The 57,671-nt window shown below is 69.7% G+C and carries 45 protein-coding genes, 1 pseudogene and 1 riboswitch (1 of these 47 running past the window's edge); of the genes and pseudogenes, 14 read left to right on the top strand and 32 right to left on the bottom strand.

Translation table 11 applies throughout. From position 1 onward, the window contains the following. Positions 1–1,752, bottom strand: the 5' portion of a protein-coding gene (gene thiC / locus ASF60_RS06580; RefSeq protein WP_056182231.1) for a phosphomethylpyrimidine synthase ThiC. Its footprint begins 141 nt before the window's first position; 1,752 of the gene's 1,893 nt are visible here — the first part of the coding sequence; the start codon lies at positions 1,750–1,752; the stop codon falls past the left edge of the window. Between the two features lie 79 nt (positions 1,753–1,831). After that, a riboswitch (TPP riboswitch) is annotated at positions 1,832–1,940 on the bottom strand. Positions 1,941–2,090: 150 nt separating this feature from the next. On the opposite strand from thiC, the gene ASF60_RS06575 reads away from it, so the two are divergent. Further along, positions 2,091–2,834 carry a BA14K family protein gene (locus ASF60_RS06575; RefSeq protein ID WP_082507792.1) on the top strand — a complete coding sequence of 248 codons (744 nt, stop codon included), beginning with the start codon at positions 2,091–2,093 and terminating at the stop codon, positions 2,832–2,834. Positions 2,835–2,934: 100 nt separating this feature from the next. Here ASF60_RS06575 and ASF60_RS06570 read toward each other — a convergent pair whose 3' ends face one another. Then, the gene (locus ASF60_RS06570; protein WP_056182229.1) at positions 2,935–3,189 is read right to left on the bottom strand and encodes a hypothetical protein; all 255 of its coding nucleotides are present in this window, start codon (positions 3,187–3,189) and stop codon (positions 2,935–2,937) included. A gap of 122 nt (positions 3,190–3,311) precedes the next feature. Further along, positions 3,312–4,067 (bottom strand): hypothetical protein, encoded by a 756-nt coding sequence (locus tag ASF60_RS06565; RefSeq protein ID WP_056182226.1) that lies wholly within the window; start codon positions 4,065–4,067, stop codon positions 3,312–3,314. A 355-nt stretch (positions 4,068–4,422) separates the two neighbouring features. Between ASF60_RS06565 and ASF60_RS06560 the strand changes: the two genes are divergently transcribed. The 3 genes from ASF60_RS06560 (at position 4,423) to ASF60_RS24290 (ending at position 6,493) form a co-directional block, all read left to right on the top strand. Next, entirely contained in the window at positions 4,423–4,797 is a 375-nt protein-coding gene (locus ASF60_RS06560) for a hypothetical protein (RefSeq protein WP_056182222.1), read from the top strand. A 123-nt stretch (positions 4,798–4,920) separates the two neighbouring features. Continuing rightward, positions 4,921–6,021: an acyltransferase family protein gene (locus ASF60_RS06555; protein ID WP_056182219.1), complete on the top strand. Its 1,101-nt coding sequence runs from the start codon at positions 4,921–4,923 to the stop codon at positions 6,019–6,021. Positions 6,022–6,163: 142 nt separating this feature from the next. After that, positions 6,164–6,493 carry a hypothetical protein gene (locus ASF60_RS24290; RefSeq protein ID WP_156633912.1) on the top strand — a complete coding sequence of 110 codons (330 nt, stop codon included), beginning with the start codon at positions 6,164–6,166 and terminating at the stop codon, positions 6,491–6,493. 32 nt (positions 6,494–6,525) lie between these two features. Here ASF60_RS24290 and ASF60_RS06550 read toward each other — a convergent pair whose 3' ends face one another. Further along, positions 6,526–6,744, bottom strand: coding sequence for a hypothetical protein (locus tag ASF60_RS06550; protein WP_056182216.1), 219 nt, complete (start codon positions 6,742–6,744; stop codon positions 6,526–6,528). Positions 6,745–6,911: 167 nt separating this feature from the next. Between ASF60_RS06550 and ASF60_RS06545 the strand changes: the two genes are divergently transcribed. The 3 genes from ASF60_RS06545 to ASF60_RS06535 all read left to right on the top strand — a co-directional run bounded on the left by ASF60_RS06545 (position 6,912) and on the right by ASF60_RS06535 (position 10,135). After that, positions 6,912–7,235, top strand: coding sequence for a hypothetical protein (locus ASF60_RS06545; protein WP_056182213.1), 324 nt, complete (start codon positions 6,912–6,914; stop codon positions 7,233–7,235). An 87-nt stretch (positions 7,236–7,322) separates the two neighbouring features. Further along, complete coding sequence (locus ASF60_RS06540) at positions 7,323–7,772, top strand: GNAT family N-acetyltransferase (RefSeq protein ID WP_056182315.1); 450 nt, start codon at positions 7,323–7,325, stop codon at positions 7,770–7,772. 158 nt (positions 7,773–7,930) lie between these two features. Next, positions 7,931–10,135, top strand: coding sequence for a transglycosylase domain-containing protein (locus tag ASF60_RS06535; RefSeq protein WP_056182209.1), 2,205 nt, complete (start codon positions 7,931–7,933; stop codon positions 10,133–10,135). Positions 10,136–10,172: 37 nt separating this feature from the next. On the opposite strand, the gene ASF60_RS06530 is transcribed toward ASF60_RS06535, so the two are convergent. Continuing rightward, a complete protein-coding gene (locus ASF60_RS06530; RefSeq protein ID WP_156633910.1) occupies positions 10,173–11,468 on the bottom strand; it encodes an OprO/OprP family phosphate-selective porin in 1,296 nt (431 codons plus the stop codon). Between the two features lie 93 nt (positions 11,469–11,561). Further along, positions 11,562–12,402, bottom strand: a pseudogene (locus tag ASF60_RS06525) (aldo/keto reductase). A gap of 273 nt (positions 12,403–12,675) precedes the next feature. Between ASF60_RS06525 and ASF60_RS06520 the strand changes: the two are divergent. After that, positions 12,676–13,749, top strand: coding sequence for an adenylate/guanylate cyclase domain-containing protein (locus tag ASF60_RS06520; RefSeq protein WP_056182203.1), 1,074 nt, complete (start codon positions 12,676–12,678; stop codon positions 13,747–13,749). Next, complete coding sequence (locus tag ASF60_RS06515) at positions 13,746–14,228, top strand: YaiI/YqxD family protein (protein WP_056182200.1); 483 nt, start codon at positions 13,746–13,748, stop codon at positions 14,226–14,228. Before ASF60_RS06520 ends, ASF60_RS06515 begins: the two co-directional genes overlap by 4 nt. A 15-nt stretch (positions 14,229–14,243) precedes the next feature. Here ASF60_RS06515 and ASF60_RS06510 read toward each other — a convergent pair whose 3' ends face one another. The 16 genes from ASF60_RS06510 to ASF60_RS06435 all read right to left on the bottom strand — a co-directional run bounded on the left by ASF60_RS06510 (position 14,244) and on the right by ASF60_RS06435 (position 41,418). Continuing rightward, entirely contained in the window at positions 14,244–14,507 is a 264-nt protein-coding gene (locus tag ASF60_RS06510; protein ID WP_056182197.1) for a BrnA antitoxin family protein, read from the bottom strand. A gap of 23 nt (positions 14,508–14,530) precedes the next feature. Further along, positions 14,531–14,755, bottom strand: coding sequence for a hypothetical protein (locus ASF60_RS06505; RefSeq protein WP_056182194.1), 225 nt, complete (start codon positions 14,753–14,755; stop codon positions 14,531–14,533). Positions 14,756–15,059: 304 nt separating this feature from the next. Continuing rightward, complete coding sequence (locus tag ASF60_RS06500) at positions 15,060–15,989, bottom strand: DMT family transporter (protein WP_056182190.1); 930 nt, start codon at positions 15,987–15,989, stop codon at positions 15,060–15,062. Between the two features lie 57 nt (positions 15,990–16,046). After that, complete coding sequence (locus ASF60_RS06495) at positions 16,047–17,315, bottom strand: arsenic transporter (protein WP_056182186.1); 1,269 nt, start codon at positions 17,313–17,315, stop codon at positions 16,047–16,049. A 50-nt stretch (positions 17,316–17,365) separates the two neighbouring features. Further along, positions 17,366–18,481 (bottom strand): metallophosphoesterase family protein, encoded by a 1,116-nt coding sequence (locus tag ASF60_RS06490; RefSeq protein ID WP_056182183.1) that lies wholly within the window; start codon positions 18,479–18,481, stop codon positions 17,366–17,368. Positions 18,482–18,484: 3 nt separating this feature from the next. Continuing rightward, the gene (locus tag ASF60_RS06485) at positions 18,485–19,825 is read right to left on the bottom strand and encodes an MFS transporter (protein WP_056182181.1); all 1,341 of its coding nucleotides are present in this window, start codon (positions 19,823–19,825) and stop codon (positions 18,485–18,487) included. Positions 19,826–19,988: 163 nt separating this feature from the next. Continuing rightward, positions 19,989–21,512, bottom strand: a complete 1,524-nt coding sequence (locus tag ASF60_RS06480) for a glucosamine inositolphosphorylceramide transferase family protein (RefSeq protein ID WP_056182177.1) — start codon at positions 21,510–21,512, stop codon at positions 19,989–19,991. A gap of 125 nt (positions 21,513–21,637) precedes the next feature. Beyond that, positions 21,638–22,954 carry an NAD(P)/FAD-dependent oxidoreductase gene (locus ASF60_RS06475; protein WP_056182174.1) on the bottom strand — a complete coding sequence of 439 codons (1,317 nt, stop codon included), beginning with the start codon at positions 22,952–22,954 and terminating at the stop codon, positions 21,638–21,640. Positions 22,955–23,085: 131 nt separating this feature from the next. Further along, on the bottom strand, positions 23,086–23,574 hold the full coding sequence (locus tag ASF60_RS06470) for a DUF2721 domain-containing protein (RefSeq protein ID WP_056182172.1): 489 nt from the start codon (positions 23,572–23,574) through the stop codon (positions 23,086–23,088). A 411-nt stretch (positions 23,575–23,985) separates the two neighbouring features. Continuing rightward, positions 23,986–24,660, bottom strand: coding sequence for a response regulator (locus tag ASF60_RS06465; protein WP_244478347.1), 675 nt, complete (start codon positions 24,658–24,660; stop codon positions 23,986–23,988). After that, entirely contained in the window at positions 24,653–25,834 is a 1,182-nt protein-coding gene (locus tag ASF60_RS06460; RefSeq protein ID WP_244478346.1) for a sensor histidine kinase, read from the bottom strand. Before ASF60_RS06460 ends, ASF60_RS06465 begins: the two co-directional genes overlap by 8 nt. Continuing rightward, on the bottom strand, positions 25,824–26,378 hold the full coding sequence (locus ASF60_RS06455) for a methanogen output domain 1-containing protein (RefSeq protein ID WP_156633908.1): 555 nt from the start codon (positions 26,376–26,378) through the stop codon (positions 25,824–25,826). Before ASF60_RS06455 ends, ASF60_RS06460 begins: the two co-directional genes overlap by 11 nt. A 171-nt stretch (positions 26,379–26,549) precedes the next feature. Beyond that, positions 26,550–27,896: an HlyD family type I secretion periplasmic adaptor subunit gene (locus ASF60_RS06450; protein WP_156633907.1), complete on the bottom strand. Its 1,347-nt coding sequence runs from the start codon at positions 27,894–27,896 to the stop codon at positions 26,550–26,552. A gap of 23 nt (positions 27,897–27,919) precedes the next feature. Then, on the bottom strand, positions 27,920–30,895 hold the full coding sequence (locus ASF60_RS06445; protein ID WP_056182167.1) for a cadherin-like domain-containing protein: 2,976 nt from the start codon (positions 30,893–30,895) through the stop codon (positions 27,920–27,922). Beyond that, positions 30,892–32,658: a type I secretion system permease/ATPase gene (locus ASF60_RS06440; RefSeq protein WP_056182164.1), complete on the bottom strand. Its 1,767-nt coding sequence runs from the start codon at positions 32,656–32,658 to the stop codon at positions 30,892–30,894. The genes ASF60_RS06445 and ASF60_RS06440 overlap by 4 nt, the downstream gene beginning before the upstream one ends. Before the next feature lie 60 nt (positions 32,659–32,718). After that, on the bottom strand, positions 32,719–41,418 hold the full coding sequence (locus ASF60_RS06435) for a peroxidase family protein (RefSeq protein ID WP_056182162.1): 8,700 nt from the start codon (positions 41,416–41,418) through the stop codon (positions 32,719–32,721). A 1,200-nt stretch (positions 41,419–42,618) separates the two neighbouring features. Between ASF60_RS06435 and ASF60_RS06430 the strand changes: the two genes are divergently transcribed. Further along, entirely contained in the window at positions 42,619–42,819 is a 201-nt protein-coding gene (locus ASF60_RS06430; protein WP_056182303.1) for a hypothetical protein, read from the top strand. 81 nt (positions 42,820–42,900) lie between these two features. Here the strand turns inward: ASF60_RS06430 and ASF60_RS06425 are convergent, their stop codons facing one another. The 3 genes from ASF60_RS06425 to ASF60_RS06415 all read right to left on the bottom strand — a co-directional run bounded on the left by ASF60_RS06425 (position 42,901) and on the right by ASF60_RS06415 (position 46,259). After that, a complete protein-coding gene (locus ASF60_RS06425; protein ID WP_056182159.1) occupies positions 42,901–44,160 on the bottom strand; it encodes an adenylate/guanylate cyclase domain-containing protein in 1,260 nt (419 codons plus the stop codon). 153 nt (positions 44,161–44,313) lie between these two features. Further along, entirely contained in the window at positions 44,314–45,249 is a 936-nt protein-coding gene (locus ASF60_RS06420) for a helix-turn-helix domain-containing protein (RefSeq protein WP_156633905.1), read from the bottom strand. 113 nt (positions 45,250–45,362) lie between these two features. Continuing rightward, on the bottom strand, positions 45,363–46,259 hold the full coding sequence (locus tag ASF60_RS06415) for an AraC family transcriptional regulator (protein ID WP_056182153.1): 897 nt from the start codon (positions 46,257–46,259) through the stop codon (positions 45,363–45,365). Positions 46,260–46,363: 104 nt separating this feature from the next. Here ASF60_RS06415 and ASF60_RS06410 point away from each other — a divergent pair, with 104 nt between their 5' ends. The 4 genes from ASF60_RS06410 to ASF60_RS06395 all read left to right on the top strand — a co-directional run bounded on the left by ASF60_RS06410 (position 46,364) and on the right by ASF60_RS06395 (position 50,074). Then, complete coding sequence (locus tag ASF60_RS06410) at positions 46,364–47,866, top strand: sensor histidine kinase (RefSeq protein ID WP_156633903.1); 1,503 nt, start codon at positions 46,364–46,366, stop codon at positions 47,864–47,866. Further along, entirely contained in the window at positions 47,863–48,285 is a 423-nt protein-coding gene (locus ASF60_RS06405; protein ID WP_200935878.1) for a response regulator transcription factor, read from the top strand. The genes ASF60_RS06410 and ASF60_RS06405 overlap by 4 nt, the downstream gene beginning before the upstream one ends. Before the next feature lie 86 nt (positions 48,286–48,371). After that, entirely contained in the window at positions 48,372–48,995 is a 624-nt protein-coding gene (locus ASF60_RS06400) for a response regulator transcription factor (protein WP_200940916.1), read from the top strand. Positions 48,996–49,135: 140 nt separating this feature from the next. Then, positions 49,136–50,074: a pirin family protein gene (locus ASF60_RS06395; RefSeq protein WP_056182149.1), complete on the top strand. Its 939-nt coding sequence runs from the start codon at positions 49,136–49,138 to the stop codon at positions 50,072–50,074. Between the two features lie 16 nt (positions 50,075–50,090). Here the strand turns inward: ASF60_RS06395 and ggt are convergent, their stop codons facing one another. The 7 genes from ggt to ASF60_RS06365 all read right to left on the bottom strand — a co-directional run bounded on the left by ggt (position 50,091) and on the right by ASF60_RS06365 (position 57,340). Beyond that, positions 50,091–51,668 carry a gamma-glutamyltransferase gene (gene ggt / locus ASF60_RS06390; protein WP_056182144.1) on the bottom strand — a complete coding sequence of 526 codons (1,578 nt, stop codon included), beginning with the start codon at positions 51,666–51,668 and terminating at the stop codon, positions 50,091–50,093. 20 nt (positions 51,669–51,688) lie between these two features. Beyond that, entirely contained in the window at positions 51,689–52,618 is a 930-nt protein-coding gene (locus ASF60_RS06385) for an ABC transporter ATP-binding protein (RefSeq protein ID WP_056182142.1), read from the bottom strand. Then, positions 52,615–53,658: an ABC transporter ATP-binding protein gene (locus ASF60_RS06380; RefSeq protein WP_244478345.1), complete on the bottom strand. Its 1,044-nt coding sequence runs from the start codon at positions 53,656–53,658 to the stop codon at positions 52,615–52,617. The genes ASF60_RS06385 and ASF60_RS06380 overlap by 4 nt, the downstream gene beginning before the upstream one ends. Positions 53,659–53,660: 2 nt before the next feature. Next, positions 53,661–54,569 (bottom strand): ABC transporter permease, encoded by a 909-nt coding sequence (locus ASF60_RS06375; RefSeq protein ID WP_056182138.1) that lies wholly within the window; start codon positions 54,567–54,569, stop codon positions 53,661–53,663. 75 nt (positions 54,570–54,644) lie between these two features. Then, positions 54,645–54,767, bottom strand: a complete 123-nt coding sequence (locus tag ASF60_RS25995) for a hypothetical protein (protein ID WP_274533546.1) — start codon at positions 54,765–54,767, stop codon at positions 54,645–54,647. Between the two features lie 106 nt (positions 54,768–54,873). Then, positions 54,874–55,818: an ABC transporter permease gene (locus ASF60_RS06370; protein ID WP_056182135.1), complete on the bottom strand. Its 945-nt coding sequence runs from the start codon at positions 55,816–55,818 to the stop codon at positions 54,874–54,876. Between the two features lie 16 nt (positions 55,819–55,834). Then, positions 55,835–57,340, bottom strand: a complete 1,506-nt coding sequence (locus ASF60_RS06365; protein WP_056182133.1) for an ABC transporter substrate-binding protein — start codon at positions 57,338–57,340, stop codon at positions 55,835–55,837. Positions 57,341–57,671: the final 331 nt, after the last annotated feature.

The following is a 57,671-nucleotide window of genomic DNA, read 5'->3' as shown; positions in this document are numbered from 1 at the left end:
CTCGGCGCGCAGGTCCTGCGTGATCTTCATCGAGCAGAACTTCGGACCGCACATCGAGCAGAAATGCGCGACCTTGTGGGCGTCCTTCGGCAGGGTCTCGTCGTGATAGGCGCGGGCGGTGTCGGGATCGAGGGAGAGGTTGAACTGGTCCTCCCAGCGGAAGTCGAACCGGGCGCGCGAGAGAGCGTCGTCGCGCAGCTGCGCCGCCGGGTGGCCCTTGGCGAGGTCTGCCGCATGGGCCGCGATCTTGTAGGTGATCACGCCTTCCTTGACGTCGTCGCGGTTGGGCAGGCCGAGATGCTCCTTCGGGGTGACGTAGCAGAGCATGGCGCAGCCGAACCAGCCGATCATGGCGGCGCCGATGCCCGACGTGATGTGGTCGTAGCCGGGGGCGATGTCGGTGGTCAGCGGGCCGAGGGTGTAGAACGGCGCCTCGCCGCACTCCACCAGCTGCTTTTCCATGTTCACCTTGATCTTGTGCATCGGCACGTGGCCGGGGCCCTCGATCATGGTCTGGCAGCCCTTGTCCCAGGCGATCTTGGTGAGTTCGCCCAGAGTCTCGAGTTCGGCGAACTGCGCCGCGTCGTTGGCATCCGCGATGGAGCCGGGGCGCAGGCCGTCGCCCAGCGAGAACGAGACGTCGTAGGCCCGCATGATGTCGCAGATCTCGTCGAAGCGCTCGTAGAGGAACGATTCGCGGTGCCTGGCAAGGCACCAACGCGCCATGATCGAGCCGCCGCGGCTGACAATGCCGGTGACCCGGCGCGCGGTGAGGGGCACGTGCGCGAGGCGGACGCCCGCATGGATGGTGAAGTAGTCGATGCCCTGCTCGGCCTGCTCGATGAGGGTGTCCTTGAAGACTTCCCAGTCGAGCTTCAGCGGATCGCCGCCGACCTTCTCCAGAGCCTGGTAGATCGGCACCGTGCCGATCGGAACCGGCGAGTTGCGCACGATCCACGAACGGATGTTGTGGATGTTGCGCCCGGTGGAGAGGTCCATCACCGTGTCGGCGCCCCAGCGGGTCGCCCAGACCAGCTTCTCGACCTCCTCGGCCGCAGACGAGGTCACGGCCGAATTGCCGATGTTGGCGTTGATCTTGACCAGGAAGTTGCGGCCGATCGCCATCGGCTCAACCTCGGGGTGGTTGATGTTGGCCGGGATGATGGCGCGGCCGCGAGCCACCTCGTCGCGCACGAATTCGGGCGTGATGAAGGCCGGCAGGGCGGCGCCGAAGCTGTTGCCGTCGCTGAGCGCCGCCTGGGCGCCCTCCAGCATCGTCTCGCGCGCCAGGTTCTCGCGGTGCGCGACGTAGATCATCTCCTCGGTGATGATCCCGGCGCGGGCGAACTCGTACTGCGTCACCATCTGGCCCGGTGCGGCCTTGCGGATCTCGCGGGTGGCCGGACACGGGGCCACGAGCTTGTCCTCGGGCACGAAGCCGTTGTCCTCGGGCTTGACCGCGCGCGGGGTCACGGTGGCGTAGCCACGCCGAGCGATCCAGGGCTCGCGCACCAGTGGCAGGCCGGCGCTGAGGTCGATCCCCGCATCGGTCTCCGTGTAGGGGCCCGACGGGTCGTAGACCCGCACCGGCGCTTCCTTCGGATCGCTCAGGGTGATCTCGCGGAACGGCACCCGGATGTCGTCATGCCCGGCCACCGCCGCATAGACCTTGCGCGAGCCCATGATCGGGCCGGTGGTCACCGCGGGCGCCTGGCCCTGCGGCAGATCTTTCGGGAGAACGGGTGCATTCATCGGGGTCGCTCCTGGCGTGGGAGACGATCCGGACTCGCGAACGGCGGTTTGGATGGGACGACGCCTGAACCCACGCGCCGCTTCTGATAATTCCCGTCCCTCCGCCGGTACGAACCGGATCAGGTTCAAGGGTCAGGGCGACGCGCCCAATCTCAGCCCCCGCACTCGGGGCCCCCCTCGGAATGGTTCCAGATTCAAGGTCGGCGTCGCGTTTGTCAATCGTTGCCCTGACAAACCGACGCGGAATGTCGTCCAAGACGAACTTCGTCGCTCAGTCCCGCGTTTACTGATCAGACGTCCGGTCTCTACGATCGGCATGCCACCATAGGATTTCTCCCATGAAGCGCATTCTTCTGGCCTCGGCCGCCCTGGTCGGTGCCCTCTCGATGATTCCCGTGACCGCCGACGCGCGTCCGGGCGGCGGCGGGTTCCGGGGTGGCGGCGGCGGCTTCCACGGCGGCGGAATCGGTGGCGGCGGATTCGGCGGTCGCGGCGGATTCGCGGGCGGCGGCTTCCGCGGTGGCAACTTCGGTGGCGGCGGCTTCCGCGGCGGCTTGGCCCAGGGTGGCTTCAACCGCGGCGGCTTCAACCGGGGTGGTGTGATCGGTGCGGGGGCTGGTCTCGGCGCCGGAGCGGGTTTCGCCGCCAATAACGGCTTCCGGGGCGGCTTCAATCGCGCGGGCTTCGCCGGACACCGGGGCGGCTTCGCGGGACACCGGGGCGGCTTCGATCGGGGCCACTTCGCCGGCCGCGGCTACGGCCACGGGTATCGTCGCGGCTACGGCGGAATCGGCCTCGGGCTCGGCCTGGGTCTTGCCGGCGCAGGCATCGGCTACGGCCTCGGCAGCGCCTATGGCGGCTATTACGGCGACGATTACTACGCGGGGGGCTACGCGCCGGCCTATTACGGCGGTGGCTATGCGCCCTACGGCGGCGCCTACGCCCCGGCCGGCTACGCGGAAACCACGGAAGTCGCGCCTGCCGGCAACGATGTCGCCTACTGCGTCCAGCGCTTCCGCTCCTACGATCGCCGGAGCGGGACCTATCTGGGCAATGACGGCCAGCGCCACGCCTGCCCGTAAGATCCGAGCCAAGCACGAATCCCCCGATACCCGCGAGGGCCCTGCCGAAAGGCGGGGCCTTCGTGCGTCGAGGAACCCGGGATCCGACTCTGGTCTGCCCTCAGCCGCCCTGCAGGCTCTCGGCGAAATCGTCCGGGATCTCGCCGAAGCTGCCCAGGATGGTGGCGCTTTCCAGTTCGCCCGTCTCGTCGTCGGCCACGACCTTGATCGCCGCCGTGCCGGGGAAGCGGCCGGCCATCGCCTCGGCCTTCTTCAGGGCGCCGCTCTCCGTCACGACCACCTCCCGGTCGCCCGGCGAGAGCCGCTTGCGCTTGATCACGAAGGTCTGGACCAGGAACGTCGTCTTGAGGGCCATCTTGGGTCTCCACCGGCTCCGCGGCGGAGCGAGCCGGGTCCGGGTGCGGAGCGCACCTAGCACGAAAGCCGCGCGATCCTCACGCGCCACGGACGCACGCCCCGACCGATCGCCGCCCGCGATCACCAGAGGCGTACGAGCCTGTAGCCGGTGATGACGTCGGCAAGATCGATGCCGAGGCCGGCGGTCAGCCGCAGGCTCGCGCGAAAAAGCGGGCGGGTGAAGGCGCCGGAGACCAGGAAGATGCCGAGCAGCACGAGGCTCGAATGCCGGGCCATCAGATCCGCCCAGGTCCATATGCCGGACGGGCGTGAGGCGGCCGTCCCGGGCCGGGCCGTTGCAGGGCCTGAGATCCAGGGGCGGACGATGTCGTAACCGTCGAGGCCCGGCACGGGCATCAGGCCGAGGATCAGGGCAGTGCCCTGGAACAGCACCGAGACGGCCAGGGCCGCCCGCAGGGTCTCCGCCGCGGGACTGGCCAGGGCATACAGGACCACGAGCGCGACCAGGAAGGCGAGGCTCATCGCCGGGCCGGCCGCGGCGATCATCGACCGGCGCGCCGGACTCGAAACGCCCTCGGGGGACGCGCCGACCCCGCCCGGAAAGCCGAGCCCGCCCAGGATCGTGAACACGGTCGGCAACAGCATCGTCGCCAGCGGATTCGGCGCGCGCAGCGGATCGAGGCTGAGGCTCCCGGCCGCGGGCAGGCCGCAGAGGCGGGCGGCCTCGGCATGGCCGAATTCGTGCAGGCAGAGCCCCAGCACCCACCCGGCCATCAGGAACACGAAGGCGGCGCCCGAGCCTTCCATCAGGTCGGCTCCGATCCCGAAGCCCAACCCGCTGAAGATCAGTCCGACCAGCAGCACGTTCGTGCTCATGCCGATCCGCCCCTGTCCCCGCACGCGCCCTGCCATGCCCATCAATCCGCGCGGCACTCGACCCTGACCGCCGATGCGGATCGCGGGCGGGCCGCACCGCGATGAGCGCGCAGGACCATGCGGGAGGTGGGGGACGGATCGGGGGCTTTCACGCGACGCAACATCGCTGGTGACACGCCAAAGTCCAGTCCCTACCTGCGTGGAAGCTTGGGATTTTCCGGCCCCGCCGCCGGGACACTGCCGATCGTCGGCACCAGGACCTTGTTCCCACCAAGACCTCGTCGGCACCAAGACCTCGTCGGCACCAACACCTCGTCGAGTCCAATCCCCCGACGGGTCTGATCAGGAGAACACCGTGGGACGACGCGCCCGGCTCTGGCGAGAGGACGACCCGACCACGCACGGCTCCCAGGCGAAGCCGGCGGTCATCTGCCCGCTTTGCGAGCGCGCAATCCCGCCGCACGCCAAGTCGAGCCTGCACCATCTCACCCCGAAGCTGAAGGGCGGCGCGCGAGCCGGCACGGTACGGCTGCACCAAATCTGCCACTCGGCGATCCATGCCCGCTTCAGCGAGGCCGAGATCGCCCGCCGCCTCGCCGACGTCGACGCCTTGCGGGCCGCCCCCGAGATGGCGGAGTTCCTGGCCTGGGTCCGCACCAAGCCCGACGATTTCCACGCCGCGACGCGGATGACCCGCGGGCGCCGGAGCGCCAAGCGCGACCCGCACTGACCGGGACAATCGCCACCGGCTCCTTAACCCCACATTCGGCATGATCCCGGCGCGTTCGGCCGCGTATCCGCCTCCTTAAGGGTCTGCGCCGAAACTGCCCCCCCGGTGGGCAGGGGCGGGATCATGACGGTGGTCGGAGCGGAGCGGCATGCGGGGGTGTCCGCGAAGGAGAGCCACCGGCTCGCCTGGGTGGATGTCGCCAAGGGCCTCTGCATCATCCTCGTGGTGATGATGCATTCGACCCTCGGCACCGGCATCGCGATGGAGGGCGAGGGTTTCCTCCACATTGTGGTGGCCTTCGCGCGCCCGTTCCGAATCCCGGATTTCTTCCTGCTGTCGGGCCTGTTTCTCGGTCGGGTCATCGACCGTGACTGGCGCCTCTTCCTCGACCGGCGCCTCGTGCACTTCGTCTATTTCTACCTCCTCTGGGTGCTGATCCAGTCGGCGGTGAAGTACGGCCAGATCGTCGACGGGGCCGGCCCGGGCGCCTTCGTCGCCCATCTCGCCCAGTCCCTGATCGAGCCCTATTCCACCCTGTGGTTCATCTACCTGCTGGCATTGTTCTCAGTGCTGACCAAGGCCCTTCGGCAGGTGCCCCTGCCGTGGCTCCTCGGCGGCGCGGCTCTGCTGCAGGTGCTGCCGATCCACACCGGGGCGGAGCTCGTCGATGAATTCTGCGACCGCTACGTCTGGTTCCTGGTGGGCTACCTCTTCGCCGAGCGCATCTTCACCTTCGCCGATCTGGTGCAGCGCCACGCCCGCACCGCCCTGATCGGGCTGGCCCTGTGGGCCGTGGTCAACGCCGCCCTGGTCTTCGTCCCGACCGGGTTCCGGGCGGTTCCGGTCCTGGCCGCCCTGCCGGGGCTCGCCCTGATCCTCAGCGGCGCGGGCGCCCTCGCCGTCGTCGCCATCGGCGCCCTGCTGTCCCGCACGGGCGGACCGGTGACAGCGGCCCTGCGGGCCTGCGGCCAGCGTTCGATCGTGATCTACCTGGCGTTCTTCCTGCCGATGGCGTTGACCCGAACGCTGATCGTGAAATCCGGGGTGATCGCCGATATCGGGCTCGCGAGCCTCGTCGTCACCGTGGTGGCGATCCTGGTCCCGCTGGCCTTCGAGCGGCTCGTCCGCCACACGCGCCTGTCGTTCCTGTTCGTGCGGCCCCGGGCATTCCACATCGTCGGCGAACGGACGCGGCCGGAGGTGGCATCGCTCCGGGCAGTCTGATCCGTCGCGTCGGTAAGGCGCCTGCCAGGCCCCCGGGGCAAGCCGGTCGCGGAACGATCCGGACTCCGCCTCGTTCCCGTCACGGCAGCCGCGGCGGAGAACCGAGGCCGCACCGATCAAGGATTGACGACCGGAGGCCCGGATGGCGACGCGACGTCCTGCACCGCCGACGCCCGGCAAGCCGCCGAGACAGGCGTGCGCCGTCCTGTCGCGGCGACGGGCGCTGGCCGTCCTTTCCCTCGCGGGCCTGATCTCCAGGCTCGCACTCCCGGCACCTGCGGCGGCGCAGTACATGGCCCTGACGGCTCCCGCCCCGACACCATCGCAACTCCCGGTACCGCAACCTGCGAGACCAGTCCCGCCGGTGGCCCGCGCGGCCGAGCACGCCTTCAACGGAAGCCTGCCGAACCAGCACACCGGCCCCAGCCGCCAGCGCGTGGTGCGCGACATCTGCATCGGCTGCGACCGCTGACCGGCCAAGCCGGCAGGCTACAGGCCAAGCTGTCAGGACGGGTCCGACATCTCACGCGCGCTCCGGGTGATGGCCTCGACCATCCCCTGCGACAGGCGCACGAACTGCCCGGTGCCGTGTCCGCGGGTGTCGAGCAGTTCGGCGAAGACCGGCTGGGCCGGCTCGTAGGCGAGGGCGGCGCGCGGGCGCGCCTTGCGGCGCTTCTCCCGCAGGCGGTCGGCAAGGGCGGCAGGTACGAACGGATCGCGCAAGCCCGGCAAACTCCTGATGCGACGGCCCGCGGGATCGGCTCGGGCGAGACGAGCGGGGCTTAGAACCGGGGCGGTTGCCGAGAGCTTAAGAGACCGGCATCGACGCGTCCCCGCGGAACCACCTTCGCGCGGCCGAAGTTTGGTCTGCCAAATAAGGAGAAAACTGAATGTCTGACAGCGTGTTGGCCTCCGTGACGGTTCCGTCCCTCCGGGCCGCCCGTGCAGCGCGGGACCGCCTGTCCCGGGCCGGATTCGCTCGCAACAGCGTCGAGATCGACCGCATCGACGACGAGGCCTTCGGCGTCTCGATCGCGATCCGCCCGGAGAACCAGGCCCGCGCCGAGCGCATCCTGAACGGCTCGCCCCTCGGCAACGACCTGCGCGACGCGGGCCAGGCGGCCATGGGCCGGCTCCAGGATCATCGCGGGCTGGCCCTCGGCTTGGCGGCCCTGGCGGGATTCGCCCTGTACGGCCTGATGCGGCGGGACTGACGCCCGGGCAACACCCGCCCGCCACCATTCCCTCGAAACACCTTGGCTCCGCCGGCGCATCGCCCGCGGGGCAAACCGGAGTCGGACGTGGCGAGCCGTTACGGACTGGAGATCCGGGCGGCGACCGGCGCCGACGCATCGGGCCTGTCCGAACTCCTGCGCGCCGCCGGTCAACGCCTCGACCCCGATCGCCTGTCGCAAAGGATCGAAGCCTTCCGGCATGGAACAGGGTCGGCCCTCCTGGCCCTGGAATGGGGTCCCCCCAGCGGTCTCATCGTCTGGCACGCCTACCGTTCACTCGACGCGGACCTGCCGACGGCCCTGATCACCACCCTGCTGGTCGGACCGGACGAGCGCCGGCGCGGCATCGGCCGCCTCCTGCTCAAGGCGGCCTCGCAGGCCGCCCGCGCCTCCGGATGCGGCACCATTCAGTTGCTGATCGGCCCGGAGCAGCCAGAACTGACGGCCTTCGGTGCGGCCACCGGCTTCTCCGACATCGGATCGCTCTGGGTCAGGCCGCTGCGCAAGAAAACCTGAAGAGAAAGCCTGACGACGAAGCCTGCCGATTCCGAAATTTCCCTGATTTCTCAAAGCGTTGAAAATTCCTCCGGTTAACACCCCTTAAACCCGCCGCAATTACCGTGCGCAAGCAGGGTCGCTCGGATCACGAACGAACCTTGGGGCAGACGAGACGAATGGCGAAGGGACGCGCAGGCGGAGGCAGGGGGGAGCCGAATTTCGACGTGCCCGAGGGGCGCGCCGGAGATCCGGCCGATCTCGACCTGCGCCTCTCGCGGGCCGATCGCCCGGGAGGCGGCGTGGCGCGAGGCGAGTCAGGTTCACGGGGCGGACGGGTTGCGTCTGCCGGCAAGCCCGCGCCCTCCCGCGGGCGCAGTCCCCGCAAGGGGCCGCGCCGGGCGCGTCGCTCGATCCTCGGACGGCTCACCTACGTCACGGTGGTCGTGGGACTCTGGGGCGTGATCGGCATCGCCGGCCTCGTGGCCTATCACGCCTCGCAACTGCCCCCGATCGATCAGCTCGCGGTGCCCAAGCGCCCACCCAACATCGCCATCCTGGCCAGCGACGGCTCGCTGCTGGCCAATCGCGGCGAGACCGGCGGCCGGGTCGTGAGCATCAAGGAATTGCCGCCCTACCTGCCGCGCGCCTTCGTGGCGATCGAGGACCGGCGCTTCTACAGCCATTTCGGGGTCGATCCCGTCGGCATCGCCCGCGCGGTCGCCCAGAACATCACCCGGCGCGGGGTGTCGCAGGGTGGCTCGACCCTGACGCAGCAGCTCGCCAAGAACCTGTTCCTCACCCCGGAACGCTCGGCCTCGCGCAAGATCCAGGAGGCGATCCTGGCCCTGTGGCTGGAGCACAAGTACAGCAAGGACGAGATCCTCGAACTCTACCTGAACCGGGTCTATTTCGGCGCCGGCGCTTACGGCGTCGAGGCGGCGGCCCAGCGCTATTTCGGCAAGCCGGCCAAGGCCGTGACGCTGGCGGAGGCGGCCATGCTCGGCGGCCTCGTGCAGGCACCGTCGCGCCTCGCGCCGAACCGCAACCTCCCCGCCGCGCAGGCCCGCGCCGCCCAGGTGCTCGCCGCCATGGAGGAGCTGGGCTTCGCCAAGCCCGCCGACGTCAAGCTGGCACTCGCGACCCCGGCCCGACCGGCCGGCATCCGCGGCGGCGGCTCGGCCAATTACGTCGCCGACCTCGTGATGGACGTGCTCGACGACTTCGTGCCGAAGTTCGAGAGCGACATCGTGATTTCCACCACCGTCGAGACCGGCCTGCAGGCGGCCGGCGAGAAGGCGCTGGTGGACGAATTGAACCAGAAGGGGGGCCGCTACAACGTCGGCCAGGGCGCCCTCGTGTCGATGAAGCCGGACGGAGCCATCCGCGCCCTGGTGGGCGGGCGCGATTACGCCCAGAGCCAGTTCAACCGTGCCACCACGGCCAAGCGCCAGCCGGGTTCCTCGTTCAAGCCCTTCGTCTACTTGGCGGCGGTGGAGCGCGGCCTGACCCCCGACACGGTGCGGGAGGATGCGCCGATCAGCATCAAGGGCTGGAGCCCGGAGAATTACTCGCGCGACTATCGCGGGGCCGTGACCCTGCGCGACGCGCTGGCGCTCTCCCTCAACACGGTGGCGGTCCGCCTCGGCCAGGAGGTCGGCCCCAAGGCCGTGGTGCAGACCGCGCAGCGGCTCGGCATCTCGTCTCCGCTCCAGGCCAACGGCTCGATTGCGCTGGGCACCTCGGAGGTGACGCCGCTCGAGATGGTCGGCGCCTACGCGGCCTTCGCCAACGGGGGCACCGGCGTGATCCCCTACATTATCGCCAGCGTGAAGAGCGCCGACGGCAAGGTGCTCTACAAGCGCAAGGACGGCGGCCTCGGCCGGGTCATGGACGCCAACGCCGACGCGATGATGAACGCGATGATGCACGAGACCTTCGTCTCGGGCACCGCCCGGAAGGCCGAGATCCCGGGCTGGGACCTCGCGGGCAAGACCGGCACCAGCCAGGATTTCCGCGATGCCTGGTTCATCGGCTACTCGGCCACCCTGGTGACCGGAATCTGGCTCGGCAACGACGATGGCGAGCCGACCAAGAAGGTCTCGGGCGGCAACCTGCCGGGCGAGATCTGGAAAGCCTACATGACGGTGGCGCTCAAGGGCCAGACCCCCGTGATGCTCCCCGGCGCCAGGAACTGGCGCAACCGGGCTCCCTCCGAGCCGGCCGTGACCAACAGCACGCCCGGCGGCCTGATCGGCGCCCTCCTGGGCGAGCCGCAGGCGGCCGCCCCTTCGCGCCCGACCGCACGCCACGCCGATGCCGGCCGCGGCCCGAGCCGCGACGACCGCAACTTCCTGGAGAAGCTGTTCGGCGTCGGCGAGTAGCGCCCGGGCGCCGCTTGCCGCGCCCTGGCCCTGCGCTTCACCAGTAGAGCTGGAACCGGCCGATGAAGGTGTCCGCGTCGAGGGTGCGACCGCCCTGGACGGCGGAGGGGCTGGTATGGGAGCGGACGTAATCCGCCACGATCCGGATGTTGCGGTCGGGATACCAGTTCAGCCCCACCGTGACGTCGCGCTCGATGCCGCCGCGGATTCCGGCATCGTCGAGGTCGATGGCGCTGAAGCGGGTGCCGAGTTCGAACACCCCGATCCCGCCCCGCGAGACCCGGTCGGCTTCCGGCACCTCCACCCCTGAGAAGATCGCGTAGGTGGTGCCGTAATCGGGGGCGAGCTTGTAGGCCCGGCCCTTGCCGTTGAGAACGACGCTGGCCTGGATATAGCCGCCCTGGAAGCCGGCCGACGGCGCTCCGCCGAAGCGGTCGACATCCGTGCGGATGTACTCGGCCTGGATCAGGAACGGCCCGTCGCGATAGGCCGCCTCCAGCCCGATCCGGCGCACCCCCGACGCATCGCGGATGTCACCGGTATCGACGAAGGTGCGCTGGAACAGGAAGGCTTCGGAGCGGCTCGACAGAGCCAGCCCGGACCCGTCGCGGGGCAGGTCGCGCACGCTGCCGGCGAGGCCGAGATGCAGCACGCGGTTCTCCTCGTGGATGACCGCATAGGTGGCGCGTGCCGTGGCGGCGACGCCCTCGCGAGTGACGCCCGTGTTGGCGTTACCGCCGAAGACGCTGGCGACCACCGTCCAGTCCTCGCCGTGCCGGCCGACGGCGAAGCCGAAGTTGCGGGCGGGCGCGAAGGCATCGGCCAGCGAGCGCTCGGTGAAGAGGGTATTGTTGTCGCTGGTGAGCTGATCGAGGCTGAAGGGCTCCTTCATGTTGCCGACGGTCAGCAGGGTGTTCTCGAAGCCCGTATAGGCGGCGGCCGCATCATTGATCGGCCGCATCGGGTCGGCGAAATCGTACTGGAAGGCGAGTTCCAGGCTCTTGCCGAGGGTCAGGTAGCTCTCGATCCACGAGCGCCGCACGGCGAAGTTCTCGGGGAACGGCTCGGGAAACCCGGCTTGGCGGATTCCCGCGACGCCGAAATCGAGCTGCAGCTTGCCGCCGATGCGCAGCTTGGCGACATCGTCCGGGAAGGTCAGGGTGATGCCCTTCTCGTCGATCGTCAGGGTCTCGCCGTTGGGCTGGTACGCATTGCGCGTCTGCGCTCGGGCCTCCTCGGCCGCAGCGGGCGCACCGGCAAGGCAGCACAGCCCAAGACCGAACAATCCAAGATTGTACGGCCCAAGACCGGTCGGACCCAGCCAACGCGCCATCGCTCGCACTCCCTGCATCGACCGGCGCCGCCCTCGGCGCGGACGGTCCGCCCGTGTTAACCTTGGCCATAGGCCATGGGTTCATCCGATGGATTACAGCATCGGCAGGCTACGCGGACGCGGGCCACGCGGAAAAGCCGCGTCCAGCGCCGCGAGATCCTTCGGCGACAGGGTGATCGCCCCGGCCGCCGCGTTCTCCCGCGCCCGCTCCGGCCGCGCCGTCTTCGGAATGGTGAAACTGCCCTCGGCCCGTGTGAGGAACGCGACCGCGACCGCGCGCGAGGTGATCCCGTGCGCCTCGGCGATGCGGGCAAGCACGCGGCCGCCGGGACTGCGCGGGTCCGGAAAATCGCCGCTGCCGAAGGGCGAGTAGCCCACGAGCGCGACCCCGTTGCGCTGGCACCAGGGCAGGACCGCGTGCTCGATGGCGCGCTCCTGCAGGTGATAGAGCACCTGGTTGCAGGCGATCTGCCCCGGCCCGGCGATGGCCAGGGCGGCGTCGAGATCGGCGACATCGAAGTTGCTTCACGCCCCAGGCCAGGATCTTGCCGGCTTGCCGCAGGGCGTCGAAGCCCGCGATGGTCTCCGCCAGCGGGTGCCGGCCCGGCCAGTGCAGCAGGTAGGCGTCGAGGCGGTCGGTGCCGAGGCGCTTCAGCGAGCGCTCGCAGGCGGCGACCACGCCCGCGCGGCTGGCATTGCCCGGCACCACCTTGGAGACGAGGAACACCGCGTCGCGCCGGCCAGCGATCGCCGCACCCACCAGGGGCTCGGCCTCGCCGTACATCTCGGCGGTGTCGATGTGGGTCATGCCGGCCTCAAGCCCGGCCCGCAGGGTGGCGATGGCGGCGGCGGGATCGGCCTGGTCGAGGTGCCACGTGCCCTACCCGACCACCGGGACCGCGCGTGCCGTTCCGCCGAAGGTTCTGCTGCGCATGCCCGTCCACTCCCGTCCTGTTGGGTCCCCCCTACCAACGCGCGGAGGCCACACCGGTCCCCGTTCCGACGGGGGGCGCCACCTTGGCCTTACTCGCGCCATCATGCGACGGTGATCAGAACGCGGTTCGAAGCTCGGCGCGCCAAGGGGCTGCGCCGCCGGCGGACCCATCCCCGAAGGGGTACATCCGTTGCGCAGCGCTGCTCCCTCCCCCATTCCCGCCGGATCGCCGCCGCCGGACCGTGCCGGGGCGCCGCACGGGGGACGCCGCTGATGCTGCCGCAGCACCGCTGGTTCTGGCTCCTCATCCTCATCGCCTGCGGCGGGGCCGGCCTCCTCTACAACGTGCTCTTCGCCGGCGGCGCCACGCCGCTCGCCGGCATGATCTACGGTCTGGCGGTCGGCGGCACGACCCTGGCCTTCGACCGGGGCATGATTCTCGGCGGGCTCCAAGCGCGGATGCGCCGGATGCCGGCCAAGCTCTACGTTCCGGCGGCCGAACTTGCCTACGTGCTGATGATCGCCGCTGGCATGGCCCTGGGCGGACTTCTGGTCTGGGCTCTCGGGCTGACCGACGACGACCTCAGCCACGCGGTGCGGATCACCCCGCGGGTGCTGGCCTACTGCCTCGCGGTCTCGGCGATGCTGGTCTTCGTCATCCGCATGCGCGACCTCATCGGCGGCGAGGTGTTCGTGAACTTCCTCGTCGGGCGCTATCACCAGCCGGTGCGCGAGGAGCGGATCTTCCTGTTCCTCGACGTCGTCGGGTCGACGGCCTTCGCCGAGACCCATGGCGACCTGAAGGCCCAGGCCTATCTGGGCGCGGTCTTCGCCGCGCTCGCGGAACCGGTGCGGCGCAATTCGGGCTCCATCGACGATTATATCGGCGACATGGCGATGATCACCTGGCCCATGGCCCGTGGCCTGAAGGACGCGCGCTGCGTCGCCTGCGTGTTCGACGTGATGGATCGCCTCGAAGCCGAATCCGAGGCCTGGATGGCGCGGTTCGGCACCGTGCCGCGCCTGCGCGCGGCCCTGCACGGCGGATCGATCGTCACGGCGGAAGTCGGGGTCGACCGACACAAGATCGCGTATTTCGGCGACGCCGTGAACGTGACCGCGCGGATCGAATCCCTGTGTCGCCCCCTCGCCACCGAGATCCTCGTCTCCGACGACCTTCTGGCCCGGATCACCCGCTTGCCCGAGGGCATCCGCGCCCGGTCCCTCGGGGCCCATGCCCTGCGCGGGCGTGGACAACCGCTCAGCGTCTCAACCCTGGAGCGGGTGCCGGCAGCGGTCGCGATGTTGGACGAAACGCCCCTCGCCCAGAGCGTCGCCGCCCAATGACCGACGCCGCCCCGCCCAACCCGATCGTGGTCTACATCGATGCGGATGCCTGCCCGGTGAAGGACGAGACCTATCGGGTCGCCGGCCGCTACGGGCTCCACGTGTTCGTGGTGGCCAACAGCTTCATGGCCCTGCCGCGGGAACCCTGGATCGAGCGGGTGGTGGTCAGCGACGGCTTCGATGCCGCCGACGATTGGATCGCCGAGCGGGCGCGGCCGGGAGCTATCGTGATCACCGCGGACGTCCCGCTGGCCAGCCGCTGCGTGAAGGCGGGGGCGGAGGTGATCGGCCCCAACGGCAAGCCGTTCAGCGAGAGCGGAATCGGCATGGCGCTGGCCACCCGCAACCTGATGCAGGACCTGCGCGAGGCCGGGGCGATCACCGGCGGCCCGAAGCCGTTCTCGGCCCGTGACCGCTCCGCATTCCTCGGCGTCCTCGACCGCACGGTGATGCGGCTCAAGCGGGGCGGGTTCGGCTGAACCGGCTGGCGTCGGCTACAGGCCGGCGGCGCTCTTCAGGGCCGCGTTGATCCGATCCTGCCAGCCCGGGCCGTCCTTCTGGAAATGCTCCAGCACCGCCCGATCGAGGCGCAGGCTCACCATCTCGCGGGCACCCGGCACCGCAGCGCTCGCGACGCCGGCGACGGGCGCCACGGCGGCCGGCTTGGCGACCTCGGGTGGCTTGGTGGTCGCGGCCTTGAAGGCCGCCTCGGCGGCCTGTCGCGGGTCGCTCGGGCGACGGGAGCGATCGAATGCCATGGCTTCTTCTCCGCCGGATCGTGTCAGGAGCGCTTGCGCTTGGGGGCGGCCGGCGGAGCCGCGGCCTTCGCCTCGGCCTCGGCCGCTTCCTTGGCGAGACGCAGGGCACGCAGCTTCACCGTCCGCTCGTCCACGGCCTTCACCGAAGCGATGTGCTCGGCCATGGCCTGGGCGCCTTCCTTGGCCATCCGCTCGGCACGCTCGGCACGCTCCTCGGATCGGGTCCGGGCGTCGGTCTCGTCGCTCATTGCATTCCTATCCTTGAACCCTCCCGCACGCGCGCAGCGCAGCGTCCTGACTGTCGGACGGCGCGGCCGCGTGGGCGACTCGACGCGCCGAGGTCCGGCGACCGATGGGGTCGTGACGCGCGCCGGATGACGCCGGAAACGGCGATCGGGCGGCACGAGAGGCAGTCCACACACCCTTGACGCGGATCGGCTCCGGGCGGGATCGTCGAAGCTTTAGCACGCCGGGGGCCGAAAAGGCCAACGTTACCCGGTGGGTGCAACCGTTTGTCCTCAAGCTTCGCGCTTGGGAATACGCAGGCGGGCCTCAGAACACAGAGATGAGGACGATGCCCGCAACCATGAGGGCGGCGCCGCCGAGGCGAGCCGGGCCAGCCTTGACTTGCTTCATGCCGACCCAGCCGAAATGGTCGAGGGCCACCGAGGTCAGCAGGTTGGCGGTGATCAGCAGCCCGTTGAAGGCGCCGGCCCCGACCTTGTCGACGAACAGCAGACCGCCGAACACCGCCACGGCACCGGTGATGCCGGCGAGCGGCATCCACCAGCGCACGCCCGCGACGTCCGTCTTCGTGGGCAGGGGCGTCGGGCGCAGGAGGAACACCAGCACGAACACGAACACGACCGGCAGGAACGAGACGGTGGCGGCCAGCCAGGGGTTCACGAGGGCGCCGCGCAGCTGCGCGTTCCACACCACGCCGACGGCCTGCAGGATGCCCGCAACCACGATGAACGGGTAGAGCAGCTTCGGATTGAGGCCATGGCCTTCGCCCTTCGCGCCGCCCTTGTCGGCGGTGGTGCGGGCGATGAAGAACACCCCGATGGCCATCAGCAGCCCGCCGAGCCAGGGCATCGGCTTGAAGCCGCCGCCCGGGAGCCCGAACAGGCCGAACGCATCCATCGTCAGCGAGGCCAGGATGTTGGCGGTAAGCGTCAACCCGTTGAAGGGCCCGGCCCCGACCTTGTCGATGAAGGCGAGGCCGCCGAACACCGCCACCGCGCCGGCGACACCCCCGAGCGGCGCATACCAGGGCATCCTGCCCAAGCTCTCCAGGGTGGGGAGCGGCGTCGGCATCACCAGGAACAGGGTGGCGAACACGAAGACGATGGGCAGGAACGAGACCGAGGCGGCGAGCCAGGGGTTCACGAGCCGGCCGCGCAGCTGCGCGTTCATCGAATTGCCGAGCGCCTGCAGGATGCCGGCGACGAGAATGAAGGGATAGAGCAGGGCGGCGTTCACGGGGAGCCTTGGGCTGAATAGCGCGGGTCGGACGAGGATGGATCGGACGACAGGGAGTCAGACGAGGAGCAGCCCGGCGAGCGCCAGCAGCAGGGCCGGCGGCATCACCAGCAGGCCGAGCTTGAAAAAGCGCCAGAAGCCGACATCCTGGCCCTCGCGGCGGATCGCGGTCAGCCACAGGATGGTGGCGAGCGAGCCGGTCACCGACAGGTTCGGGCCGATATCGACGCCGATCAGCACCGCGCCCGCCACCGTGTCGGGCACGTGGGCGGTCTGCACCGCGGCACCGGCGATCAGGCCGGCGGGCAGGTTGTTGACGAGGTTGCACAGCACCGCGATCAGGGTGCCGGCGCCCCAGGCGGTCTCGGTGGGCGCGGCCGAGGCGGCCTGCTTCAGCGCATCGGCGATCATCCTCAGGACGCCGGTTGTCTCGAGCGCCTCGACCAGCACGAACAGGCCGGCCACCAGGGGAAGCACGCTCCAGGACACGTCCTTGGCGACCTCCACGAGGCCGCCGCGCTTCATCAGCAGCACCGCCGCGGTGGTCAGGCCGCCGGCCACGAAGGTCGGCAGGCCGAGGTCGAGCCCGAGGGCGGAGGCGCCGATGAGCACGCCGCCGGTCGCCACGATGCCGAGGCCGGCGACGAGGCCGGTCCGCGACAGGGGCACGGCCGCGACATCCGTCGCGACCTGCTGGGTGCGCAGGGCGGCGTTCTGGGTCAGCCGAAGGGTCACGTAGGTGGCGACGATGGCCAGCGCCGAGGGCAGCGCGAACATCGCCAGCCACTGCGTCAGCGGCGGCATGTGCTCGGCGAAGACCACCAGGTTGGCGGGGTTCGAGATGGGCAGAACGAAGCTCGCCGCATTGGCGATGAAGGCGCAGATCAGCAGGTAGGGCAGCGGGTTCTCAACCTTGGCAGCCTTGGTGGCGGCGTAGACCGCCGGGGTCAGCACCACCGCGCAGGCATCGTTCGAGAGGAACACCGTCACGACCGTGCCGACGATGTAGATCAGGGTGAACAGCCGGGTGGCCGAGCCCTTGGCCGCCCGCACCGCGATGCCGGCGAGCCAGTCGAACAGCCCCTCCTTCCGGGCCACCTCCGACATCAGCATCATGCCGACGAGGAAGAGGTAGACGTCGGTGCCCTTGAGGACGCCCTCCCAGGCGGTCCCGGCGGGCATCAGGCCGAACAGCACCAGGGCGGCCGCCCCGAGGACGGCCCAGACCGCCTCCGGCCAGGAGAACGGCCGGGTGATCACCCCGAGGGTGGCCAGGCCGGCGATGGCCCAGGTGGCAAGGTTCGGGGTCAGCGTCAGCGCACCCATCGCAATTCGACGTCCTTGAGAGAGAAGCGTTCAGGCGCGCCGGGCGCGCGTCACCAGTGGCGCCCGTTGCGGTTCGGGCCGAGCTGGGTTCCGAGAATTCCCCGATCGGGCCAAGCGCCGACGGAATCAGCGTCGCTGCCGAGCCCTTTCGAGCGGACCAGGGCGGCGGCATCGCCCGCCGGCTCGATGCGGTCCTCGCCGACGCCGCCCTCGGCATCCTGGGCGCGGACGGTCAGGCGGCTTCCGCCGGCGGGCCAATCGACGGTCGCGCGGAAGCGGCGCTCGCCGTCGCCGCGCTTCATCGGACGCCAGGGGCCGCCGTCGAGGCTGAACTCGCAGACCGCGATCCGGTTGGCGCCGAGCACCAGGGCGCGGATCTCGGTCGGTCCCGCGACGAGGTGGTCCTCGGCATGGGCGAGGCGCCGGTCGGTTGGCGCAGTGATCACCACGAAGGGCCAACCTGCGGCGAGTTCCTTGAAACGCCAGCTCACCACGCCCCGGTCGATCGCCGCGACCGTATAGCCGACCGGTCCCTCTTCGATCTGTCCCGTCGAGCGGGTGGCCGCGTAGATGGTGCGGCCGTCATTGGCGAGCTCGTTGTAGTGGGTGTGGCCCATCTCCACGAGGCGGATGCGCGAGGCGTGAACCAATTCGGCCACCGCCTTGGCTTCCCCCTCATCGGTTAGGTCGGCCGGATAGCTGTGCATGAACAGGGCGCAATCCCGGCCCTCCGCCTCGGCCGCGGCGACGGCCTGCCGGAGCCAGGCCAGCTGATCCGGCCCGAGGCGAAAGTCGAGGCCGCCCGTCCCGGGTCCGCACATGTCGAGGAACAGGCAGCGGGTTCCCGAGACCGTGACGCCATAGGGCAGGCGCGGGGTGCCGAGCCCGGCATAGAAGGCCTCGAGGCTGCCGCCCTCGCGGTCGTGATCACCGGTGATCACGTGGACCGGCCTGCGCAGCCGATCGAGCTGGGTCCGCACCAGGGCGTATTGCTCGAGCGTGCCGTTGTCGGCGTTGTCGCCGGGCAGGTAGACGAAATCGAGCCCCTCGACGGCATTGAGCTGGTCGACGATGGCGGCGAAGTCCCGGGCATTGTCCGCCTCCGCGCCGGTGAGGTGCAGGTCGCCGATATGGGCGAAGGCGAGGATGTCGTCGGAGGCGGACACGGGTCAGGCCGCCGGGGACGGGATCGGCGACGGACCGCCGCCGCCGGTGCGCGCGGCGCCGGGTTCGTAGCCGTAGGTCTCCGGCATCGCGAAGAGGTAGAGGGCGAACCCCGCCGCCGCGATGGCCGCGAGGGCCAGGAAGGCGGTGGAATAGCCGGCCGAGACGATGATCAGGCCGGCGAGCGTGGCGCTCAGCGCCGCGCCGAGGCTCTGGGCGGTGGCGACCGCCCCTTGCGAGACGTTGAACCGGCCCGTACCGCGGGTCAGGTCGGCGACGATGACGGGGAAGAGCGCGCCGTAGATGCCCGCGCCGATGCCGTCGAGAAGCTGGACGCCGACGAGATAGAACGGATTGTCCGACAGGGTGTAGAGTACGCCCCGCACCGCCAGGACGCCGAAGGCCGCGAGGAAGATCGGCTTGCGCCCGATCGCGTCGGCCTTGGCCCCGACGAACACCGCCACGGGCACCATCACCAGCTGCGCGGCCACGATGCAGATGGCGATCAGCGAGGTGGCGTTGTCCTTGCCGGACAGCTTGGTCAGCAATTGCCCCACCGAGGTCAGCATGGCGGCGTTCGACAGGTGGAACAGGGCGGCGAGCACCGCGAAGAGCAGCAGATACCGGTTCTTCAGAAGGGCCGTGAGGCCCGAGGGCTCCTCCTGCCCGTCCGTGCGCGCCTGCGTCTCGGTCTGGTCGAGACCCCGGGCGAGATCGTCGTCGATGGCCTTGGCCGGCACCATCAGCATGGCGCCGATGCTGCAGACGGCAAGCAGGGCCATCAGCCAGAACACCACGATCGGGCCGAAGAAATAGGCGGTGCCGCCCGCGATCGCCGCCGAGGCGGCGTTGCCCGCATGGTTGAAACCCTCGTTCCGGCCGATGCGCTTGGCAAACAGTTTCGGGCCGACGACCCCGAGGGTGATGGCGGCCAGCGCCGGCGGGAAGATCGCCCCGGCGATGCCGGCGACCGACTGCGTGGCGGCCACCACGTAGAAATTCGAGATGAAGGGCAGCACCAGGCAGCTCAGCGTGACCGCGACGGCGGCCGCGATGACGATGGCGCGCTTGTGATTGGTGCGGTCGATGAGGGCGCCGGCCGGCGTCTGCGCGATCAGGCCGGCGATGCCCGCAATGGTCATCACGAGGCCGGTGGTGGCCTCGTTCCAGCCCTGGTCCGGCCCCCGCACGGCGATCAGGTAGATCGCGAGGTAGGGTCCGAGCCCGTCACGCACGTCGGCGAGGAAGAAGTTGAGGGCATCGAGCCCACGCAGAACCCCGGTCGAGGGCGCCCGCAAGGAGCCCCCGGGCGTGGTCGAGATGTGCGAAGACGGCGTCTCGGCCATGGAGGGGCCCTTCCGGACGTTCGAGCAGGACGAAACACGGACGGGGGAACCCGGTCCGCGACGACGCTGCCCAAAGCGCAGCTTCGAACCATTGTTCCTGGCCGACGGATTAAACTCTCCGTGATGACGTGCCGCAGATCGGCGAAGCGATCCTTGCGGACCCTCAGGGGCTCGCCCGGACGCATCGACGGACGCGGCCGGCGCCATCGATGAATTCGAAGGCCGGGCTGCGGTTGAGCGTATGCAGTCCGGTGCCTGGAAAGCGCGGGCCGGGGCGCAGGATCATCTCGACGCTCTGGGCGTAGCCGTCGTCATCGAGCCGCTGGATGCGCGCGAGGCCGAGGGCCTCGCCATAGCTCGACCGGCAATCCTGCACCGGCCGGAACAGGGTTCCGTTCCGTTCGACGATGCGCCCGGCCGACCGGGCCGCCGCGATGTCGATGAGCACGGGGTTCTTCGGATGCGGCGTCCACGGCCCGCGAAAGTCCGGCGCCGACCACAGGTGCAGGCTGTCCGAATACGAACCCCAGGCGGCGAAGGGGCCATCCTGCTCGCCGTCGTCGCGCACGGTGGCGAACAGCCACCAGCGCCCGCCGTGGCACAGGAGCGTCGGGTCGCTGGCGTTGAGGCCCGCGATCAGGGTCGCCTCCCGGACCCAGCCGCCCGGAAACGCGGTGGCCCGATAGAGGTCGAGGGTGCCGGTGGCGCCGCTCTCCGGCACCATCCAGTGGGCGCCGGCCGCGGCGAACACGAAGGGGTAGGACAGGTGATGGCGCGCCTCCAGCACCGGCACCGGCGTTCCGAGCGGCCCCGCCGGGCCGAAACGCACCGCCGAGATCACGCCCTTCTGCAAGGCGTGGCTGTAATCCTCGACGAACAGCACCGTGCCCGCGGCATCGGCGATCGGAAACGGATCGGCGTAGAAGCGCAAGCCGTCATCCGGAAGGGTGTGCCAGCCGGTTTCGGGATGCGCCCGCAGGTCGATCAGGTCCGGCCCCGACAGGGCGCGCCAGCCGACGCGCCAATGCGGCGCCCGGGTCACCAGCGACTGGAGCCGGCGGCCCGCGATCCGGGTACAGGTGCGCACGGCGCGGGCGGCGAGATCGAGCGCCGTGAAGGATGCCGGCGGCGGGGCGCGGGCGGGGCCTCCCTCGGGGGACAGGCACGGACCCGATCCCGCGAGGGCGGCCAGGATGAGGCTCGTGGTGCGCACGAGGGCATCCTCGAAGGCGGTGAGCATGACGCCGCGCGCCTCGGTGCCGACCCGGCCGGAAGCCACCACGCGTACGCCATCGGTCAGGCTCACCACCGGCGCCGTGCCGGCCAGGAGGGCGGCGAGAAGGGCGGCCTCGCCGCAGACGCCGTCATAGGCGAGGCGCCAGACCGGCACCCCGGCGGGCGCCTCGGCATCGCCGCACAGGTCGAGGATCAGGTCGGGCGCCCCGGTGGCCGGGCCGGCGACGGCGTCGAGGCCCGCCCGTGGGATGGGCTGGGACGGCCCGGTCCCCGGCAGGCGCCGCAGCAGGGATTCGAGGCGGAACAGCAGTGCGGCGTTGGCCGGAAGGGCGCCCGGCCCCGGCGACGCATCGAGCGACACCGACAGGCCCGGACGGCGCAGGATGCGTTCGATCAGCCGGAGGTGCCAACGGCGGCACAGGCCCCCGTCGAGGCGAACGCTCAGGCGCATGGAGACCGGTGTCCTCGGACGAGGAAGGGACGCGTCGGCTCGGAATGGGGCCTTGCGCGAGGGCCGTCAATCCACGCCGGGGCCGAGCGAGGTTCGGAAGCGAGCGGCCGGACGGTCGAGGCGCGCTACGGCCGGGCCATGGCACCGTCCGGCTGCGGCGGCCGCCGGCGCGGCCAGCCGAGCAGGCGCTGCGGCGCGAAGGGCGCGACCGGGATGGCGGGTTCGCGCCCGGTGGCGAGGTCGGCCACCAGCCGACCGGTGATCGGCCCGGTGGAGAGGCCGATATGGCCATGGCCGAAGGCGAAGATCAGGCCGCGATGGCGGGGGGCTGGGCCGATCACCGGCAGGCCGTCGGGGGTCGAGGGGCGCGCGCCCATCCAGGGCCGGTTGTCGAGATTCGCGCCAAGGCGGAGCGTCCCGGCCGCCTCCCGCGCGGCCGCCTCGATCTGGACGTAGTCGGGCGGCGCCGCGCGGGCATTGAGTTCCACCCCGGAGAGCACCCGCACCCGCCCCTCCCCCATCGGGGCGACGATCGAGCCGGCGCCGGTGTCGAGCACCGGTCGGGTCAGCGCCGGGCTGTCCGGATGGAGTGCGTAATGGGTGTGGTAGCCGCGCTCCGCCGCGAAGGCGAAGCGATAGCCGAGGCCGCGGGCGATCTCGCCGGAGGCGGCTCCGGCCGCGAGCACCACCTGGCGCGCCTGCACCGCGCCCTCGGCGTGCCGCACCTGCCACCCGTCTTCGGTCGGCTGCAGGCCGGTGGTCACCATCCCCAGGCTTCGGCCGCCGAGGTCGGCATAGAGCTGTTGATAGGCCTCCATCAGGGCGCCCGGATCGCTGACGGCGCCGGTCTCCGGCAGGAGCATCCCGTGCGCGTAGGCGCGGATCAGCGCCGGCTCCGCTTCCCGGACCGCCTCGGCATCGAGCAGGTCCACCGCGACCCCGTGCCGGGCCAGGATCGCACGCTCCAGGGCGGCGCCGGTGAAGGCCTCGGGGGTACGATAGAGCTTGATCCAGCCGCAGCGGCGGATGAGGTGGCCGGCCCCGGCCCGCTCGGCCAGGCCGAGATGCTCGGGCAGGGCCGCGCTGGTCAGAGGGACCAGGGCCGCGGCGGCCCGCTCCCAGGCGGAGGTCCGTGCGGCGGCCAGGAAATGCGCCGTCCAGGGCAGCACGCGGGCGACATGAGTATGGCGCAGGCGCAGGCCCCGGTCGGCGTTGCGCAGGTAGGTCGGCAGCTTGGCCCAGAGCGCCGGGCTCGACATCGGGAAGATCGAGCCCCGGCTGACCACGCCGGCATTGCCGTAGGAGGTTCTGGCCCGCGCCTCGCCGGGGTCGCACAGCAGGACGTCGAGGCCCCGGTCGCGCAGGGCGATCGCCGAGGCGAGCCCGACCATGCCGCCTCCGATGACGATTACGTCCGCCTTCGTCGTCTGCTCGACCGCCATCGAAAGGTCCCGGAAATTCCTACCTGTCCGGGCCGGCGGCCCGATCGCCGGACCGCGTTAGCAGGCGCCGGGCCGGTGATCGAGACGGCCTCGGCGCAGGACGCCCCGCCGCCCGGCGCATCCCGGGCCGATCAGCCGCGTCGGGACGAACCCGGATCGCCCGCCTGCTCCTGCTGGCGGTCGACCTCGTCCCGGATGCCGCGCCCGGCCATCAGGATCTCGACCAGGAAGGCACAGACTGCCGCCACGGTGCAGACCAGGGCGATGCCGAAACAGGCGAAGAGGATCGAGGCCGTCGCGGCGTCGCGCAGCGCCCCGACATACAGGGTCAGCACGGCGATGCCGGTCATCGCCGCACCGGTCGATGCCAGCACGACGGCCGCGTCCAGGACGAAGGAGCGCCGCCGCAGGTACGACATCTGGCGGGTCAGCCGGACGGTCTCGCGCGCATCCGCGTCCCGCAGGCCGGCGGCGGCGGCATCGACCTTGTCGGCGACGCGCCCGAGTCGGGTCGAGAAGACGTTCAGCAGGGTGGCCAGCGCCGTCAGCAGGAAGGCCGGCGCGAGGGCGATCTGGATGACGTGGGCGATGTCGTCGGGAGCAACGGGAACGGCGGACATGGGCGCCTGATAGGCCAAAGCGGCTGGCGCCGGAATACGGGCGCCCCGGCGGAGGTGTTCACGCGCGCGGCCCCATGCTCCGCTGCTTACGCTGCTCCTCGGGCCGCACTTCGTGCAGCTCCGCGACCGGCCTCCCGGAAGACGGGCTGCCCGGAGCGGGATATCTTCGCCTGTCTCATGCTTAGCCAGGTTGCTCGACTCGCGGCCGGCTCATGACAACCTCTCGCTGCATCGAGGTATTGGGAGGCTGACGTGTCGTCGGGCGGATGACGCGTTCAAGGTTCCGGAGGCGATCATGGGGCCAGCCGGAGAGGCTTAGTCCGGCACTCCGGTCGGCTTCATCCAGGGCCTGGCGTCACGCACGTCACCGGCGTCCCATTCCGACGACGTCGCCGGGGCCGTCAACGATTCTCAACGAACCGGGATCGAGCCCTGGAGCCATCCCTGCATGATGGCGAACTGGACGATCTGGGCGCGGCTGTTGATGCCCAGCCGGCCGCATGCCCGGGCCTTTTGGGTTTCGACGGTCTTCGGCGTGGAACCGAGGTGGCTGGCGATCTCCTTGCTGGTGAAGCCGAATGCCACGAAGCGGAGGATTTCCCTCTCGCGGTCGGCCAGCGAAGCCTGCATGTCGTCGTGGCTCTGACACGCCATCGGCGCCTTGTGGCCGGCAGCGCGCGACGGCAATGCGGCATCCACGTAGATGCCGCCGGCAACCACCGCTCGGACGGCCTGGACGATGTTGAGGAAGGCCGAGCGCTTCAGGACGTATCCCCCCGCGCCGGCCTCGAACGCCTGGTCGACATAGACCCGGCTCTCGTAGGCGCTGAGGATGATCGACCCGGTCGGGCATTGCCGTTCGACCAGCTTGCGGATCACCGCGACCCCGTTCATGTCCGGCATCGCGAAGTCCAGGATGGCGATGTCCGGGGACAAGCTGGATATCGCCTGCACCGCGTCGAGGCCGGTATCCACGGACGCGACGATCTCGATCCCGCCGGTGTTCGCCAGAAGGTCGGCGACGCCGTGCCGGAACACGGGATGGTCGTCCGCGAGCGCGATCCGGATGGGGCGTTGGTCATTCATGGCCCGAGGCATCCTTTCCGAGCCGCACCCGTGCGACGACCGACGCCCCCTGGCCAGGGGAGGACTCGATCTCCAGGCCGCCCCCGATGAGGGCCATGCGTTCACGCATCCCGATCAATCCGAGCTTGCCCTGGGTCACCAGGACATTCACCGAGGCGGCATCGGCCTCGAATCCCAGGCCGTCATCGTCGACTGTGAGGGTCAGCCTCCCCGCGCCGAACAGGAGCACGATGGAAACGTAGCTCGGCAGGCCCGCATGCTTGGCGACGTTGTTGAGCGCCTCTTGCGTGATGCGATACAGCGTGATGGCGTGCTCGGCAGGCAGGGGGATTTCCGCCCCGCTGACCTGCAGCTCCGTCGGAACCGACGTGGTGCGGCTCCACTCCTCCACGAGGTAGCGCAGGGCGGTGACGAAACCGAACTCGTCGAGGGCCGCCGGTCGCAGTTCGAGGGTGACGCGACGCAGCGCCTGTCCCACCTCCTGGGCCTGATCGAGGAGGCGGTTGAGTTCGCAGCGTCCATCCTCACCCGAGAGGTAGGGCAGGAGGCGTCGAAGACCGAAGTTCAGGGCGACCAGATGCTGGCCGGCATGGTCATGGAGGTCGCGCGCGAGCCGGCGCCGTTCGTCCTGTCCGGCGCGGTACAGCCGGGTCAGCACCTCGTCGCGTTCCCGTTCGGCCGCCAAGCGTGCGGCGGCATCGGCCTCCAGGCGGACGAGCAGATCCTCGCGTTCCCGAAGGAGCGCCTGCATCTCGCGCGTGCGCCGCCGCCGCTCCAGCATGACGCGGCGGGCATCGTGGAGCTTCGAGGCGAGAATCCCGAACCGACGGCCGAGTCCCACCCCGTCGAGGTGCAGGATGATGAGCGGACGACCCGGGAAGCCGCCCAGCCGGGCACGCGCCCCGTGGCAGGCATGCCGCTCGAGGTTTCCATCGTCGTCCTGGAGGAACAGGGTGCCCGGCAACGTGGCCGCACAGGAGGCGCAGCGTTCGAGATAGCGGCGCAACTCCGGCTCGGCGGCTTGCTGGACGGGCAGGACGTCACCGAGCCGGAGACCGTCCAACACTTCGCGCGCGGAGGCGTTGGCGGCTTCGAGTTCCCCGCTCGGCCGCACGATGAGCATCGGCGCAGGGACGAACTCGAACAGGACTTCGAAATCCGACCTAGGCGACATCCTTTCCGAAGTAGTCCTGTCCGAAGTAGTCCTGTCCTCCCTCGTCGGGGGCATCGGGGTCGAGGTCGATGACGATCCTGCAGCCGGTGCCGCCGCGGGCGATGGTGTCACCAAGCGTAATTCGACCATAGCCTTGGCTCTCCGCAACCATGTGACCGAAGACGTTCGAGGTCACCATGCACATCGAGGGGGACTTCTTCACCAACTCGCCGAACGGGCAGCGCCTGTTGCCGAGCACGATGCGCCGGGGTGTCGCCTCGATGACGTAGAAGTCTCCCCCCAAGCGCCGCTTGAGATCGATCATGGCGTCGACGGTGGCGGCGAGATCCAACCGAGGCGTTCCCGACGCGCGAAGGTATCGCGCCTTGATTTCCTCCGACACGGCCATGCTCACCAGGGCGATGAAGCCGCTCGCCTCCGACCTTCCGACGGCATCGTCCAGGGCGTCCGTGAAGGCACCGAACACCATGCCGAGGAAATCCTCCCGGTCGATGGCGATCGATGCTCGCGCGACGTCCGCTACGCCAACGGCTTCTGGGCCCATCGGCCGCGCTCCCTCCTTGACCTTATCGTCACGAGAGTAGCACAAAAAAACTCAATGAAACCACTAATTCGGAATAAGTAGAAATACATATTCCTGATATCATTCCCGCCATCCCAGTCATCGACTGCACATCGGACCACAAGATGGAATGATTTACGTCATTTCCCGCAATCATCTCTCCCGAAAGCTGCGCGTGAATTGATCCTGAATGGGCTTCATCAGATAGGAAAGCGCGGTGCGTTCCTCGGTTGCGACGTGCACCTCCACCGGCATGCCGGGAACCAGGTGAGATCTCTCGCCGAGACGGTTCATCTCCCCCTCGTTGAGTTCGACGTACCCCACGTAGAACGCCTCATCCTTGCCTCCCTTGGTGGTCGACGGCGAGACGTATGTCAGCGTCCCCTTCAGTTCGGGGGTCGTGCGCTGGTTGAAGGCGGTGAACCGGAGCTTGGCCGGGCGTCCGATGCCGATCTGGTCGATGCTTGCCGGAGAGATGCGGACCTCGATCCGCAGCGCGGCGTCCGCGGGCACGACGGTCGCGAGCACGTCGGCCGGCGTGACGACGCCGCCGACCGTGAAGGTCTTCAGCTCGTGCAGGACGCCCGTGGCGGGGGCGCGGATCTCGGTCCGGGTGAGCCGATCCTCCAGGGCGATGCGACGGTTGCCCAGCTCAGCGAGCTTGGCATCGACGACGCTGAGCTCCTTCTGGGCCTCGGTGCGCGCGGTCTCCGTGATGGCGAGAAGCTGGACCCGAATTTCGCTGGTGCGGACCTTGGCCCTTGCAATGGAGGCTTCCAGCGAGCCTTGCTCACCGGTCAGGCGGTGCCGGTCGCGGCTGATGGGCAGAAACTTCGAACTCTCGAACAGGTGCTTGTCGACGAGGCCCTGCAGCTTGCCGTGTTCGCTCGTGAGGATCGCGAGTTCGTCGCGCTTGGCCTCCTTCTGCTTGACCAGGCCGGCGATCTCCTCGGCCACCTGACCGATCTGCAGCTCCAGCTGCTGGCGTTGGCTGTCACGGCTGGCGAGATTGCCGCGGAACAGACGGCTCTCGCCGTCGAGGATGGCCCGCATCTCCGCATCACCGTCCGACAGGCTCGCCGGGATGGCGATCTCGCGCAGCCCGTCGCGCTCCGCCAACAGGCGGGCCTTCTTGGCCGACAACTCCCCCAACTGTCCCCTGACGATCGCGAGTTCGGCGCGTGTCTGGGCATCGTCGATGCGAATGAGAACCTGACCGGCGGTCACGACCTGCCCGTCCCGCACCAGGATCGCGCCGACGACGCCGCCGTCCCGGTGCTGGACCGCCTTGGCATTCTGATCGACGGTGACCGCTCCCGATGCCAGGATGGCGCCGTTGAGATCGGTCGTCGCCGCCCAACCGCCGACCCCGACCAGGAGGCTGACGCCCAGCGCGAATCCGAGAGCGATGCGAGGGATGACGGAGAAGGAAGTCTCCGTGCCAAGGTCGATCCCGTCCAAGGGCTTGGGACGATGGACACCGATGGTGCGCGTACGCATGGTCCGCTCCTTCGAAGGCTGCATCAATGGATGGGGGCCGTCGGCTGGGTCGCCGCGGCCGTCTTCTCGACGAACAGCAGGGTGTGGTGCCCGTCGAGGACGAGGGTCGTCTCGAAGGAATCATCGCCGTCGAGGTCGGCCGAGATGACGGTCGCGTCGCCCTCGTCGAAGAGCGCGGCCCGGTAGCGGATGCCCGAAACGGTGCCATCGTCGCGGTCCATCGCTTCGGACAGCGAGTCACCGGTGGCACTCGCCCCTTTTTCGAAGAGGGACCATTTCAGGAGGTCGACGTAATCCCCGACCGAGAAGTCGGTGATCTGCACGGAGCGGGTGGTCTCCTGCGTTCCGGTACGGGCAAGGAACACGTAGCCATCGTTCCCGCCGCCGCCCGTGAGCACGACGGCGTCCGCCCCGACGACGAAGCGGTCGTCGCCCGATCCGGAAACGATCCGCTCGATGGACTCCACCTTGTCGTTCCCGAGTTCGGTGCCTGACACGACATGGTTGACGAGGTCGACGAGCAGATCTCCGGTCGCGCTGCTCAGGTCGAGCGTATCCGAGCCCGCGCCACCGTCGACAAGATCGTCGTCGCCATCCAGCGCGAAGACGATACGGTCGTCGCCCGCACCAGCGTGCAGGGTATCGCGCCCGGCTCCGTCGAGGAGCGTATCGCACCCTGCACCGCCCTCCAGGACATCGTCGCCCCCTCGTCCGGCGATGAGGTCGTGCCCCTCCCCGCCGGTCAAGCGGTTGCTCCCGTCACTGCCGGACAGGGTATCGTCGCCGGATCCACCGATCAGCGCCTCAAGCCCGTTGAGGTGGTCCCACCCGGTCTCGGCGCCCGTCGCGATGCCGATGAGCAGGTCGGCGGCGATGCCCGTCCGCGTCCCGGACAGGTCGAGCGTATCCGTGCCGGCGCCGCCGTCGAAGATGTCGGCTTCCCCATCGAGGGCGGCCATGACGAGGTCGTCGCCTGCACCTCCGAGGACCGTGTCCGATCCGGCACCGTCCGCGAGGGTATCGTCACCCGACCCGCCGTCGACGAGATCGTCGCCGGCGCCGCCCGACACCGTGTCCCGCCCCGCTCCTCCCATGAGGGTATCGCCCTGCGAGCTTCCGATGAGGACGTCGTTCCCGACACCGGCTTGCACAACTTCGATGGATGCGACCGTGTCACGTCCGATCTCCTGGCCGACAGCCGTGCCGGCGGCCAAGTCGACCACGACATCGGTTGCCACCCCCGCCAGGTCGAGCGTATCCGTTCCGGCGCCGCCCTCGAACAGGTCGGCCTCGCCGTCCGGGGCTGCCACGAGGACGTCGTTCCCGTCCTGCCCCGAGACCACGTCCCGACCCCGACCGTCCGAGAGAACGTCGGCGTCATCGCCGCCTTCCAAACGGTCGTCCCCGAGGCCGCCCAGAATCACGTCGCGCCCGGCGCCGCCGAACGCGACGTCGGCTCCCTCCGACCCGTCGAGGCGATCATCGCCCCTGTCGCCGAGGAGCAGGTCGTTTCCCATCCCCCCCACGAGGATGTCGCTGCCTTCCCCGCCGTCGAGCAGGTCGTCACCGGCGTCGCCGAAAAGGATGTCGTCGCCCTCCTCGCCGAAGATGCGGTCGTTGCCGTTGCCTCCCGAAACCCGATCCGCCCCCATCCCCGCAAACACGACGTCGTTCCCGTCGCCCCCCAGGATCACGTCGTCCCCGGCGCCACCGAGGATGTGGTCGTCTCCGGCGCCCCCGTCGATAATGTCGGCCGCGGCACGGGCGTCGATGATGTCGTTGCCCCCCCTGCCGTCGATCTCGTCGGCGCAAAGCGTTCCGAGCAAGAGGTCGTCGCCGTTCGTGCCCACCATCGGCTCGTGTTCGACGACGTTGAAGACCGCCGTCTGGGTGACGGAGAGCTCGCCGTCCGTGACCTCGTACGTGACGGTGACCGGACCGAGATCATCGGCGTCGTACACCCAGCCGTCGCCGTCTCGGGTCAGCGCTCCGGACGAGACCGTGACGTTGCGGACCGAAAGGCTGTCGCCGTCCGGATCTTCGGCGTTCCTGAGAAGGTCCGCCAGCGCGATGGGCAGCAGCGCACAGGCGGCCATATCGGCGAGCTGGACCGTGCCGCTGGTGGTCGGCGCGCGATTGCGCCGGCCCGTCGAGCCGTCCCCATCATCGTTTGACACGGGACGGGGCGCGACGGCGCCGGAGCCATCTCCGGTATCCTTAGCCCCCCCGGAAGGGTCGCCAAGCCCGACGCCCCTATCTCCGTCGATCCCGGTCGACTTGCCGGGGCCGGCGGTATCCTGTCCCGGGGGACGGTCCTCGGCCGGAGGCTTGTCTTTGCCGCCGGGCAGGTCTTCGCCGCCGGGCAGGTCTTCGCCGCCGGGCAGGTCTTCGCCGCCGGGCAGGTCTTCGCCGCCGCCGGGAAGGGCTTCGCTGCCGCCCAGCCCGCCGGGCGGTCGTGTCGCGGGATCATCGGCGTTGTCGGAACCCGTTCCCTCGTCGACGTGGCCCTTGTCCCGGCCTCCCCCGCCGCCGCCCCGAACGCCAGGTCCTCTATCGGCATTGTCGTTGATGGGGCGTGGGATGATCGGTGACGACTTGAAGTCGCTGAGGTTCGGTTGGGGGTCGTGCCTGGCGAAGTGGAGCGTATGCGCGGGGAAGTGGGTGGCATCGTACTCTGGCGCTGGCGTCTCGGCCTGGGGGACGATCCCGGATGATCCCAGCAGCCGATGCTCGGCGGGGGGCTCGTCCGAATCCACGTCCGACGCGGCTATGACGATCAGCTTGGGCGCGGCCTTCGTCTCGTGTCCGGCGGCGCTGGGCTCGACCTCGGCCTGAACCGAGGTGTGGAACAGGGACTTCAGGTACCCGGCCACGGCCGCGACCGCGAGGGCCAGGTAGTAGGGCGTCGGCGACGACTTGGCGGCTACCTTCGGCGCGTATGTCTGCGCTCCGGTCGGGGCGGCGTCGCCGGTCTTGGTTCCCTTCGTCTCGATGATCATGCCGGCACCCGCTCCAGAACGGAGCGCTCCCTTGCGATCTTTGCGGGATCGGTTCCCACCGATGCGTCGCGCACGGCCTTGCCGAGGATCGCATCCTTGGGTCCGAAGGCGGTCAGCTTGCCGTCCTGGATCACCGCGATGGTGTCGACGGCGGCCAGCACGCTCGGTCGGTGCGCGATCACGACCGCGATCCCTCCGCGGGCGCGCACGCCCTGGATGGCGGCGGCCAGCGCCGCCTCTCCCTCGCCGTCGAGGTTGGAATTCGGCTCGTCGAGCACCAGCAGGAAGGGGTTGCCGTACAGCGCCCGCGCGAGGGCGATGCGCTGGCGCTGGCCGCCGGAGAGCGCGGTCCCGAACGGGCCGAGCTCGGTGCGGTAGCCGTCGGGCAGGCGCAGGATCATCTCGTGGACACCTGCGGCGCGGGCGGCGGCGACCACCAGGGCCGGGTCGGCATCCTGGGCGAGGCGGGAGATGTTCTCCTCGACCGTCGCGTCCATCAGGCAGACCTCCTGGGGCAGGTACCCGATGATGCGACCGAGGCTGTCCTCGTCCCACTGCGACAGGTCGGCCCCGTCGAGGCGGATGCCGCCGCGCAGGATGGGCCAGATGCCCGTCAGCGCCCGGCTGAGCGTGGTCTTGCCGCCGCCGCTGGGGCCGATGACGCCGAGGGCTTGGCCCGCCTTCAACTCGAACGCGACGTCCGACAGCAGCACCCGCCCGGAGCCGGGCGTCGCAACCGTGATCGACCCGACGCGGAGGGACGATTGCGGCATCGGCAGCGGCATCGGCCGCTCGACGCCCGAGAGCGCGACAAGGGTTTCCGTCAGCCGCCCGAAGGCCTTGCGGGCCACGGCGATGCCTTTCCAGTTGCCCACGGTCTGGTCGATGGGGGCCAGTGCTCGGGCCGAAGTGATGGAGGCCGCGATGATGGAGCCGGCCGAGAGCTCGCCGCCGATGACGAGGTAGGCCCCGAGCCCCAGCACCGCCGATTGCAGGATCATGCGCAGGACGCGGGAGATGGCCGCGAAGGTCCCGGTGATGTCCGTCGTCCGGGTCTGCAGTTCCAGGTGCTCGTTGTTGGCGAGGCGATACCGGTCGACGGCCCGCTCGGCGAACCCCATCGCCTTCAGGACGTCGGCGTTGCGGGCGTTCGAGTCCGCGATGGCGTTGCGGGCCACCACCGCCTGCTGGGTCGCCCCGGTCCAGCGCCGGGTCAGCAGTTCGGTGAGAATGGTGATCAGGGTGAGGAGGACGGCGCCCGCGACGGTCAGCGCGCCGAGCCAGGGATGGAGCATGTAGACGAAGACGAGGAAGACGGGCGTCCAGGGCAGGTCGAAGAGCGCCACGAGCCCGGGGCTCCCCAGGAAGCCACGGACGGTGTCGACGTCCCGGCTGCGTTCCATCGCCTCTGCGGTGGAGAAGCCGAAGCGCGGCATATCGATGGAGACACGCTGCGCCAGAGGGGCGATCCGGCGGTCGAGCTGCGCCCCGATCCGAACGAGGATCTGCTGGCGCAGAACGTCGAACATGCCCTGAAAGACGTAGAGGCCGATGGCGAGCGTCGAGAGCCCAACCAGAGTGGGCAGGCTGCCGCTCGGCAGCGCCCGGTCGTAGACCTGGAGCATGTAGAACGATCCGGTCAGGGCCAGGATGTTGATGATGCCCGACATCGCGACGAGAAAGACGAACGGCATCCCGAAATGCCGGGTCAGCGCCTCGGTGCTTCTCTTCTTGGCGAGCTGTTTCTGATCCCTGGAGCGCATGTCTCGATCCCCCATGAGCGCGGCGGAACCGGAGGGGGCCTGGCGCGGCCCCCTCCGGCGTCAGAGGGCGAAGTCTGCGGCCGTCGCGGCCGGGGCTCCCTTGATGCTGAACTTGAACTCGGGGGCTGCGTCGCCGCCGGTGTTGCCCGCCACGACGGTGTAGTCCCCGTCCCCCCGGTGTTCCTGGGTGACCAGCAACTCGCCGACCCCGGTGAAGGCCGCCCCGGTCGCGAGCGTGAACGCCTGGTTGCCGGCCACGCCCTGGTTCGCGTCGATGCCGCTGAGGTCGACCTTGTCGCCGGGCTGGAAGCTCGCGATGGTGTCGCCGTTCGCCGCCGACGCCGAGAGGAAGCGGTAGACGTCGGCACCGAGGCCGCCATCCATCACGTTCACGGCGTCGCTGGCCGTGATGGTGTCGTCGCCCGAGCCGGCCACGATGTTCTCGATGCCCCAGAGGGTATCGGAACCGGATTGGCTGCTCGTGACGCTGCCTCGTCCGGCAAGACCGGTGCCGAGGTCGGCCATGATGGTGGCCGTGATAGCCGACATGTCGAGCGTGTCGATGCCGATGCCGCCCCCGACCTCGTCGCCCCAGTAGCTGTCGCTGCCATCCCCGACCTCGGCCACGAACAGGTCGTTGCCGTCGCCGCCGATCACCGAGTCGTTGCCGGCCCCCGCCGTCACGAGGTCGTTGCCGGCCCCAGCCAGGATGCGATCCGCACCACCATCGCCGTAGACCATGTCGTCTTCGCCGCCGGCGAGGATGTCGTCGTCGCCGGCCCCGCCGAAGACCACGTCGCGGTCACCGCCGGCATCGACGAAGTCGTTCCCGTCGCCGCCACGGACCACGTCGGCCCCCTCGCCGGCAAGGATGTTGTCGTCGCCGGACAGGCCGAGGATCGTGTCGGCGCCCGCAGTCCCGGGCAGGACATCGTCGCCGGCGGTACCGGCCACCAGGCTTGCCGGAAGGTCGGCCGGAGGCGTGGTTGTCCCGCCGCCGGTGGTGCCTCCGGTCGAACCTCCGGTCGTCGCGCCCCCGCCCGTCCCGGGCGCGGTATCGCCGTCATCGTCGCAACCGCCACCACCCGGGGTGTCGCCGTCCCCGTCATCGGAGTCGCCGCCGCCCGCGGTATCATCGTCCCCGTCATCGGGGTTGCCACCGCCCGGGGTGTCGCCGTCCTCATCGTCGTCGTCGTCCGTGCCCCCGCCGACCGTTCCGCCCCCTCCGTCGATGGGTTCGTCCTCGTCGCTGACGGCGAAGATGTCTTCCTGGAGGCCGGTCAGGCCGGTGTTGCGCGCGACGATGTCGGAGAAGTTCTGGCCATCGACGATGTTTTGGTAAAAGTCGAAATTGTCGAACCGGTCGGTGTAGTAGAACCGGTCCCCTTCCTGCAGGCGGTCGAACTGCTCGTGCAGCACGACCCAGAAGGTCTGGCCCACGACGCCGCCGTTGATGTGCTGCTCGGCCAGGCCGCCGACCCAGAGGTCGACCCGGTCGATGCCGCTCACGTATGGGGTGCCGTCCGCCCGCTGGTGAATCGCGATGTCGGGATTGGCCGCCACGAAGGCCGCCTGCTGCTCGGCCGTCGTTAGGGTGAGGTCCGGGTAGGCGGCCTTGAACTGCGCGATAACGGTGTCGCTCAATCCGTTCCGGGCCTGGAAGTCTTCCCAGGAGGCATAGGGCGTCAGGTTGCCCGCATACTCCAATGCCTCCCGAATGTAGGGGTCCGCGGACGCCATGAGGTCGGAGCGGACCTGGTTCAAGGAGCCGAGGCCGACGTCGCGGCCGCGAGCAACATTGAAGGCGAACAGGTCGGCGTTGATCCGCACCAGATCGTTGCGCACCGCATCGACGATGTTGAAGTCGACCTCTTCGGCGGGCTGCGTCGCGACGCCGGCCAGGATGGCGTTGGCCCCGAGCTGGGCGTAACCCGGCTGCGGCACGTAGCCGGGCGGCAGGGGTGCCGTGAAGACGTCCGGGGCGTTCGAGGGGTTCAGGAAGGCATCGAAGAGGGCGACCTGCCGAGGCGCTCCGTCGGAACCGATGACCGTCAGCGTCTCGCCGATCAGCGAGTGCCCGACGCGGTACACCGCCGAGGCGAACTCGTGGGAGATCCGGGCATCGACGTCGGGGTTGTAGCCGCCGTGACCGTGCGTGCCATTGCCCTTCATGCCGCCGATGAGCTGATCCGCGAACTCGTCGAAGACCACGCGCTGGTACTCCGTCTCGTTGATCGTCTTGGCGGCCTGAAACACCTCTTCCGGCGTACCCTGGAAACCGGCCTCCACGAGGTTCTCCACGTGGAAGTTGTGGTTGCGCGCCCAGATCGTGTGCATGGCGGTGAGCGACACGTTCTCGTTCGCGCGCCCGTCGCCGGCCACGTAGTGGTCGAGCAGACTGACGAAGGGGTTCGTGTCGAGGAGCAGCGCGTTGCCGCTTCCCATGAAGTTCGAGGCGAAGGCGCTCACCGCCTCCGGGTCGAACGCCCCGGCCGCATTGAACAAAGAGCCGGTCCTGGTCTCGGAGAGGGGGAAATTCGAGACGTAGCTTCGGAAGCTGACGGCTCCACCCGGGAGCGAGGCATCGTGGAAGATCGTGTCCGCATCCCAATGATGTTGGATGAGCTCCCGCAGAGTGGGCAGCAGATTGAAGGCGGGATTGGACGGGTCCGGAACACCCGCGAGGAGGCGCGCACCGACGCCCTGGTTGCCGTCGCTCTCCCGCAGGAACTGGCCGACGAGTTCGTGCGAGCCGTAGGCTTGGTTCTGGTCGACGAAGGGGGAGGTCTTGTTGAGGTGCTGGGGCACGTCGTCGACGATGGACGAGACCTCGCCCCGGGTCAGATCGGCCGGATTGTTGGTTCCGGGCGCGCGCCCGGAGCCGGGCAGGTCGATCTGAACAATGCCGTTGGATGCACTCTTCGGCAGGAAGTCGAGGCCATGGTCGAAATACTGGCCGAACGCCATGAAGAAGATGTTCGAACCGTTGGCCTGGTGCGGCAGGTCGGCCTCCTGCGTGCCCAGCACGTTGCTGATGGCGCGGGGATCGAGGCCGGCGTAGAGCGGATTGAGGGCGTTGTTGTTCGTCGCCGGGTCGAAGGCGCCGTAATGGGCGTCGGTGAGCCGGATGAACGGCTGGTCGGCCGCTCCGAACTCGGGATGGTCGAGGTTGTTGCCGGCACCCGAGAGGTGGCGCACGCCGGCGGCCCCGCTGGCGTCGTCGTCGCCTCCGGCGACGGGCTGCCCGGTGACGAGGGCCTTGATCCCGGCAAGGTCCGCTGCGGTGAGCGCGAAGCCGCCGCCACCGTTCCCGCCGCCCCCGCCGTTCCCGACACCCCCGTCCGGCGGATTCCCGCCGGTGGCCGGCACGGTCCCGAAGGTGGGGGTCCCCGAGCTTGCGAAGGTGATGCTGTGGGAGCCGTTCGTCAGGGTTGTGACTCCGTTCGCCTGCGTCTCCGTGTAGTTCGCGCGGGTCGTGCCCGGCGCCAGTTCGATGACGTCCTGGGGCCGCAGCGTTCCCACGATGGTGTCGGTACCGCCACTGGAGCGGAATACGATCCGGTGGGCCGAGGTCAGGCCCGAGATGTCGACGGTATCGTTCCCCTCGGTTCCGTCGATGGTGACGGTGTTGAGGTTCAGGCTGGTCGTCGAGAAGTTGCCGATCAGGAAGACGCTGTCGCCTGCCCCCGCGTTGGTCGGCGGGTTCGGCACCGAGACCGCGGCGGTCCCGATCCGGATCTCCTCGATCTCCTGCAATTCGGCGATGACGGTGGTGACGGCGCCGATGCCAGCCCCCGTGGTACGGGTGATGACGATCTCGGTGCCGGGGCTCAGGGTGGCGACATTGTTGCCGGCGACCTGCCCCCAGGCGGCGACCGTGTAGACCCGGAAGGTCTCGGCGAGACCGAGGGTGCCGTTGACCACGAGGGTGTCTCCCACGGGTCCCTCGGTGCCGCCCCTCACCACGTCGCGTCCATCGGTGGGGACGAGGGCGACCGGCCCGAGCGCAGCTCCACCGTTCCAGGTCACACCATCGTCGCCGGCGCCGGCATCGATGGTGTCGTTGCCGGTGCCGCCCTGGATGGTGTCGTTGCCGGCCGCGCCGTTGATGGTGTCTGCGCCGGCCCCGCCGTCGACGACGTCGTCACCGGCCCCGGCGTTCACCGTGTCGTTGCCGCCGTTGGCGAGGATCCGATCGGCGCCTGCCGTGCCGTTGATACTGTTGCCCAGGCCGTTGTCGACGATGTTGTCGCCGACCACGTCGGTCGGCGCTGAGACGACGCGCTCGGCATAGCCTCCCTGGTCGGTGAAGCTCACCGCGACACGGACCTGGAGCCCGACCTGGGCCTGCTGCGGCGTGAAGGTCTGGCCGGTCGCCCCGACGATGTCGGTCCAGGCTCCGGTGGCTGACTGGGCTTGCCATTGGAAGGCGAAGGTCGTGGGCAGGCCGTTCAGATCGGCGATTCCGGCCACGTTGGCCCTGATCGTCGCCAGTTCGGTGGGGGTCGTGTCGTTGACGGTCGGCGCCCCCGTCGCGGGCACGTTGGTGAGGAACACGGCCCCGTCCGAGAACTGCGCCCGCTCGATGTTGTGCAACGTATCGATGCCGTCCGAGAACCTCAGGGTCGGGCTCACGGCGAAACCGGTGTGGTCGACCCGGAAGCTGCCGTCGCCGAGGTTGGTGAGGGTGTAGTTGGCCCGCACGTCGGAGAAGACCGCCGTGTCGACGTCGGCTCCTTGTCCGGCGTCGAGGATCTCACGCACGATGTTGAGCTGGCCCGGATTCACCGCCCGCGACATCAGCGCGGCCTGCAGGGTCATCCCGCCGAGGTAGAGTGGTCCGGTGCCGCTCGCGAGCCCGGCCGGCGTCGTGAACATCTGGCCCGCGAGGCTGTCGGCGGTCGCCACCTCGGTGCCGCCAGCGTCACGGATGCTGATCCTGACGTTGAGCCAGCGGTCGCCATCGAGGATGTCGTTGCCGGCCTTACCGGTGATGGTGTCGCTGCCGGCGCCGCCGAGCAGGATATCGCCACCGTTCTGGGGGTCGAATACGGTCGTGTCGGGAGCGAGGCTCGCGAAGGACGTGGCGTCGCTGCCGACGGTCTGACCGCGGATCGCCCCCGGGGTCAGCTTGAGCAATGCCTGAAAGCCGTCGATCAGGGCGACGTTCTGGGACAGCAGCATGCTGTCGGTCGCCGGTCCGCCGACGATGCCGCCGGCGGGGTCGCCGACCGCACCGGTCGGCCGCTCGGTGCCGATCAGGGTATCGTCATGCTTCCAGCCCGAAGCGCCCTCCACGGAGTCGTTGCGGTCGCGAAGGGTCAGGGCCTGCTGGTTGACGAAGCGGGAGATGCCGAGGTCGATGATCCCGTCGTTGGGGTCGCCCTTCTGGATCGACCAATCGAACCCGAGCATGCCGTTGTTGCGCTGGATGCCGGCGCCCTGGACCATGATGTCGTCGCCGGACTCGCCGTCGTAGTCGGTGTCGTTGCCCTGTCCGTTGAGGACGTCGTGGCCGATGATGATGCTGTTGAAGAACAGCTGGGAGTTCTCGCCCGAGAGGCTGTCGAAGCCCTCGCCGCCCTCGATCCAGTCGTCGCCCTCGTTGCCCATCAGGCCGTCGGCGGCGCTGCCGCCCAGGACGAAATCGTCGCCGCGCCCGGCAAAGACCTCGACCGTATCGGTCGAATGCGTGATGAAATCCTTGCCCCCGCCGCCGAACAGGATGTCGAGGCCTGGACCGCCCGAGATGGCATCGTTGCCCTCGCCGCCCCGGATGAACTCGTCGCCGAAGGGGTCCTCGATGACGTCGTCGCCGTCGCCACCGTAGATCTGGTCGGATTCCATCCCGCCATTGAGGTAATCGTCCCCGCCGTCGCCCCAGAGGGTGTCGATGCCCTTATCGCCGATGAGGGTGTCGTTGCCCTCGGTGCCGCCGAGGACGACGTGCTCGCCGCCGCTGAACTTCAGCATCCCGCCATCGGCGCGCCCGTCTCCGTCGATATCGGCGCCCGGGGCCACGCGGACCACCTTCGGGTCCAGGATCTGCAGCAGCAGGTCGTCCTGGGTCGGGTCGTCCCCGACCTGGTTGACCGGATTAAGTTCGAGGATGTGGTCGGCCCGCCCGAACAGCGATCCGTTGAGATGCGAGGAGCCCTCGTCGCCGAGATCGGTGTTGCGCTGCACCAGGGCCGAGAAGGTGTTGGCCTCCAGCTCGTTGAGCAGGTTCATGCCCTGCGTGCGGCTGAGATAGTAGAAGCGGTCGCCGTTCTGCAGGTTCTCCATCTGCGTCTCGAAGACGAAGTTGAAGGTGTTGCCCAGCATCCCGCCGAATTCCATCTTCTCCTCGGCCAGGCCGCCGATCCAGAAGTCGACGTCGTTCAGACCGGAATTCGCGGCATTCCAAGCGCCGGTGCCGGTGAGGAAATCGAGCCGATCCGCGGGCGGCGCGATGGTGTGCGCGTCGTTCACCGGGGTCGACGGATCGTCCGGCACATCGACCGAGATATCGAAGACCAGGGCGGTCGCCGCGGCGCGCTTGCCGGCGAGCGTGCTTTCCTGCGTGATGAGCGCGTGGTCGCCGTAGGCCGCGATGAAGTTGATCACCGAGGCCGGGTTCTTGATGTTCTGGGCGAAGTCGACCCAGCTCGTGTAAGGCTTGAGCTTGGCGTCGGCGGTCATCGCGTAGAACTCGGCGCGGGCCTCATTCAGGGTCGGGACGCCCTGTTCCCGTGAGCGCGCGATGTTGAGCGTCGCCAGGTCGAGCGGGAGCCCGAGCAGGTTGTTGCGCAGGGCATCGACCACGAATTCGTCGATCTCGTTGCCGATCTGGCGGGTCATGCCCCGGATGATGGCGCCGGCGGCCGCTTCCGTGTCGACGCCGCTCGCCGTGAAGGCCAGCGGGTTGAGGAACGCCTCGATGAGGCCGAGTTCCTGGGTGCCCGCGACGGTCACGTCGCCATCGATGGGCTGCATATCGAAGCCGATGCGGTCGATGGTGTCCGTCAGCATCGAATGCCCGAAGCGGTAGACGACGTGCGCGAACTCGGCCGTGATGGCCGGGTTGAGGTCGGCGCTGTTCGTGAACACGAACGGGTCGACGTTGGGCTGGACCATTCGCGCGAACTCCTCGAACACGAGGTGCTGGTACTGCATCTCGGTCACGAACTTGGCGCCCTGGAACAGGCGCTCGCCGTCCCATTGCAGCGCGGCGACCTGGTCCGATGTGGTCGGCAGGGAGGTCAGGTCGACCCTCAGCCATTCGTTGATGAAGGCGAGGTCGCCCGAGGCCAGGATGGTCTGCTTGTTGGCCTCGACGAGCCGGTTGTGCTCCGAGTGGAAGATGGTGTGGACCGCGGTGAGGCCAATGTTCTCGTTCCCGCGCCCATCGCCCGTGATGAAGTGCCGGTCGAGAAGCTCGTTGTCGTAGGCGAGGTTCGCCCCGGTCTGGAGATTGATCCCGACCGCGTTGCCGGTGAGCGTATCCGTGTCGGCGGCCACGGCCTGCCCCTGGACGATGGGGTTGGCGGAATGGGCAATGTCGTCGAGGAAGGCGTGACCGGTCTTGACCGCACCGACCGTGCGGATGCCCTCCGCCGTTCCCTCCTGGAACCACGTGGTGGCGTGGGTCGCGTCGGGCTGCATGAGCATCTGCGCGTAGCCGTTGGGCCCCGGGATGAAGCGGCCGTAGGGGTCGGTCATCAGCACGGGCACGTTGTGGATGTCCGTGTCCACGAGTTCGATGCCCAGCATCATCTTGGCCTGGGCCTTGACCTCGGCCCAGTTCGCGATGGCCTTGCCGTCCGCTCCGCCGTTGAGAAGGTTTCCGGTCGCGAAGGTGACCGGATTGGCGACGCCGTCGCCTGGGGTCACGTCGACCCGGACGTACTCGCGCAGGAAGACCTGGTGCGAGGGATGGGAGGTGTAGGTCTGGTTCTGGTCGATCCAGGGCGTCGTGGTGTTGACCGCGGTGCGGATGTCGTCCGCCGTGCCGAGCACGCCGTCGGCGCCCGGCCCCGCGACGGGGGTCGCCCGGGTCAGGACCATGAAGCGTTGCGCCTCCGGCAGGTCGTCGACGGTGCCGAACACCCCGTCGCCGCCCGCGATCAACGGATCGTCGGGCATCAGCGGAACGATCACCGAGCCGTTGTTCCCCTTGGTGATAAGATCGAGCCCGTGGTCGAAGAACTGCCCGAACAGGGTCATCCACCCGTTGAAGGGCGGCGACAGGCCAATGTCGGGCGACTGGTTCGGGATGAAGGCGATCTCGGTCGCGGTGGGGACGTAGTCCGCGGGGGGCGTCTCGCCGTTGTGAGCCGCCGCATAGGCGGCCTGGGCGATGGGGTTGGCGAACCAGGCCGCGACCGCGGCCGGGTTGTGCGGGCTCATGTCCACGATGAGATTGCTGACCGTCCGAATGCTGGTGTCGATGACCGTGCCGGGAGCGCTGTAAGCGTTGTTGGTGACAACGCCGCCGAGGGCCGGCCCGTTGACGTCGAACTGGCCCGCGCCGGTCGTGTACTGGGTCGACAGGAGGCGTGGCATGGGCTGGTCCGCCGCCCCGAGAAGGCTCTGACCCGGCAGGAGGTTGTTGTTGCTCCCGTCGACGGCGCGCAGGCCGTAGGGAAGCAGGGCCGCGTCCGGTCCGATGATCTCCTGCAGGGTCCGCGTGTTGCCGGGAGCTGCGAACTCTTCGGCGATGCGGATCTGCGTCAGGATGTGGCGGAGGTCGTTGGTATCGACGGTGAACGTGACGGACATGGCGGTATCCTCGGCTCATGGGTCAGCGATGGGACGCGCGTCGGACGCCGCCCCGGAGTTCGAATGGGAAGGAGGTGCGGCGGCGCGCGCCGGCACGGATGCCGTCGAATCGGACGGGTCTAGTCAGTGTGCGTGGGGCTCGGCGACCTGGGTCGCGCCCGTGGCTGTCAGGCGCGCGTGATGTACGTCCATGACGACGGGCGCATTCGATGATCCTGCCGAGCGGTCTTCGGCCCTGATTTGGCGCACATGGAACGTTCCCCGCGAAGTTGATGAGGGTAACGGTTGCCGTCGTTCGGGGCTGCGATTGCCCTTGCGCCGAACCTCGCACAGATTCGGAAAATAGCGATGGTAAAAAAACCCTTAACCCCAAAGGAAAAACCCAACGCTGAAGGTTTTTTCCTCGTCCCCTTTCGCGACTGCTGATATCGGCCAGGGTTATTCAATTGGCAGGCCGACCGGAAAGAAGACGTGGGAACTACGTAATTCCCGAAATGGACAATCCACGCTTTCGGGCGAAGCCTCGGTCTTTCGCGCCCGAACCAGGGTTTACCGGGACAGCATCCACGAAACCGCTTTCCGATTGGTTCGGAGTCTGCCCACGCTCTTTGCCGCGAGCCGGTCCACGCCGACATCGACTTTGCGCATCTGCCGGCGCGCAAGGCGAACCTCGCCGACCACGACAGCGTCAGCGCCAATGCACCGGGGCAGCACTCGGCAATCCCGCTTTCGCGATGCGCTGGCGGGGCGGTCAACGTGTCATCGGATGGGGCCGACCGACCTGTCCGGCGTCATCCCCCCTTGCGCGAGCCTGATCGCGCAAAGCCTGGGTCTCGGCCCCGCCGAATGCCGTCCGACGGGCTGGCGCCATGCGAAGAGCGGCCCCGGGGCCGCCGCACCGCCAATCCGAGCGTCTTTCGTTTGTCTGGGTGGGATCACCGGTTTCCACTTGATCCCTGACAAACTCCAGGGATGCGGGTCGCTGTCCCGGCCTAAGAGAAGGGGATCGATTCCGGATCGGCTTCGAAGCCGCCTTTCGCTTCCCTGAATGCCAACCGTCGCGGCGCCGACGCCGAATTCGGTCTCCATGGCACCCAGGACGGAACCAACCCGCGAAAAGCCGATTGACTGCTACATTGGATCTGTTCTAATTCGTAACTGCGAGCGGCGTCCGAGCCGCACAGGATGGAGATCTCCGACATGGCCCACGCCAAGTGTGAAAGCTGCAAGTTCTTCGACGAGCACAAGGTCAATGGCGCCGCCGCAGCGGCCGACGAGGGCCTGTGCCGCTTCAACCCGCCGGTGAGCCAGCCCGGCCCGCAGGATCACGGCCTGTGGCCGGTCGTCGGCGCCGCTGATTGGTGCGGCCACTTCGCGCCCGAGATGACCGCAGCCGAGTAGGCGCGTCACCACGGAGACGACCGACGATCCGAAGGCCAGCCGCGAGGCTGGCCTTCTGCGTTCCGGCGACCCTCGCTCAGTTCAGGACGCCGGATCGCGATCCGGCTCTAAAGGGTCGACCTCGGACACGTCGTCGGGGAAGGCGAGCACCTCCAGCGGGTCGCCGACCCCGCGTAGGGGAAAGGTGCCGAGGCGGGTCAGGCGGTGCCCGTCGGCCGAGCGCGCCGCGACGGCGCCGGAGAACAGCACCCGCCGGTCGAGCACCTTGGTCAGGCTCTCGAGGCGTGCCGCGACGTTGACGGCGGGGCCGATGATGGTGAAGTCCAGACGCGAGCGGGAGCCGATATTGCCGTACATGACGGCGCCCACGTTCACGCCGATGCCGTAGCCCAGGCGCTGGAATCCCCTCGCCGACCGCGCCGCGTTCAAGGCCCGCATGGCGACGTGCGCCTCCCAGGCGGCGGATTGCGCGGCGGTGCAGGCAACCGGTGTGTCGAGGTGGAAGATCGCCAGCAGGCCGTCCCCCATGAACTTCAGGATCTCGCCGCCGTGGCGCTCGATCGGCAGCGAGATCGCATCGAAATAGTCGTTCAGCAGCGCGATCACGTCGTCGCGCGGCCACAGCTCCGAGATCTCGGTGAAACCGCGCAGGTCGATGACCATGATGGCCGCCTCGACGGTGACGCCGCTGCCGCGCCGCGTCGCTCCGTTGAGGATCATCTCGCTGGCATGCGGCCCCACATAGGTGTCGAGCAGCAGGCGGGTCAGGCGGTTCTTGTGCCGGACCTCGGTCACCACCGACAGGGCCGGGAGCAGCGCGGACAGGAGATCGAGATCCTCGGGCGCGAAGCCGCCGGGGCGGTCGGCCGAGAAGGTCACCACGTGGCGCTTGCCCAGGGTGTAGTGCAGCGGCCAGGCGACGTAATCGGTCAGCCCCTCGGCGCGCAGGTCGCGATAGATCGAATAGTCGGTCTCGGGCCGCTCCGGCTCCTCCAGGCGTTTGCGCACCTGCTCGGCACCGTTGTGGATGTCCGCCGCGGGGCTGCGCTTGAAGCTGTCGGTATCGACGATGCCGTACTCGTAATTCGTCAGTTCGGCCGCCTCGGCCCCGATGCGCCAGAGGATGCGGGTTCCAAGCCAGAGCGGGTGATGCGTCCGCAGGTGGATGGTGGCGCGCGCCACCGGCACGCCCGCCGCGCGCAGGCGGCCGCAGAAGGCGACGAAGATGTCGTCGAGGTAGCGTTCGCCGCGCGTTCCGGCGAGAAGCCAGTCGAGCATCTCCGCGCGCAGGGGCGCCTGCGCGAAACGGCGGATCTCCTCGGGATGCGAGGGACTGTTCATGTCGGCGCCTCGTGGCCTCTCATGGTTCGAGCCGGCGTTTCACGGCCGGCGAGTCTCGGTCTGGAAGTCTCGGCCAGGGAGTCTCGGCCGGCTTCAGTCGGCCGGGACCCGGCGCGAGCCGGTCGTCCCGCCACGATGCGCCCGGATGGACGCTCACGCCAGGGCACCGGCGCAGCGTTCGACACCGGCCTCGGGCTCGACCATCCGGCGCCAGCGCCCCGGGCTCATGCGCTCCTCGCGGGCGAACACCCGGGTGAAGTGGCTCTGGTCCGCGAAGCCGCAGGCCAGGGCGATCTCCGCCAGCGACGGGCCGCGCGTCCGCATCAGGGTCTTGGCGCGGGCGATGCGCTGGCGGACCAGCCAGGCATGCGGGGAGGCTCCGACCGACTGGCGGAAAGCGCGGGCGAAGTGGCTGACGGAGAGGCCGCACTCGGCCGCGATCTCCTGAAGGCGGGGGGCGTCGCCGAGTTCGGCGCGGATGCGCTCCTGCGCGCGCCGCAATTGCCAGGGCGCCAGACCGCCGCGAACCGGGTCCGCCACCGCCGATTCGACGGGCAGTCCGAGGAGATGCGCCGCGAGCGCCCGCGCGATCTGGTCCCGGAAGACGAGGGCGCCGCGATCCGGCCGGTCGAGGGTCGCGACCGCGCTCGCCACGAGATCGTGGATCGTGGCATCGATCAGGACGCGGCCGTGGATGGGCCGCAGGGCCTCGATCGGGTCGGCGAGGCCCATGCTCGCGCCGACCTCGTCGAGAAGTCTGCGCGACAGCCAGACCTGCACGGCGGCGCCGTGGTTCGAGGCCAGCGACCGGACCCGGTTGTCGAGAAGGATCACCGTGCTGGCGCAGAGGCCTTCGGGCGCCCCTCGCGGGCCTGCCCCCGGCAATCCGGCGCCGAGTTGGGCCTGGATCACCAGGCCGTCGCGATAAGCGCCGAGGCGGGGCGCACCGGAGATGCCCGCCCCGGCCCGGAACTCCGAGGGGGCGATGCCGTCGCTCGGCATCGCCATCCGGTGCGCGGGCCGGGTCCCGCCCCCTTGCGGCGAACCCCTCTCCGCCGGTCGCATCTCGCAGCCTCCGAGCCGTTGCATCCCCGTCTCCTCACGCCGGCCTGTCTCGGCGGCGAGGATGGGCGTCGCCGACCCGCACGGTCTTTCGCCACATTGCTCGGCCGTTGCGCGATCCTGCTCTTTACCGGGCCGGATCAGGGGGCGCGCTGGCGGTACTCCCCCGGCGTGCAGCCCGTCACCCGCTTGAAGGCGGTGCCGAACGCGGCCTGGCTCGAGAACCCGGACGACAGCGCCACGTCCACCAGCGGCAGCTTGCGCTCGGCCAGCAGCCGGCGCGCCCGTTCCAGGCGCTCGGCACTGACGAAGCCGTAGGGGGTCTGGCCGGTGACCCGCTTGAACAGGCGGGCGAAGTGGAACGGGCTGAGGCAGGCGGCGGCGGCGAGTTCGGTCACGGTCAGGTCGCGGTCGAGGTTGTCGCGGATGAAGGCGATCGCCCGCTGGATGCGCTCGGGGCAGTCGTGGTCGCCGCACAGGGGGTCGGCTCCGTCCGGCCGGTCGTGCCCGTAGGCCTGGGCCACCCGCGCCGTGAGGGCGAGGGCCGCAGCCTCGACCATCATGCGGCCGACCGAGGTTTCCTGCATCAGCTCGCTGAGGATCGACAGCCCGATCTGCCGGATCAGCGGATCGGGCACATCGGCGAGGTAGCGCACCGTGTCGGCCCGGATGCGGGCATCGCCGTAGAGGCTCGCCAGGGCGCTGAAGCGCTCCGCCGGCAGGTAGATGTGCAGGATCTCCGTCAGGGGCGCCGAGATGTTGATGTCGTCCTCGCCGACGCCGACCGGGCAGAGCCAGATCGTGCCGGCCTCCACGGCGGTGCGCTGCCGGAGGCCGGCCCCCTTGCGGGTGACCCGGGCGCCCGGGTTGCGCCGCGTCGCCAGGGTGATCTCCATCTGGGTCGGGACGATCGCCGGCAGGTCGCCGGCCGGGTGGGAGCGCAGCTCCGCCGCGACGCCTTGCCAGTGCCGTCCGCGGGAGGAGGCGAGCAGCCCGGCCTTGGGAAACTTGTGGGCGCCATGCCGGTGGAGATCCATGCGCGCACCGTGCAATCCATGCGTCGATCGCGCCATTATACAGGTGTATCGGAGACCCGTGGGCAGGGCCCCGCTACCCTGGCGAGCCCAGGTGGATGATGCGGATGCGGCAGGTATTTTCGCGGTGGCCGAGCCGGGCCACGCCATCGGCCCGGGTGGAGCGCGCCGTCGGCCGCGATTCCGGCGCCCAGGGCATCGACGATGACCGCCTGCCCGCCTGGATGCTGGCCGAGCCGGACTCCCGGGCCGGGGCGTGGCTCCGGGCCTTCGGCCGCGCGGTCCCGCTGGTGCTGGTGCCCGCCGCCCTGGCCTATGTGGCGGGTGCGAACCGGGACGATGCCGACGCGCGCCTCGCCGGCGCTGTTGCGGCGCTCGCGATCGTTGGAGCCACGATCCTGGCGGCGCGGCTGGCGCAGGCGCGGGCCGCCAGCGCAGCCGGCCTCGAGGCCATCTTCGAGCGGGCCGGCATCTCGATGTGGCGCGAGGATTGGAGCGCCGTCGGCGACGCCGTGGCGGCGTTGCGCCGGGCCGGCGTGGTCGATCTCGAATCCCATTTCGCCGCGCGGCCCGAGGCGCTGCGCGCCCTGCGGGCGCGGGTGATCATCCGGGACGTGAACCGGTTCACCGTGGAGGAGACCGGCGCCGCCGGCAAGGACGCCTATCTCGGGCCCCTCGACCGGCTCCTGCCCGACACCGACCAGACGTTCGTGCAGTGGTTGGTGGCGTTCGGCCGGGGCGACCGCTTCTTCCGGTCGGAGGCGCATGTGGTGCGGGCCGACGGCCGCGAGGCCGACATGCTGTTCACCGCCATGCTGCCGCGGGACCGGGCCGGTTTCGCCGACATCCTGGTCACGGCTCTCGACGTGACGGGCTTCAAGCAGGCGCAGAAGCGCTTCGCCGTCGCCGACACCGAACTGGCGCGGGCCTCGCGCATCACCACCGTCGGGGCGCTCAGCGCCTCGATTGCCCACGAGGTCAATTCCCCGCTGGCCGCCATCCTGGCCAACGCCCAGGCGGGCCTGCGCTGGCTCCGGCGCCCGCAGCCCGATCTGGCCGAGGCCACGGCGGCGCTCGACGACGTGGTCGCCGAGGCGAGCCGCGCCCGCGACGTGATCGCCCGGACCCGCTCGTATCTCGGCAATGCCCCCCGCGCCTCCGCGCCGGTCGACCTCCTGCGGGTGGCCCGCGAGGCCAACCTGCTGGTGGAGGGCGAATTGCGGCTGCACCGCGCCGCTGTCCACATCGCCGCCGAGGGCGAGATCCCGTTGATCGCGGCCGACGCGATCGGGCTGCAGCAGGTCTTCGTCAACCTGCTCCTCAACGCCGCGCAGGCGATGGCGGAGGCGGACGGCCCGCGCGACATCACGGTGACGATCCGGGCCGCCGGCAGCCAGGTGGCGGTCGACGTGATCGATACCGGCCCGGGCATCGCCCCCGAGCGGCGCGCCCGCATCTTCGAGCCGTTCCACTCGACCAAGGCGGGCGGCATGGGCATGGGCCTCGCCATCTGCCGCAACCTCGTCGACGCCCATGGCGGCGACCTGTGGGTCGATGCCGGGCCGGGCGGCGGGGCCGCCTTCCACTTCTGTCTGCCGGTCGCCGCGTGACCGAGATCGCCCGCGAATTCCCCGCCCAAACGCCCATCGTCGCCATCGTCGACGACGATCCGGCCATCCGCGCGGCCCTGGCCCGCCTGACGCGGGCACTCGGCTACGCGCCGGCCCCGTTCGCCGGGGCCGAACCGCTGCTCCGTGCCGGCCCCTTCTCGCCCGAGGCGGACGGATCGACCATCGCGGTGGTGATCACCGACGTGCAGATGCCGGGCCTCAGCGGCCTCGACCTCCTGCGCATCCTGCACACCCGCCATCCGGCGCTGCCGGTCATCGTCATGACGGCCTATCCCAGCGAGGCCAACCGGGCCCGCGCCCTCGCGTCCGGCGCCTTCGCCTACCTGGCCAAGCCGTTCGACGCCGAGCAGTTCGAGGGTTGTCTTCGCTCCGTCCTCGGTGGCGCCCCGATGTCCTGACGGTTCCGCGGCAAACGCCCAGGTTTCGCGCGACGGTGGTCCGTATCTTGTGTACGTGAGAGATTGTATTCGCGCCCTCATGCAAGATGATCGAAGCAACCGTCCATATCGTCGACGATGATCCAGCGTTGCGCGGCGCGCTCATCCGGTTGTGCCGCTCGGCCGGTCTCGCCGCGGTGGGCTACGGTGATGCGGCCGCCCTCGTGGCGGCTCCGGCCCGGAGCGGCCCCGCCTGCATCCTTCTCGATGTGCGCCTCGCCGACGAGAACGGCCTGAGCGTGCAGGAAGCTTTGCGCGCGGCGGGCAGCACCGTGCCGGTCATCTTCCTGACCGGCTACGGCACCATCCCGATGACGGTGCGGGCCATGCGCGGCGGTGCCGTCGAGTTCCTGACCAAGCCCGTGATGGCCGACGTGCTGCTCGACGCGGTCCAGCGGGCGCTGGCGGCCGACGCGGCCGCCCTCGACGCGCGCCGGACCCGGGACGCGCTGTCGGAGCGCTTCTCATCCCTCACGCCGCGCGAGCAGGCGGTGATGGGTTGCGCCATCGGCGGCCTGATGAACAAGCAGATCGCCGCCGAACTGGGGATCACCGAGATCACCGCGAAGGTCCACAAGCGGCGGGTGATGGAGAAGATGCAGGCCCGCTCGCTGGCGGACCTCGTGCGCATGGCCGATCAGATCGGCTTCGCGGCGACGCGCCAGCGCTGAGGCGGCCGTGCTGAGGCGACTGTCCGACTTGCGGCGCAGAAGCAAACCGCGCCGGTATTCTTCAATCGTGGCCCTTGCGACGGCCGTCACATGCCGATGATCCGTCGCCGCGCGGGGATCGCCCCGCAGGAGAATGTCGAATGAGCTGGCACAGTGCAGACGATCCGATTCCGGGCGACCGCTTCACCTGCGACGCGATCAAGACCCTGATCGTGCCGCGCTCGCGGGATCTCGGCTCCTTCGCGGTGCGGCGCGCCCTGCCGTCGACCGAGTGCCGGATGGTCGGCCCGTTCATCTTCTTCGACCAGATGGGTCCGTCCGAGTTCCTGCTCGGCCAGGGCATGGACGTGCGGCCCCACCCGCATATCGGCCTCTCGACGGTGACCTACCTGTTCGAGGGCGAGATCATGCATCGGGACAGCCTCGGCACCGAATTGCCGATCCGCCCGGGCGAGCTGAACTGGATGACGGCCGGTCGCGGCATCACACATTCGGAGCGCACCGGCGCGGACCTGCGCCGGACCGGCTCGACCCTGTTCGGCCTCCAGAGCTGGGTGGCACTGAGCGGCAGGGACGAGGAGACCGCGCCCGCCTTCGCGCATTACGAGGCCGAGGCGCTGCCGATCCTCAGCGGCGAGGGCAAGACCGTCCGGTTGATCGCCGGCGAGGCCTTCGGCGCGAAATCCCCGGTGCGGACCTCGAGCCCGATGGTCTATGCCGACGTGATGCTGGAGGCCGGCGCGGTGCTGCCCCTCGACCCGACCTACGACGAGCGCGCGATCTACACGGTCTCGGGCGCCATCGCGATCGCCGGGGACGGGTTCGGCCCGGGCCAGCTCCTGGTGTTCCGGCCGGGCGACCGGATCAGCGTACGGGCGACGGAAGCCTCCCGTTTCATGGTGCTGGGCGGCGAGCCGATGGACGGCCCGCGCCACCTCTGGTGGAACTTCGTCTCTTCGCGACCCGAACGGATCGAGCAGGCCAAGGAGGATTGGCGCCAGGCCCGCTTCGACACCGTGCCGGGCGAGTCCGAGTTCATCCCCCTGCCCGAGCAGCCGGCCCCGGTGCGCTACCCGTGAGCCGGCCTCCCGCGCCTCAGTAGCCGAGGGCGCAGCCGTCCTTGCGCGGGTCGGAGCCGGCGGCGCGGATGCCCGTCTGCGGGTCGATCCAGATGATCTGGCCGCCGCCGATGGGGACCGGGGCCGGCACGGTGACATGGCCGCGGGCCGCCAGCGCCTCGGCGAGCCCGGCCTCGAAGCCGCCCTCCAGCTCGATGCCGCCGCCATAGGCGAAGCTGCGGGGCGCATCGAGGGCTTCCTGCACGTCGAGGCCCCGGTCGATGATGCCGGTGAGCAGCTCGACATGACCCATGGCCTGGTAGTGCCCGCCCATCACGCCGAAGGGCGCCACCACGGCGCCGTCGCGCATCAGCATGCCGGGGATGATGGTGTGCATCGGGCGCTTGCGCGGCGCGATGGTGTTGGGGTGTCCGGGCTCGACCCGGAACGAGAAGCCGCGATTGTGCAGCAGCACGCCGCTCTCCGGCGCGGTGATGCCGCTGCCGAAGCCCTGGAAGATCGAGTTGATCAGCGAGATCGCGTTGCCGTCGCGGTCGACCACGCAGAGATAGACCGTGTCGGTGTGCCGGATCTCCGGCCACAGCACCGGCTCCTGCGCCCGGGTCATGTCGATGGCGCCATGCGCCCGCGCCTGCCAGGCCTGGGACAGCAGGTGCTCCACCGGCACGGCGTTGACCACGGGATCGGCGAAGAGCGCGTCGCGGTGGTGGTAGGCCTGCTTGCAGGCCTCGGCGAAGAGATGGACCCGGTCGGCCTCGGACAGCGCGCCGACGTCGTATTGCGACAGCACGTTCAGCATCATCAGGGCGGCCAACCCCTGGCCGCTCGGAGGACACTCGTAGACGTCGTAGCCGCGGTAGCGGGTCGCGATCGGCGTCACGTATTCGGGCGCGGCGCCGGCGAAATCCTCGAGCGTGTGCAGGCCGCCGAGGGCGCGCAGACGCGCCACCATGTCCTCCGCCACCGGTCCCTCATAGAAGCCGGACGCGCCGTGCTCGGCGATGCGCCGCAGGGTGGCGGCGAGCTTGGGGTGGCGCATGGTGGTGCCGACCTTCGGCGCCTCGCCGTCGATCAGGTAGGCGGCGGCCGAGCCGGGATCGGCCCGCAGCTTGTCGCGGTTGCGGGCCCAGTCGTAGGCGACGCGCGGCTGGACCGCGTAGCCCTCCTCGGCGTAGCGGATCGCCGGCTGCAACAGTTCGCTCAAGCTGCGGGTGCCGTGGTCGGCGAGCAGCCGCGCCCAGGCCGCGACAGCGCCCGGCACGGTGACGGCGTGCGGCGAGGTCGCCGTGATGGCGACCTCGTTCGCCACGTACCAGGCATCGTGCGCGGCGGCCGGGCTGCGGCCGGAGCCGTTCAGCGTGATCGGGACGGCCGTCCCCTTCGGGGCGTAGAGCGCGAAGCAATCGCCGCCGATGCCCGTCATGGCCGGCTCGACCACGCCCTGCACCGCCACCGCCGCGATGGCGGCGTCGACGGCGTTGCCGCCGGCCTTCAGGATCTCGATGGCGGCCAGCGAGGCGAGCGGGTGCGAGGTCGCGACCGCGGCCTCCTGGGCATAGACGGGCGAGCGCCCCGGCTTCGAGAAGTCTCTCACGGCGATCGGTCCTTGAAGGGTCAGGAATAGCGGGTGTCGGCGACCCAGTGGCCGGGCGCGACCTCGACCAGGCCGCCCGTGGCGTTCGGGTCGGCAGGCGGCAGGAGCGAGGCCGCGCGCAGGCGAGCGCGCTCCTCCACCGGGTTCGGCACCGGCACCGCGCTGAGCAGGCGCCGGGTATAGGGGTGGCGCGGGTCCTCGTAGAGGGTGTCGGCCTCGGCCATCTCGACGATGCGGCCGTGCCACAGCACGGCGACGCGCTGGCACAGGTATCGCACCATGCGCAGGTCGTGGGAGATGAACAGGTACGAGATGCCGAGCTCGTCCTGGAGGTCCTGCAGCAGGTTGACGACCTGGGCCTGGATCGAGACGTCGAGGGCGGCGATCGGCTCGTCGGCGACGATGAAGCTGGGTTTCAGCGCGATGGCGCGGGCGATGCAGATGCGCTGGCGCTGCCCGCCGGAGAACTGGTGCGGGTAGCGCCGGGCGAAGCGCGGATCGAGCCCGACCCGGGCGAGCAGGCCCTCGACCTCGTCGCGGCGCTCGGCCCGTGCCATGGCCGGACGGTGCAGCTTGAACGGCTCGGCCACGTAGTCGCCGATGCTCATGCGCGGGTTGAGCGCGGCGTAAGGGTCCTGGAACACCATCTGGATGCGGGCGCGCATCCGGCGCATCTCGCCGGCGGAGAGCTTGGCCAGATCCGTACCCTCGAAGGCGACGGTGCCGGCGCTCGGCGGATTAAGCATGGTGACGGCGCGGCCGATGGTGGATTTGCCCGAGCCGGATTCGCCGACCAGCCCCAGGGTCTCGCCGGGCCGGATGTCGAAGCTGACATTCTCCACCGCCCGGAACACCGAGCCCTTGCCGCCCCACCAGCTGCGGAGCGGGTAATGCTTGCTGAGATTCCGCACCGAGAGCAGCGGATAGCGATCGACCGGTTCGGGCGTCATCGGGCGGAGCCCTCGGCGGCGAGTAGCGCCGGCAGGTCGTACCAGGCGGCGACGAGGTGGCCGGGCGCGGCCCCCGGCGCCTGGGCGAGCGGGGGCGCCTCGTGCAGACAGCGCGGGGTGGCGTAGGCGTTGCGGGCCGCGAAGGGATCGCCCGCCGGCGGATGGCGCATGTCGGGGGGCGCACCCTCGATCTGGTGCAGGCGCCGGCGTCCGGCCCGGCCGCGCGTGAGGTCCGGCAGCGAGCGCAGGAGTCCCAGCGTATAGGCGCTGCGCGGATCGCGAAACATGTCGTCCACGGGGCCGCGCTCGAGGATGCGGCCGGCATACATCACCTGAACGGTGTCGGCGATGCCCGCCACCACGCCGAGATCGTGGGTGATCCAGATGATCGCCATGCCGATCTCACGCTTCAGCTCCTGCACCAGGGCGATGATCTCGGCCTGTACGGTGACGTCGAGGGCGGTCGTCGCCTCGTCGGCGATGAGGAGCTTCGGGCGGCACGACAAACCGATGGCGATCATCACCCGCTGGCGCTGGCCGCCGGAGAATTCGTGCGGGTACTGGTCGAGGCGCGCGCCGGCATTCGGGATGCGCACGAGGTCGAGGAGGTCCCGGGCGCGTGCGCGGGCCGCCCGCCCGTCGAGCCCAAGATGGATGCGCAGGGGCTCGATGATCTGCGCCGCCACGGTCATGCCCGGGTTGAGCGAACTCATCGGGTCCTGGAACACGAAGCCGATCTGGCCGCCCCGGACCTTTCGCAGGGCCTTCTCCGGAAGACTGAGCAGGTCGCGGCCCTCGAACAGCACCTGCCCGCCGGTGATCCGGCCGGGCGGGCGCGGGATCAGCCCGAGCATGGCCAGCACGTGGACGCTCTTGCCGGACCCGGATTCGCCCACGATGCCGAGGGTCTCGCCCTCCTTAAGCGCGTAGGACACGCCGTTGACCGCGTGGACCGCGCCGCCCTCGCTGTCGAAGGCGACGCCGAGGTCACGCACGTCCAGCAAGGTCTTCGGGCTGTCTTGAACCATCGCCTGCGCCATCGTCAGGTCCTCTGCCTTGGGTCGAGGGCATCGCGCAGGCCGTCGCCCAGGAGGTTGAAGGCCAGCACCGCGAGGAAGATCGAGGCCCCGGGCCAGATCGCCATCCAGGGCGCCTGCTCGAGGAAGTTCTTGGCGACGTTGAGCATCGAGCCCCAGGACGGCTCGGGCGGCTGCTGGCCGAGACCCAGGAACGACAGGCTGGCCTCGGCGATGATCGCCGCCGCGATGGTCAGGGTCGCCTGGACCAGGATCGCCGGCACGATGTTGGGCACGATGTGGCGGAGCGCGATGCGCCAGGGCGGGTTGCCGACGGCACGGGCCGCCTCAACGAACTCCTCCGCCGCCACGGCCTGCACCTGCGCCCGGGTCAGGCGCACGAAGGTCGAGGTCGCCGACAGGCCGATCGCCACCATGGCGTTGGTCAGGCTCGGGCCGAGGAAGGCCGCGAGCGCGATGGCGAGGATCAGGAACGGGATCGCCAGGAGCGCGTCGGTCAGGCGCATGATCAGCATGTCGACCACGCCGCCGGCATAGCCCGCGATCAACCCGAACGGCAGGCCCAGAGCCACCGCGAGCGCCACCGAGGTCAGGCCCGCCCCGAGCGAGGCGCGTGCCCCGAAGACGATGCGCGACAGCACGTCGTGCCCGACCTCGTCGGTGCCGAACGGATGCGCCCAGCTCGGCGCCGAGCGGATCGCGCCCCAGTCGGTGGCGATGGGATCGTAGGGCGCGACCCAATCGGCGAAGATCGCCATCAGGATCAGCGCCACCACGATGACGAGGCCCACCATGGCGGTGCGACGCGCGGCGAGGCGCGCCCAGAATTCGCGGACCGGGCCGGGTTCGGCGCGGAGCACCGGCGCGGATGCCGGCAGGGCGACGCCGGTGGGAGCGAGGGCGGCTTTGGTCATGGGGCCTCCCTGTGGACGCGGTTCCACCGGCCCCCTTTCCGCGATGGCAGCGCGATCACAGATGCCGCGACGCTGTCATTCCAGGGCGGCGCAGGCGAGTCCGGAATCCAGAGTCGCCACCCGTGTAACGTCCGGCAGAACCTGTGTTTCGGAATCCCGGGCTCGGCTGCGCGGCCCCGGGATGACGCCGTGCTGCATGAGGTCTCCTCGGACGACCCCGCACAGAGGCGATCACGCTGCCCGAAACGGAAGTCACCCGCGTGTGAATGCGAGACATGCCGATGCATTGGAAAAGCCGCCATGCTCACGCGCGCCTCAGCTTCGGATTGACGAAGGCGGCTAGAAGGTCCGCCGCGAGGTTGAGCAGGACGTAGGTGGTGGCGGTGCAGATCACGACGCCCTGCACGGTGGCGTAGTCGCGGTTGAACACCGCATCGACCATCAGCTTGCCGAAGCCCGGCACCGAGAACACCTGCTCGGTGAGCACCGCGCCGGAGAGGAGCTGCCCGAATTCGAGGGCGCCCAGGGTGATGATCGGGATCGCCGCGTTGGGCAGGGCGTGGAGCAGGATCAGGCGCAGCGGCGAGACGCCCTTGGCCCGGGCGGTGCGGACGTAGTCCGATCCCAGCACGCCGAGCATCGCCGCGCGGGTGTGGCGCATCATCACCGCCGCGATGGCGTTGCCGAGCACGAAGGCCGGCATCGCCATGGCGCGCAGGTTCTCGGACAGGCTCTCGAAGGGCGAGACGTAGCCCGAGGCGGGAAGCCAGCCGAGCTGCACCGAGAACAGCAGGATCATCAGGATGCCGAGCCAGAAATTCGGCACCGACAGGCCCCAGAGGGCGATGCCGTTGGCGAGGGTGTCGGCGGCCTGCCCCCGCTTCACCGCCGACAGGATGCCCATCGGCACGCCGATCGCGAGCGCCACCAGCATGGCGAGGCAGGCGAGTTCGAGGGTGACCGGCAGCTTCTCCACGACGAGATCGAGCACCGGCTTCTGCAGGCGGATCGACTCGCCGAGATCACCCTGCAGCACGCCGCCGGCCCAGAGGGCGTAGCGCACCGGCAGGGGCTGATCGAGGTGGTACTTCTGCCGGATGAAGGCGATGACCTCGGGGTCGCGCTCTTCACCGGACAGGGCCGTCGCGGTGTCGCCCGGCAGCAATTGCTGCAGGGTGAAGATGATCATCGAGGCGATCACCAGGGTGGGGATCGCGAGCGCCAGGCGCTGGACGAGGAAGCGCAGCATCGGCCGGGCCCCCGCCTCAGTTCAGCGTGAGGCCGGTGAAGCGCACGAGGCCGTCGGGATAGGGCGTGAAGCCGGTGAGCTTGGTGCTGTAAGCCCAGAACAGCTTGCGGTGGAACAGGTAGATCAGCGGCCGGTCGGCCATCACCCGGTCGGCGAGGTGCTTCCAGGCCTCGGCGCGCTGGCCGGGATCGACCGTGGCACGCTCGGCCGCGAGCGCGGCGTCCGCTTCCGGGTTGCAGTAGCGGGCGTAGTTCAGCGGCGTCTTGCAGGCGAGGAAGCTGAAGGTGTTGCCGTCCGGATCGGGCCGGCCGCTCCACGAATAGAGGTAGGCGTCGAAATTGCCCTTGTCGGCGGCGTCCAGCGCCGTGGTGAAATCGGTGGCCTGGAGCTTCACGTCGAAGCCGGCCTCGCGGGTCATCGCCTGGATGACCTGGCCCACCTGGGGCGCCTCGTTGTTGGCGTAGACCGTCAGGGTCACGCTCGGCTTCGGCACGCCGGCCTCCGCCAGCAGGGCTTTCGCCTTGGCCACATCCCGCTTGGGGATCGGATAGGCCGGAACGTAGGCCGGGTGCTTGGGCGAGACCCACTGGTTGCCGGGCAGGAACTCGCCGCTGAACACCACCTGGTTGAGGGCGTTGCGGTCGATGGCGAGGTCGAAGGCAGCGCGCACGCGCGGGTCGGCGATGGCCGAGCCGGCCCTGTTCGGGTTGAACACGATGGACTGGAAGCCGAGCTCGATGGTCGAGCCGATCTTGAGCTTCGGGTCGCGGCTCACCTGCGGCAGGTCGGTGGGCGTCAGGCGCTCCAGCAGGTCGAGTTGGCCGGCGCGAAGGTTGGTCAGCCGCACGGTGCCGTCGGGAATCGGCCGGAACTCGATGCGCTGCAGGTGGATCTGGTCCTTGTTCCAGTAATCGGCGAAGCGCTCGACCACGATCCGGTCCTGCGGCACCCGCTCGACGAACTTGAACGGCCCGGCGCAGACCGGCGCCGTCGAGAACCTGTCGCCCAGGCGTTCGGCGGCCTTGGGCGAGACCATCATGCCGGCCCGGTCGGTGAACTGCGCCATCAGGGGCGCGAACGGCGTCTTGAGGAAGATCTTGAAGGTCAGGTCGTCCACGACCTCGACCCGGTCGATCGGCGCGATCTCGCCGCGCCGCTGCGAGCCGGGCAGCTTCATGTGCCGCTCGAGGCTGTACTTCGCCGCGGCCGCGTCGAGCTTCTCGCCGTCATGGAACAGCACCCCCGGCCGCAGGGTCATGGTGAGGGTCTTCTGGTCGTCCGACAGGCTCCAGCCGGTGGCGAGCTGCGGCACCGGCTTCAGGTCGGGGCCGATATCCACGAGCTTGTCGCACAACGCCGCGAAGACCATGCGGCCGGCGAAGGTGCGGGCCAGCGTCGGGTCGAGGGCGTCCGGGTCCTCCATCAGGCCGAAGCGCAGGGTCTGGGCCTGCGACGTCCCGACAAGACCCGGAGACAGCGTGGCAATGCCCGCAACGAGACCGGCAGCGAACAGACGCAGCATCAAGCTTCCTTCAGAACAGGGATCGGTCCGGATCGCAGAGCCGCCGCACGGGAGGGCCGATCGGCGCGAGCCGGGAAGACGTTCGAAAGTGCATACATTATCCGTGCCAGGGGAGCGCTTGGCAACGGCTGGGACGCCGGGAGGCGGCGTTCGGATGTGGGAGGCGCAAGCAATCAGGGTCGCCTGCCTGAAGCAGCCAAGGCTATTCGTCGCTGTGACGCACCGTCATTCCGAGTCGCCGGAGGCGAGCCCGGAATCCAGAGCCGCCGGACAGCGCCCAACCTCGCGATCCCGATGGATCCGGATCCTGGGCTCCGCTTCGCGGCCCCAG

The organism is Methylobacterium sp. Leaf113 (assembly GCF_001423325.1).
Classification (GTDB): Bacteria; Pseudomonadota; Alphaproteobacteria; order Rhizobiales; family Beijerinckiaceae; genus Methylobacterium.
Note: the sequence above shows the minus strand (reverse complement) of the source record. Positions and strands in the feature narration are given on the sequence as shown.

Bases quoted from the DNA above. Each gene is read 5' to 3' on its own strand.
- ASF60_RS06475 (WP_056182174.1), bottom strand. From the start codon at position 22,954: ATGGCGGTCGAGCAGACGACGAAGGCGGACGTAATCGTCATCGGAGGC.
- ASF60_RS06455 (WP_156633908.1), bottom strand. From the start codon at position 26,378: ATGGGCCCAGAAGCCGTTGGCGTAGCGGACGTCGCGCGAGCATCGATC.
- ASF60_RS06375 (WP_056182138.1), bottom strand. From the start codon at position 54,569: ATGACCAAAGCCGCCCTCGCTCCCACCGGCGTCGCCCTGCCGGCATCC.
- ASF60_RS06415 (WP_056182153.1), bottom strand. From the start codon at position 46,259: ATGGATCTCCACCGGCATGGCGCCCACAAGTTTCCCAAGGCCGGGCTG.
- ASF60_RS06425 (WP_056182159.1), bottom strand. From the start codon at position 44,160: ATGAACAGTCCCTCGCATCCCGAGGAGATCCGCCGTTTCGCGCAGGCG.
- ASF60_RS06565 (WP_056182226.1), bottom strand. From the start codon at position 4,067: ATGAGCACGAACGTGCTGCTGGTCGGACTGATCTTCAGCGGGTTGGGC.
- ASF60_RS06470 (WP_056182172.1), bottom strand. From the start codon at position 23,574: ATGTCCGCCGTTCCCGTTGCTCCCGACGACATCGCCCACGTCATCCAG.
- ASF60_RS06485 (WP_056182181.1), bottom strand. From the start codon at position 19,825: ATGGCCGAGACGCCGTCTTCGCACATCTCGACCACGCCCGGGGGCTCC.
- ASF60_RS06430 (WP_056182303.1), top strand. From the start codon at position 42,619: ATGGCCCACGCCAAGTGTGAAAGCTGCAAGTTCTTCGACGAGCACAAG.
- ASF60_RS06440 (WP_056182164.1), bottom strand. From the start codon at position 32,658: ATGCGCTCCAGGGATCAGAAACAGCTCGCCAAGAAGAGAAGCACCGAG.
- ASF60_RS06535 (WP_056182209.1), top strand. From the start codon at position 7,931: ATGGCGAAGGGACGCGCAGGCGGAGGCAGGGGGGAGCCGAATTTCGAC.
- ASF60_RS06370 (WP_056182135.1), bottom strand. From the start codon at position 55,818: ATGCTGCGCTTCCTCGTCCAGCGCCTGGCGCTCGCGATCCCCACCCTG.
- ASF60_RS06365 (WP_056182133.1), bottom strand. From the start codon at position 57,340: ATGCTGCGTCTGTTCGCTGCCGGTCTCGTTGCGGGCATTGCCACGCTG.
- ASF60_RS06435 (WP_056182162.1), bottom strand. From the start codon at position 41,418: ATGTCCGTCACGTTCACCGTCGATACCAACGACCTCCGCCACATCCTG.
- ASF60_RS06510 (WP_056182197.1), bottom strand. From the start codon at position 14,507: ATGGCATTCGATCGCTCCCGTCGCCCGAGCGACCCGCGACAGGCCGCC.
- ASF60_RS06420 (WP_156633905.1), bottom strand. From the start codon at position 45,249: ATGCAACGGCTCGGAGGCTGCGAGATGCGACCGGCGGAGAGGGGTTCG.
- ASF60_RS25995 (WP_274533546.1), bottom strand. From the start codon at position 54,767: ATGCAGCACGGCGTCATCCCGGGGCCGCGCAGCCGAGCCCGGGATTCC.
- ASF60_RS06495 (WP_056182186.1), bottom strand. From the start codon at position 17,315: ATGGGTGCGCTGACGCTGACCCCGAACCTTGCCACCTGGGCCATCGCC.
- ASF60_RS06515 (WP_056182200.1), top strand. From the start codon at position 13,746: ATGACCGACGCCGCCCCGCCCAACCCGATCGTGGTCTACATCGATGCG.
- ASF60_RS06530 (WP_156633910.1), bottom strand. From the start codon at position 11,468: ATGGCGCGTTGGCTGGGTCCGACCGGTCTTGGGCCGTACAATCTTGGA.
- ASF60_RS06410 (WP_156633903.1), top strand. From the start codon at position 46,364: ATGCGGCAGGTATTTTCGCGGTGGCCGAGCCGGGCCACGCCATCGGCC.
- ASF60_RS06445 (WP_056182167.1), bottom strand. From the start codon at position 30,895: ATGATCATCGAGACGAAGGGAACCAAGACCGGCGACGCCGCCCCGACC.
- ASF60_RS06545 (WP_056182213.1), top strand. From the start codon at position 6,912: ATGTCTGACAGCGTGTTGGCCTCCGTGACGGTTCCGTCCCTCCGGGCC.
- ASF60_RS06480 (WP_056182177.1), bottom strand. From the start codon at position 21,512: ATGCGCCTGAGCGTTCGCCTCGACGGGGGCCTGTGCCGCCGTTGGCAC.
- ASF60_RS06395 (WP_056182149.1), top strand. From the start codon at position 49,136: ATGAGCTGGCACAGTGCAGACGATCCGATTCCGGGCGACCGCTTCACC.
- ASF60_RS06505 (WP_056182194.1), bottom strand. From the start codon at position 14,755: ATGAGCGACGAGACCGACGCCCGGACCCGATCCGAGGAGCGTGCCGAG.
- ASF60_RS06400 (WP_200940916.1), top strand. From the start codon at position 48,372: ATGATCGAAGCAACCGTCCATATCGTCGACGATGATCCAGCGTTGCGC.
- ASF60_RS06450 (WP_156633907.1), bottom strand. From the start codon at position 27,896: ATGCGTACGCGCACCATCGGTGTCCATCGTCCCAAGCCCTTGGACGGG.
- ASF60_RS06465 (WP_244478347.1), bottom strand. From the start codon at position 24,660: ATGAATGACCAACGCCCCATCCGGATCGCGCTCGCGGACGACCATCCC.
- ASF60_RS06520 (WP_056182203.1), top strand. From the start codon at position 12,676: ATGCTGCCGCAGCACCGCTGGTTCTGGCTCCTCATCCTCATCGCCTGC.
- ASF60_RS06570 (WP_056182229.1), bottom strand. From the start codon at position 3,189: ATGGCCCTCAAGACGACGTTCCTGGTCCAGACCTTCGTGATCAAGCGC.
- ASF60_RS06385 (WP_056182142.1), bottom strand. From the start codon at position 52,618: ATGACGCCCGAACCGGTCGATCGCTATCCGCTGCTCTCGGTGCGGAAT.
- ASF60_RS06555 (WP_056182219.1), top strand. From the start codon at position 4,921: ATGACGGTGGTCGGAGCGGAGCGGCATGCGGGGGTGTCCGCGAAGGAG.
- ASF60_RS24290 (WP_156633912.1), top strand. From the start codon at position 6,164: ATGGCGACGCGACGTCCTGCACCGCCGACGCCCGGCAAGCCGCCGAGA.
- ASF60_RS06380 (WP_244478345.1), bottom strand. From the start codon at position 53,658: ATGGCGCAGGCGATGGTTCAAGACAGCCCGAAGACCTTGCTGGACGTG.
- ASF60_RS06460 (WP_244478346.1), bottom strand. From the start codon at position 25,834: ATGTCGCCTAGGTCGGATTTCGAAGTCCTGTTCGAGTTCGTCCCTGCG.
- ASF60_RS06575 (WP_082507792.1), top strand. From the start codon at position 2,091: ATGAAGCGCATTCTTCTGGCCTCGGCCGCCCTGGTCGGTGCCCTCTCG.